This is a genomic window from Kitasatospora sp. NPDC101447, from assembly GCF_044767225.1.
Classification (GTDB): domain Bacteria; phylum Actinomycetota; class Actinomycetes; order Streptomycetales; family Streptomycetaceae; genus Kitasatospora.
The window spans coordinates 52,689-106,971 of the sequence record NZ_JBIWNL010000029.1 but is presented as its reverse complement, the minus strand read 5'-3'; the positions used below and the strand labels follow the sequence as shown (position 1 = coordinate 106,971).

Here is a 54,283-nt window from a genome sequence, read left to right as displayed (position 1 = left end):
TCAGTCACATGACCCTGGGGAGTCACGTCATGCGCACGTCCGTTATCACCCGTTTTGCGAAGAACGACCGCGCCCTCTCCGGCCGCCGCCGCATCACCGTCCTCGCCGCCACCACCGTCCTCGCCGGCGGCATCCAGTTCCTCGCCACCGACAGCGCCTGGGCCTGCGGCGCCCCGGACACGGCGGCCGCGTCGAAGCGGACCGCCGCGGCCACTTCGGACACGGCGGCCGCCAAGCACGACGGCACGGTCCAGGCCGGGTTCTTCATGACGCCGAGCCTGACCGTCCGCGCCGGCGGCGCCGCGGTGGACGTCCCGGTCGAGGTCGCCAACTTCACCGGCGCTCCGTACCGCACGGTGAAGCCCGCGCTCTCGCTCTACAACGAGGAGGGCGCTCCCCTGCGCAGCGACTACCTGACCGTGGAGGTCGGCGGCCCCAAGGGCTGGCAGAAGGTCCCGCTGGTCCGCGGCTGCGACCCGAACCTCTTCGCGTCCTCCCCGTCCGGCGAGTCCCTGTCCGACGGTCGGGCCACCCACTTCACCTTCCGGATCGGCCTCTCCGCCAAGGCTCCCGCGGACCTGCACCGGATCCGGGTCGGCGTGACGACGAACACCGAGGACGGTGAGCACGCGCCCTGGGTGTTCAAGGACATGTCCGTGACGGTCCCCCAGTCGAAGGCCGGGCAGCCCACCACCCCGGCCAAGCCAGCACCCACCAAGACCACCAAGCCGGCGCCGACTGCCCCGGCGAAGAAGGCCGAGCCCGCCGCCGACAAGACCCCCGCCAAGGTCACCGAGCCCGCCGCCGAGACCACCAAGTCCCCGGCGCCGCAGGCCACTTCCACCACCCCCGCCACCACCGCCCCGGCCGGCACCCCGGAACTCGCCCAGACCGGCGCCTCCTCCACCAACACCTTCCTCGCCCTGTCCTCCGCCGCGCTCCTCGCCCTCGGAGCCGGCGTCCTGATCGCCGTCCGCCGACTCCGTCCCCAGCGCTAGTCGACGAACGGGCACACGAAGGGGCCCCTCCTCCGCACCACAGTGCGGAGCAGGGGCCCCTTCGTCGTCGCTCGGGCCGTGCGGGCCGTCAGCCCCAGGTGATCAGGCGCTTCGGGCGCTCCAGCAGGGCGGCCACGTCGGCCAGCACCTTGGAGCCCAGCTCCCCGTCCACCAGGCGGTGGTCGAAGGAGAGCGCCAGCGTGGTCACCTGACGCGGGACCACCTTGCCCTTGTGCACCCACGGCATTTCCCGGACCGCGCCGAAGGCCAGGATGGCGGCCTCGCCCGGGTTCAGGATCGGCGTGCCGGTGTCGACGCCGAAGACGCCGACGTTGGTGATGGTGATCGTGCCGCCCTGCATGTCGGCCGGCGAGGTCTTGCCCTGGCGGGCGGTCTCGACCAGCTCGCCGAGCGAGACGGCCAGCCCCGACAGGGTCTTGGACCCGGCGTCCTTGATGTTCGGGACGATCAGGCCGCGCGGGGTGGCCGCGGCGATGCCGAGGTTCACCTGGCCCCTGATGACGATCTCCTGGGCCGCCTCGTCCCACTGCGCGTTGATCTCGGGGTGCCGCTTGACCGCGGTGAGCAGCGCCCTGGCGACCAGCAGCAGCGGGCTGACCCGGACGTCCCGGCCCAGCTCGCCGCTCTCCTTGAGCCGGCGGACGAACTTCATCGTGCGGGTCACGTCGACCTGGACGAACTCGGTGACGTGCGGGGCGGTGAAGGCCGAGGCCACCATCGCCTGCGCGGTCGCCTTGCGGACGCCCTTGATCGGCACGCGGACGTCGCCCGCGCCGGACGCCGGCACCGACACCGCGGCCGGCTCGGCCACGGCGGCCTCGACCACCGGGGCGACCGGCGCCGCCGGAGCGGCCTTGGCCGCGGCGAACGCGTGCACGTCCTCGCGGGTGATCACGCCGTCGCGGCCGGTCGGGGTCACCTCGCGGAGGTCGACGCCCAGGTCCTTGGCCAGCTTGCGGACCGGCGGCTTCGCCAGCGGCCGCTCGCCGGCCGGGACTCCGGCTGCCGGTGCCGGGGCGACCGGAGCCGCCGGAGCGGGCTGGACGACCGGGGCCGCCGGCGCGGGCGCGACGGGCGCCGCGGCCGGCTTGGTCGCGGTGACCGTGGTGGTGGTCGTCCGGCGGGCCCGGCGCTGGCTGCCGCCGGTGCGCGGGCCGTACCCGACCAGCACCTCGCGGCGCTCCGGCTCGGCCTCCTCGGCGGGAGCCGGGGCGGCCGGAGCCGCGGCGGGGGCGGCCGGGGCCGCGGCTCCCGCCTCCCCGGCGACCGCGATCGAGATGATCACGGTGCCGACGTCGACCGTCGTCCCCTCGGGGAAGTGCAGCTTCTCGACCACCCCGTTGAACGGGATGGGCAGCTCCACGGCCGCCTTGGCGGTCTCCACCTCGCAGACGACCTGCCCGTCGGTGACGGTGTCACCGGGCTTGACGTACCAGCTGAGGATCTCGGCCTCGGTGAGGCCCTCGCCCACGTCGGGCATCTTGAACTCGCGGAGCGAGCGAACTTCGGTGGTCATCTTCGCTCCCCTGGATCAGTACGCGAGCGCGCGGTCGACGGCGTCGAGCACGCGGTCCAGGTCGGGGAGGAAGGCCTCCTCGACCCGGGACGGCGGGTACGGCGCGTAGTAGCCGCCGACCCGCAGGACCGGTGCCTCCAGGTGGTAGAAGCACTTCTCCGTGAGCCGGGCGGCCAGTTCGGCGCCCATGCCCAGGAAGACCGGTGCCTCGTGCACCACGACGGCCCGACCGGTGCGCTTGACCGACTCCTCCAGGGTGGTGAAGTCCACCGGGGAGAGCGAGCGCATGTCGACGACCTCCAGGCGGCGGCCGTCCTCCTCGGCGGCCGCGGCGGCCTCCAGGCAGACCTTGACCATCGGGCCGTACGCGATCAGCGTCGCGTCGGTGCCGGGGCGGACGATCCGGGCGTCGTGCATGCCCAGGTCGGCGGCGTCGCCGACCTCGCCCTTGTCCCAGTAGCGGCGCTTGGGCTCCAGGAAGATGACCGGGTCGTCCGACTCGATGGCCTGGCGCAGCATCCAGTGCGCGTCGTGCGCGTTGGAGGGGGTGACCACGCGCAGACCGGCGGTGTGCGCGAAGTACGCCTCGTGCGACTCGCTGTGGTGCTCGACCGCGCCGATTCCACCCGCGTAGGGGATGCGGATGGTGACCGGCATCTTGACGTGTCCGAGCGCGCGGGCGTGCATCTTCGCCAGCTGGGAGACGATCTGGTCGAAGGCCGGGTAGACGAAGCCGTCGAACTGGATCTCCACCACCGGGCGGTAGCCGCGCAGTGCCAGGCCGATCGCGGTGCCGACGATGCCGGACTCGGCGAGCGGGGAGTCGATCACCCGACCCTCGCCGAAGTCCTTCTGCAGGCCGTCGGTGATCCGGAAGACGCCACCGAGCTTGCCGATGTCCTCGCCCATGAGGAGGGTCTTCGGGTCGTTCTCCAGCGACTTGCGCAGCGCCTCGTTCAGCGCCTTGGCGATGCTCAGCTGACCGGCCATCAGAGGTTCTCCCCCGCCTCGAAGGAGGCCGCGTACTCGACGTACTCGGCCCGTTCCTCATCGACCAGCGCGTGCGGCTCGCTGTACACGTGGTCGAAGATCAGGGTCGGGTCCGGGTCCGGCATGCTGCGCACGCCCTCGCGCACCCGCAGCCCCAGCTTCTCGCTCTCGGCGTCGACCGCGGCGAAGAACTCGTCGTCGGCCAGGCCCTCCTTCTCCAGGTGGGCGCGGAGCCGGGTGATCGGGTCCTTGGCCTTCCAGGCCTCGGTCTCCTCGGCGTGCCGGTAGCGGGTGGGGTCGTCGGAGGTGGTGTGGGCGCCCATGCGGTAGGTGAACGCCTCGATCAGCACCGGGCCGTTGCCGCTGCGGGCGTGGTCGAGCGCCCAGCGGGTGACCGCGAGGCAGGCCAGCACGTCGTTGCCGTCGACGCGCACGCCGGGGAAGCCGAAGCCGGAGGCGCGGCGGTACAGCGGGATCTTGGTCTGGGTGGTGGTGGGCTCGGAGATCGCCCACTGGTTGTTCTGGCAGAAGAAGACCACCGGAGCGTTGTAGACCGAGGCGAAGGTGAAGGCCTCGTTGACGTCGCCCTGGCTGGAGGCGCCGTCGCCGAAGTACGCGATGACCGCGTCGTCGGCGCCGTCCTTGGTGATGCCCATCGCGTAACCGGTGGCGTGCAGGGTCTGCGAGCCGATCACGATGGTGTACAGGTGGAAGTTCTTCTCGTTCGGGTCCCAGCCGCCGTGGTTCACGCCGCGGAACATGCCGAGCAGGTTCAGCGGGTCGACGTCGCGGCACCAGGCCACGCCGTGCTCGCGGTAGGTGGGGAAGGCGTAGTCGCCGGTGCGCATGGCGCGGCCGGAGCCGACCTGGGCGGCCTCCTGGCCGAGCAGCGAGGCCCACAGGCCCAGCTCGCCCTGGCGCTGCAGTGCGGTGGCCTCGCCGTCGAACCGGCGCACCAGCACCAGGTCGCGGTAGAGGGAGCGCAGCTCCTCCGGAGTGGTGGTGAGGGGGTAGTCCGGGTGCTCGACCCGCTCGCCTTCCGGCGTGAGCAGCTGGACGAGCTCCGGCTGGGCGTCCTTACCCGTGGCGCGGAGGGTGTCAGGGACAGCGGGGGCCGCCTTCTTGCGGGTCCTCGCCGTGCTTTTGACGGTCACGTTCACTCCTCGGTCTGTCCGGCCGCCCGGGGTCGCCGGTGACCGGTCCGGTCACCGCCCCGCGGGGCGCGCGTGGGTGTGCGCACCTACTGCGGGGCAGGTGGTGATCCTGTTCCGACGGCGTCCCTCACGAGAACGTTACCCAGCGTCCGCCCTTGGCGCGCTTGCGCTAGGACGTCCTACTTGTTCAGGGTCACAACCCCGAGGGTGCCGCGCTCGGACCGCCGTCGGAAGGGTGGGGGTGACGGGCGACGTGACGCAGCTCTCAATTCGAGCGCCTTCAGGACACCAGCGCACGTTATCCGGGCGGACGCCCGTACGTAAGGGGGTTCTCGGTATCGGTTTCGGATGTCTCTGGCCGGATCACGTCTTTACGGCGATGTGAGCGATAGGTCTTTCGTACGGTGTTATGGGAGGCTTTGGACGTGACTGATAACGGACAAATCAGGGTATTCCTGCTCGACGACCACGAGGTCGTCCGGCGGGGCGTGCACGATCTGCTCTCGGTCGAGGACGACATCGAGGTGGTCGGCGAGGCCGGCACGGCCGCCGAGGCGCTGACCCGGATCCCCGCGGTCCACCCCGACGTCGCGGTGCTCGACGTCCGGCTGCCCGACGGCAACGGGGTCGAGGTCTGCCGCGAGGTCCGGTCCCTGCTGCCGGACATCAAGTGCCTGATGCTGACCTCGTTCTCGGACGACGAGGCGCTGTTCGACTCGATCATGGCGGGCGCCTCCGGCTACGTCCTGAAGGCGATCCGCGGCACCGACCTGATCACCGCCGTCCGGGACGTCGCGGCGGGCCGCTCGCTGCTCGACCCGGTCGCCACCAGCCGGGTGCTCGCCCGGCTGCGCGACGGCGGCGGGAAGGAGGACGAGCGGCTGTCCCAACTCACCAAGCAGGAGCGGCGGATCCTCGATCTGATCGGCGAGGGGATGACGAACCGTCAGATCGGCAACGAGTTGCACCTGGCCGAGAAGACGGTGAAGAACTACGTCTCCAGTCTGCTCGCCAAGATGGGCATGGAGCGACGCACCCAAGCGGCCGCCTTCGTGGCGCGGCACCAGGCCGACCACCAGTACTGACCTTAGGGCTGCACACAACTGACGATCTGTCAAGGGCCCCCGCGAGGGGGCCATACCCTCTGGCTGTGACTTTCAGCCAGACCCTCGCCTGCGCCCCGGCCCGCCCCGATCTCTCCGCACCGCCGATGGGGACCCTCAGCCCGCCCGTCCCGCACACCGCGCTCGTCGAGGTCCTGGCCCGCTACCGGGTGGGGCGCCCACTGACCGCCGAACCGGTCGCCGAAGGACTGCTGAACCGGGGGTACCGGGTCACCACCGAGGCCGGCCACTACTTCCTGAAGTGCTACGTCGACACCGCCACCGCCAGCCGACCGAAGATCCTCGCCCACCACCGCGCGATGGCCGCGCTGAACACCCTCGGGCTGCCCGTCGCACCGCCGCTGGCCTGCGCCGAACGCTCGGGCACGGTGGCCGGCCGGGGCGGCCGGATGTTCGCGCTGTTCCCGTGGACCGATGGCCGACACCGGCACGGTACCGAGCTCGGTCTCCCGCAGTGCGAGGCGCTCGGAGCGCTGCTCGGCCGGCTGCACGGCGCGCTCGACGACGTCTGCGCCCCCTTCGAGCAGCCCGCCGGCTACCGCAGCGCCGACCCGGCCGACAGCGCCGGGCTGGCCCGTGACCTGCGGCACCGCGCCCGCGAGCACCGCCCGCACGGGGACCTGGACGCACTGGTCGAGCAACGGCTCACGGAACGGCTGGAACTGCTCGCCGAGCACGCCCACCGCCGCCCCGCCCCGCAGGCCGCGCCGCCCACCGGCTGGACCCACGGCGACTTCCACGGCCTCAACCTGCTGTACGGCGACGACCCGGCGGGCGGCCGGGTGGCCGCCGTCCTGGACTGGGACAAGCTCGGCACCCAGCCGCGCGCCGAGGAGGCCGTCCGGGCCGCCACGCTGCTGTTCAACGACCGCGTGTCCGGCGCCCTCGACCTGGTCCGGGTCCGCCGCTACTCACAGGCCTACCGGGCCTCCGGCGCCGCCACCGCCGAGCACCTGGCCGCCGCCGCCCACCGGGTGTGGTGGGAGCGGCTGAACGACTTCTGGATGCTGCAGTGGCGGTACCAGCGGGCCGACCACCGGGCCGACCCGCTCTACCCCGCCTCGGCGGGCCAACTGGCGTGGTGGTGCCAGGAGTACGAGCAGGTCCTGGACGCCTTCGCCAACTGACCGGGTCAGCCCCCGGCCGGCAGCGTCCCCGTCGGCTTCGGGTCCGGCTTCGGCGGCGGGTTGGTGGGCGTGCCACCGCCGCCCCCGCCCGAGGTCGGCGTCGATCCGCCCGTCGACCCGCCGGTCGGGGTCGCGGAGGCGCTGCCCGTCGCCGTGTGGGGGGAGGTACCCGTCGGCGTCGGGGTCGGGGTGTGCTTGCCCGTGCTCGGCGACGGCGACATGTTGTTGCCGCTGTTGCTGCCGGTGTTGTTGCTGTTGCTGTTGTTGTTGCCGGTGTCGGTCGGCTGCTGCGGCTTCTTGCTGCCGGACACCGACGCCGGCGGACTCGGCAGACCGCTCTGGGTCGGCGTGGTCGGCTCGGACGTGCTGACCACCGGCGCCGGCGGCGTGGTCACCCCGGGGTCCTTGGTGACGTGGTCGGTACCGCTGAGCGCGAACGCGATCCCGGCACCGGCCGCGACCAGCACGGCGACGCCGCCCGCCACCCAGGCCCACGGCCCGCGCCGCCGGCGGTGCCCGTCGTCGTCCCCGCCGTCGTCCCCACCGCCGCCGTACGGGCCGCCGTGCCCCGAGTAGGGGGTGAAGGGGGTCTGCGAGTCGCTCTGGTAGGGCAGTGCGGAGGTCTTGTCACCGGGGCGGACGACGCCGAAGGCCGCGGTGGCCGCCGTCTGGTCCGGCCGGAGCACCTGGGTCGCACCGGTGTCGCCCGTGCCCCCCGGCACGCCGACCCAGCCGGCCCCGGCCGCGCCGTGCATCTCGCGCAGCGCGTGCTGCACGTGGGCGCGGAACTCGTCGGCGTCCTGGAAGCGGTCGTCCGGGTTCTTGGCGAGCGAGCGCAGCACCAGCGGGTCGAGGCCGACCGGCACCCGGCCGTTGGCCTGCGAGGGCGGCACCGGCGGGTCCTGGACGTGCTGGTAGACCACCGAGAGCGGGGTGTCGCCGGTGAACGGCGGGCGCAGCGTGAGCAGTTCGTACAGCATGCAGCCGGCCGCGTACAGGTCGGACCGGTGGTCGACCGGCTTGCCCAGCGCCTGCTCGGGCGAGAGGTACTGCGGGGTGCCCATGACCATGCCGGTCTGGGTCATCGTGGTGGCCCCGCCGGTCAGCGCCCGGGCGATGCCGAAGTCCATCACCTTGACCGCGCCGGTGGTGGTGATGATCACGTTGGCGGGCTTGATGTCCCGGTGGACGATGCCGTTCCGGTGGCTGTAGGCGAGCGCCTCCAGCACCCCGGCGATGATGATCAGCGCCTGGTCGACGGGCGGCGCGTCCTCGTCCGCCAGCAGCTCCCGGACGGTCCGGCCCTCGACCAGCTCCATCACGATGTACGGCGTGGACTCGTCCCCGACGTACTCCTCGCCGGTGTCGTAGACCGAGACGATCGAGTGGTGGTTGAGCGCCGCGACGGCGTGTGCCTCGCGGGTGAAGCGGATCCGGGCGACGTCGTCCTGGGCCAGTTCTCCGCGCAGCAGCTTGACGGCGACGGTGCGGCCCAGCCGCACGTCCTCGGCGGCGAACACCTCGGCCATGCCGCCGCGGCCCAGCCGGTGGGTCAGCCGGTAGCGGCCGTCACCGACGGTGCCCAGCGGCACGGCGGACCCGCGACCGGGGGTGTGCGGCCCGCCGACGAAGGGCGGCAGCGCCGAGGTCGGGGCTTCGCTGCCCGGCTCGGGGATCCTCGGCGTCCCGCCGGTCCGGCCGACCGCTCGGGCACCAGCGTCGTCGTCCGGATGCTGCGTCTGTGCCATCGCTCCTCGCCCCGGGCGTTCGCTCGGATCGCGGTGCCCTGTCGCTTACGTATCCCCGAACGCTACCGCTTCCGGCGCGCGCCCCGGCACCCGCCAACCGGTCGGAAACCGTCAGGGCCGGCCATTCCGGTCGGCCGCGAGGTCGACCACCAGCACGTTCGCGGGGCGGGCCGAGTGGCTGAACTTGCCGTTGGTCTTCTTGTCGGCGTTGTTGACCACGATCGCGATGATGATGCCGGCCAGCACGAGCACGCCGATGATGATCCCGACCACGACCACGACCGTCGAACAGCCGCCACCGCCGGGCGCCTTCGGCTGCTGGTACGGCGGCATCGGCTGCGGCGGCGGGGTGTGCGCCTGCTGCGGGAAGGGGTGCGGCGTGTGCGGCGCCTGCGGACGCGGCGCCTGGTAGGCCGGCGGCGGCGTCTGGTACTGCGGCGCCTGGGGCTGCGGGAAGGGGTGCGGCGTGTGCGGCGCCTGCGGACGCGGCGTCTGGTAGGCCGGCGGCGGCGTCTGGTACTGCGGCGCCTGCGGACCGCCCTGCTGGAGGTACTGCGGCTGCGGCGTGTGCGGGGCCTGCGGGGCGGCGTGCACCGAGCGCGGGCCCTCGTTGATCACCAGCGGGGTGCTGGCCTGCAGCGGGTGCCCGCTGCCGCCGCCCTTCGCGGCCGCGATCAGCCGCTCCGCCTCGTCGCGCATCGCCGCCGCGCTCTGGAACCGGTGCGCCGGGTCCTTGCGCAGCGCCTGGGCGACGAAGGCGTCCACCTCGGGGGTGACCGACCGGTTGAGGGTGGAGGGGGCCGGCGGCTCCTCCTGGACGTGCTTGTAGGCGATCGAGAACGCCGAGTCGCCGTCGAAGACCAGCTGGCCGGTGAGCATCTCGAAGAGCATCACGCCGACCGAGTACAGGTCGGAGCGGGCGTCGACCGGCTTGCCGAGCGCCTGCTCGGGCGAGAGGTACTGCGGGGTGCCGACCACCATGCCGGTCTGGGTCATCGACGTGACGCCGGACTCCAGCGCCCGGGCGATGCCGAAGTCCATGACCTTGACGTTGCCCTTGCGGTCGAACATGACGTTGCCGGGCTTGATGTCGCGGTGCACGAGGGACATGTCGTGCGAGGCCTCCAGCGCGTTCAGCACGCCGACGATGACCTTCAGGGCCTCCTCGGTCGGCATCGCGCCGTACTGGGCGACCGCCTCGTTGATCGCCTCGCGCAGGCCCTTGCCGTCGACCAGCTGCATGACGATGTACGGCGTGCTGGAGCCGTCCGGGGCGACGTCCTCGCCGCTGTCGTACACCGTGACGATGTTCGGGTGCTCCAGCCGGGCCACGGCCTGGGCCTCGCGGCGGAACCGCTCCTTGAACGAGTCGTCCCGGCCGAGCTCGCTGTGCATGCTCTTCAGCGCGACCTGCCGGTCCAGCACGCTGTCGTAGGCGAGGTGCACGGACGCCATGCCGCCCTCGCCCAGCAGCCGCTGCAGCACATAACGGCCGTTGCCCAGGGAGAAGCCCTCGACCGCCGCGTTGCCGTGCTCGCTCATGGTCCTCTGCTCCCCCTCGGCGCGGCCGTACTGCCGCAACCGTGACGTTCGGTCTCGTCCGTGCTGGTGGGCCCGGCCCGCTGGCCTGGCGGACCCCTGTCGCGGCGGCTCGACCGGCCTGCGACAGGGGTCAGGGTATCGGCTCGCGCCGACGGTGACCGGCCCCGGGGCCGGTCCTGGCCCCGGGCCGCCGGCGCCGGATCCCGGCGGCGACGGCCCGGGGCGGATCGTCGTGGTACGTCCGGTCCGGCGGACCGCCCCGGCCCACCGGCGGACGCCGGCTCCGGGCGCGGGCTACGCCGGGTGCCGGGCTACAGGTACGGACCGGAGCGGATGCCGCGGCCCTGACCCGGGTCGTCCTCGTCCGGGTCCCCGCCGTGCAGTCCCGGCGGCAGCGCCCGCCGCATCTGCTCCAGCTGGGCCCGCGCCGCCATCTGCTGGGCGAACAGCGCGGTCTGGATGCCGTGGAACAGGCCCTCCAGCCAGCCGACCAGCTGGGCCTGGGCGATCCGCAGCTCGGCCTCGGTCGGGATGGTCTCCTCGGTGAACGGCAGCGACAGCCGCTCCAGTTCGGCCACCAGCTCCGGGGCGAGACCGAGTTCGAGCTCCTTGATCGAGCTCGCGTGGATGTCCTTCAGCCGGACCCGGCTCGCCTCGTCGAGGGGAGCCGCCCGGACCTCCTCCAGCAACTGCTTGATCATGCTGCCGATGCGCATGACCTTGGCGGGCTGCTCGACCATCTCGGTCACCGGGAGCTCACGCGGCATGTCGCCGTCGTCGTCCCCGTCCCCCGCCGGGCCGGTGAACCCCTGGCCCACGGGCAACCCGTCCGGTCCGACGATCAGCACCTTCTGGCCGTCCTGCGGCTGCCCGCCGGCGGCCTGGTAGGGCTCCTGCGACGAGCGCTCGTTCATCGGATTCGTCATGAACAACATTCTCTCTCACTGGGGTTGGTCGGGCGGAAGCCCCCGCTCGTCCCGCCGTCCTGCGACACCCGTGACGACGGTACGCCCCCGCCCGCCGCGCGGGAATCCGTACGGCTACTCAGATCCCGCACCCCGCAGGCCGACCTCCCGCCGACGCTCCCGCCGCACGGAACCCGCACCGAACCTCCACCCCCACCCGCACCGGACGCCGGGCACGTCGATCCCGCCCGTACCCACCCGGCCACGGCGGGTGACGCCCGCCCGCCCCCACCGCCCCCGCGCGGCTCCCGGCTCCCGGCTCCGGCCGGCGGGCTCAGCCCTTCCGCAGTTTCACGCCGATCAGCCCCAGGCCGCAGCCGATCAGCCCGAGGCCGACGCCGAGCGGGAGCTGGGTCGTGGAGGCGTCCTGCCAGCGGGCGGGGAGGACGACCGGGATGGTGACGGCCGCGACGGGTCGGCCGGGGGCGGCCGTGACGGCGTCCGGTGCGACGGCGTCACCGGCGGCCGCCGGGTCCGAGCCGTCCGGATCGGCCTCCGCGCTCTGGTCCTGGGCCTGGGCCTGGTCAGGAGCCTGTGCGCCGGCCTGGTCGGGAGCCTGTCCGGCGGCCTGGCCGGGAGCCTGCGTCCCGGCCTGATCGGCGGCCTGGTCGGGAGCCCGGCCGGTCGCCTGGTCCGGCACCTGGTCCGGCGCCTGGTCCACGGTGGCGTCCGGGCGCTCCGGCAGCGACGCCGGTCGGTGCCGGTGGAGCTTGGCGAGGTCGTCGCCCTGGTACGGGCGGGGTGCCGGGTGCTGCGGCGGCGCGGCGGCCGGCTTGTGCGCGGTCGGGGCGACCGCCGGCTCCTCGGAGTCCACCTCCGCCCCCACCCCCGCCTCGCCCGGATCGCTGCCCGGCATCGGCACGGGAGAAGCGGAAGAAGCGGGAGAGTCAGGAGACGCCGGAGACGCCGGAGACGCGGGAGAAGCCGGAGAGGGGGACGGAAGCGGCGAGACCCCCGCCGAAGGCGACGGCATCCCCACCGCCGCCGTCGCGGCGGCCAGCGGGAGGGCGAGCCCCAGCACGGCCGCCGCGAACAGCCGCTGGGCGCGGGCCGGGCACGGCAGGCGACGGGTACGGAGGATGCGACGGGTACGACGGTGGTGCGGCGCCACGGGCAGCGGCCCGAGGAACGCGTGCGGAGATGCGGCCACGGTCGGAGTCCTTCCGACGGCCGACCGCGCCCGGGGGCGGGGTCGGCGGCGGGACAGCTCCGGACCAGCCTCGCACGATCCGACAATCCGGGCATTTCGGACGGTGTCGGCGCCGACCGCCGCACCCTCCGCCGCCGTCTCAGGCCCGCAGCACGACCTTCCCGACCTGCTCCCCGACCTCCAGCACCCGGTGCCCCTCGCCCGCGTCGGTCAGCGGCAGCACCCGGTCCACCACCGGCTTCACCACCCCGGACTCGACCAGCGGCCACACGTGCTCCCGCACCGCCGCCACGATCGCCGCCTTCTCCGCCAGCGGCCGCCCGCGCAGGTTGGTGGCGATCACCGCCCCCCGCTTGCGCAGCAGCGCGTTGAGGTCCAGCTCGCCCTTCACCCCGCCCTGCAGCCCGATGATCACCAGCCGCCCGTTCACCGCCAGCGCGTCCACGTTCCGCTGCAGGTACTTGGCGCCCATGATGTCCAGGATCACGTCCGCGCCGGCCCCGCCGGTGGCCTCCCGGAGCACCTCGACGAAGTCCTGCTCGCGGTAGTCGATGACGATGTCCGCGCCCAGCTCGATGCACCGGGCCAGCTTCGCCGCGCTGCCCGCGGTGACCGCCACCCGGGCGCCGACCGCCTTGGCCAGCTGGATCGCCATGGTCCCGATGCCGCTCGCACCGCCGTGCAGCAGCACGGTCTCGCCGGGCCGCAGGTGCGCGGTGAGGAAGACGTTGGACCACACCGTGCAGGCGACCTCCGGAAGCGCCGCGGCCTGCTCCGCGCTCAGCCCGGCGGGCATCGGCAGCAGCTGCCCGCTCGGCACCGCGACGCGCTGCGCGTAGCCGCCGCCGGACAGCAGCGCACACACCTCGTCGCCGACCGCCCAGCCGGCGACGCCCGGCCCGAGCGCGACGATCCGCCCGGCGCACTCCAGCCCCGGGTACGGCGAGGCGCCGGGCGGCGGGTTGTAGTGGCCCTGCCGCTGGAGCAGGTCGGCACGGTTGACGGCGGTGGCCGCCACCTCGACCAGGACCTCGCCCTCACCGGGCACCGGATCGGGCACCTCGGCCCACACCAGTGCCTCGGGGCCGCCGGGTACGGGAATCGTCATCGCATGCATGCCCCGAACCTACTGCGCGTCAGGGCGGTTCACCGGCCAGGGCGGTCCGCGGGGCGGGGCCCGCGCCGTCCGGCCGACGCCGCGAGCGCCTGCGGCGCCGCACCGGCCCGTCGACGCCGCGTCAACCGTTCGACCTGATCACGATCACCCGGTCGGTGAGCTGCAGCACGGCGGCCTCCGGCTCGTTGAAGTTGATCACCCGCCGACCGCGGACCACCGCGACCACCAGGTCGGCGCACTCCCGCGGGCCGTGCCCGGCCTCGGCCCGGGTGACCGGGCGCTCCACGACGTCCAGCCCGGTGCCGTACGTCAGCAGGTCCTCCATCACCGCCCCGGCGCGCGGGCTGAGCATCGACAGCCCGAGCAGCCGCCCGGCCGAACTGGAGCTGGTGACCACGACGTCGGCGCCGCTCTGCCGCAGCAGCGGGGCGTTCTCGTCCTCCCGCACGGCGGCGACCACGGTGGCGCCCTTGTTCAACTGGCGTGCCGTCAGCGTGATCAGCACGGCGGTGTCGTCCCGCTCCGGCGCGACCACCACCCGGGCCGCGGTGGGCAGGGCGGCCCGCACCAGGGTGTCGGTGCGGGTGGCGTCGCCGACCACTCCGACCAGACCGTGCTGCGCGGCCTGGTCGACCACCTTGCGCTGCGGGTCGACGACGACGATCTCCTCCTTCTTCACCCCCTGCCCCAGCAGGGTGTCGACGGCGCTGCGGCCCTTCGTCCCGTACCCGATGACGACGGTGTGCTCGCGCACGGTGGACCTCCAGCGGTTCAACCGCCATTGCTGGCGGGTGCGTTCGGTGAGCACCTCCAGGGTGGTGCCGACCAGGATGATCAGGAACAGCACGCGCAGCGGGGTGATCACGAAGATGTTGGTGAGCCGGGCGCTGTCGCTGTACGGGGTGATGTCGCCGTACCCGGTGGTGGAGAGCGTCACGGTGGCGTAGTACGCCGCGTCGAGGAAGCTGACCCCGCCGCCGGCGTTGTCGTTGTAGCCGGCCCCGTCGGCGTAGACGAGCAGTGTGGTGACGACCAGCACCGCGAGCGCCAGCAGCAGCCGCGAGCCCACCTGCCGCAGGGCGGGCGCGGCCCGACGGGCGGGCAGCACGATCCCGGCGTCCGCCCAGGGCTCGGCCCCCGCCTCCCGGACGCGTCGTGGCCGGCTCATCCGCCCGACCGGCTTCGCCGGCTCACGGGACCTCCAGCAGTTCGACCGTCTCCCCCACCGCCGCCCCGCCGGGCGGGACCACGGCCAGCGCCTCGGCCCGGGCCAGACCGCGCAGCATCGCGGGCCCGTCGAAGGCGAGCGGGACGACGCCCTCGGCCGTGCGCCGGACGGGCTGCAGCCGGGTGTCCGCCGGGTGCCCGGGCAGTACGGCCGCGGCGGGTGCGAGGGCGGGGGCGCCGACCGCCCGGCCGCTGCGGGCGTGCAGCAGGGGCAGGGCGAGCGTGACCATCCCGGCGACGGCGGCCAGCGGGTTGCCGGGCAGGCCGACCAGGTGGCGCCCGCCGGGCAGTTCGGCCAGCAGCATGGGGTGCCCGGGCCGGACGGCGACGCCGTCGACCAGCAGGCGGGCGCCGGCCTCGGCGAGCGCCCGGTGCAGGAAGTCGACCGGTCCGGCGGCCGTCCCGCCGGTGGTGACCACGACGTCGGCGGTGGAGTGCCGCAGCGCGTCCCTGAGCAGCCCGAAGTCGTCGCGCACGCGGCGCACTTCGGCGACCTCGGCGCCGGCGGCCCGTAGCCAGGGCGGCAGCAGCGGCCCGAGCGCGTCCCGGACCAGGCCCGGCCCGGGGATCCCGGAGGCGAGCAACTCGTCGCCGAGGACGAGCAGTTGGACGAGCGGTCGGCGGCGCACGACCAACCGGTCGTGGCCGCAGGCGGCGGCCAGGCCGAGCACGGCCGGCCCGACCGGGGTGCCTTCCGGCAGCAGTTCCTCGCCCCGGCGGCACTCCTGGCCGCGCGGCCGGACGTCCTGCCCGGTGGTCAACTGCCGGGGGCCGCAGTCGCGCAGCAGCGCGCCCTCCGTCCGCCCGTGTTCGCGGCGCAGGACGGCGGTGGCGCCGGGCGGCAGTTGGGCACCGGTGGCGATCTCCACGGCGGTGCCGTCGGCCAGCGGCGCCGGCTCGGCCGGTCCGGCCAGCACCCGGCCGGCGACCCGCCACGGGCCGGGCCCGGCGACCGCCCAGCCGTCCATCGCGGAGGTGTCGAAGGCGGGCAGGTCGGTCAGCGCGCCGAGCGGCTCGGCGAGGGTGTGGCCGAGCGCCTCGGCCAGCGGCAGCCCGATCCCGGGCAGCGGGCGCAGCCCGGCCCGGCGCGCGGTCTCGCGGGCGCGGGACCAGCCGGGTACGGCGGGGTCGGCGGACGGGGCGGCCACGGTGGTCTGCCCGACCGCACTCACTGCTCGCCCGGCCGGTCGGCGGCGACCCACGCCTCGGCGAGCTCCTCGGTCCGCCGGGCGGCCTCGGCGACGGCCTCCGGCCCGCCGCCCCGCTGTGCGGCCGCGTAGCCGACCAGGAAGGCGGTCAGCGGCGCGGCCGGCCGGGCCACCCCGTGCGCGACCACCCGGGCCGTGTCGAGCAGACCTCGGACGTCGACGTCCAGGTCGATGCCCAGGTCGGCCTTGACCTCGGCGATCCAGTCATCCAGCGTGCGCTCCATGCGCCCATGCTGCCTGATCGGCGGTTTCCCGGAGGTGTTCGCCCGGTGTGCGGGGCGCGTCGTTTCCCTCACAGTCCGGCGGCCCGCGTCGTGAGGTTCAGCTCCGGTCCCGCTCGCGGGCCTGCTCCAGGTCCTCCCAGGTGTCGCAGTCGTACGCGACGTCGTCGATGTCGGCGACCCTCAGCCGGGCCAGCCCGCCGACCAGGCGGCGCAGCGGTCGGCCCGCCGGGTCGCCGAGGGCGGCCAGCGCGGCGCGCAGCGGGGCGGTGCGGTAGGCGGCGGCGAGCGGCTGGTCGCGGCCGCCCGCGTCGACCAGCACGGCGGCGTCCACGGTGGGCCCGGCCCCGTCCAGGGCCTCGGCCAGCCGGTGCACGGTCCGCCGGTCCAGGAACGGCAGATCGGCGGCGAGCAGCAGCACGGTGTCCGCGGTGACCAGGTCGAGACCGGCCGCGACGGCGGCGACCGGCCCGCCGCCGGGCGGCTGTTCCCTGGTCCATCGGACGCCGGTGCGCACGGTCGGCCGGGCGGAGCCGACCACGACGGTGGTGCGGGCGTCCGCGCAGGCGGCGAGCACCCGGTCGAGCAGGGTGGTCTCGCCGACCGTCAGGCCGGGCTTGTCGGCCCCGCCGAGGCGCCGCGCGGCCCCGCCCGCCGGAACGATCACGTCGTACGGCGTCATGCGGCCAGTATCCGCCCCGCCGTGGCGGGACCTACTCGTCCTGGTCGTCCTCGACGATCTCCGCGTCGATGATCCCGTCCTCCTCCGCCGCCCGGGCGGTGTTGGCCGCCGCGCCCAGTTCCAGGATGGCCGGCAGCGTCAGTTCGCCGTACCGCCGGTTCATCGCGGTCACCAGCGCCTCCGGGTCGTGCGGGTGCTCGGCCAGCCGGCGGTCGAAGTCCTTCAGGTACTCGCCGGTGAAGGCGAGCACCCGGGCCGCGTCGTCGCCCTGGTCGGGGGCGCGGTGCCCGGCGATCACCCGGTCCGCGCCGAGGTCGGCGATCCGGCCGAGGTTGTGCCCCCAGGTGGTGCGCTGGGCCGGGGTGGTGTCGGCGGTCCAGACGTGGGTGCCGTTGTAGACGAAGTCCCCGGCGATCACGGTCCGGATGCTCGGCACGTGGACGACGGTGGAGTCCGCGCAGTCGCCCTGGCCGAGCAGCAGGACGGGGATCACCTGGCGGTCCAGCATGAGCGGCTGCGGCAGCAGCGGGGCGGGGATCAGCGGGTGGTCGGGGATGTCGTCGCCGTACACCGGCTTCCACTGCGCGACCTTGGCGGCGGCGGTGGTCCGGATGCCCTCGACCACCGCGGGCGCGGCCAGGAGTTGCGCGTCGGGGAAGAGCTTCAGCACCTCCTCGGCACCGAAGTAGTGGTCGGGGTGCCGGTGGGTGACGACGATGGCGAGCAGCCGGCGGCCCTTGCCCGCGACCCACTCGGCCAGTTCCCGCCCGGCGCTGCGGGTGAGCTGGGCGTCGACCAGGATCGCGGTCCGCTCGCCGAGGATCAGGGTGGAGGTGGCGAAGAACGCCGACTCGGGCCCGGTGAAGACGGCGACCTCCAGCGGCCGGGCGGAGCGCTCGGCCTCCGGGGGCACGGCGGATGAGGCGCCCGCACGCTCCGCGCCGGCGCTCTCCTCGGGCGGGGACGACGTCACGGGCTTGCTCCCTCTGGTCGGCGGACGGTCTTCCTGCGCCCTACAGCATGGGAGTACCGGTGCCCGAATGCGCGGGAGGCGCGCCCGGCGGGGCACGCCTCCGGCTCACGTCACGGTCACACCGCGGCCCGGGCGGCGAGTTCCTTGCCCCGCAGGGCGGCCTGCTCCAGGGCCCGGGCCTTGGACTCGGCGGCGTTCGGGATGAACTCGGCCAACGCCGGGACGACGGGCGCCATGGTGAACTCCGGGACGATGAAGTCGACCTCCAGCCCGAGCCCGTCGGCCAGGACCTTCTCCAGGTAGGTGGTGACGAACTCGAACGGCTCGCGCGGGGCGCCGGGCGCGTACGAGCCGCCGCGGGAGGCGACGACGGTGACCGGGGTGCCCTTGGCGGAGGGCGCCTCGCCGGCGGTGCGGCCCATCAGGACCACCTGGTCCAGCCAGGCCTTGAGGGTCGACGGGATCGTGAAGTTGTACATCGGGCTGCCGATCAGGACGGCGTCGGCCCCCTCCAGCTCCGCCATCAGCTCCTCGCGCAGCGCGAAGGCGGCGGCCTGCTCGGCGCTGTGGGTCTCGGCCGGGGCGAATCCGGCGGTGATGCCGTGCGCGTCCAGGTGCGGGACGGGGGCGGCGGCGAGGTCCCGGTAGATCACCGTGCCCTCGGGGTGCTCGGCCTCCCAGGCGGCCCGGAACGCGGCGGTGACCTCGCGGGAGACGGAGCCGTCGGTGATCGCGGAGGAGTCGATGTGCAGGAGCGTGGGCATGGCAGGGCCTCCAGAGAATAAGTAGCTGCTGATTTCGCTGCAACTGTAAGTACGGTAGCAGCTTACTTTTCTGCAGTCACTAGTGCCGGTCGAGTACCCTGGGTCCATGGCCCAGCACGAGGTAGTGACCGACGGAGCCCCGACCGCCCCCGACGCGTGCGACGCCGCCGCCCGGGACGCCTGCCAGAACGTCGACCTGGCCCTCGGCCGGGTGTTCACCCTGCTCGGCAAGCGCTGGACCGGCATGCTCCTGGGCGTGCTCAACAACAGCGGCCAGGCCTACTTCTCCGAGCTGCGCCGCGCCGTCCCGGGCATCAGCGAGCGGATGCTCTCCGACCGGCTGACGGAGCTGGCCGAAGCCGGGCTGGTGGTCCGCGAGGTCGACGCCGGCCCGCCGCTGCGGGTCAGCTACCGGCTCACCGAGGGCGGCATCGCGCTCAAGCCCGCGCTGAACGAACTGGCCGTCTGGGCCGACCGCTACCTGCCGGAGAGCGCGCTCAAGAACGGCGGCTGCTGACCCCGGAGGGCCTGCCGGCGCCACCGCGCGCCGGGCCCTGCCCTCGCGCTCGCATGCGCCCGCGCACTCGCCCGGACATGCGCCCGGACATGCGGAAGGGCCCGCCCGCTGTCACCAGCGGACGGGCCCCTCACACACGTGGATCCGTTGTCATCGGCGCTTCCCGCGCCGGTCGTTCAGCGCTTCCGGGCGCCGCGCAGCCGGGCCAGCCGGTCGGAGAGACCCCAGGAGGTCACCCGCCACAGCGCCTCGACCACGATGTTGCGGCTCATCTTGGACGCGCCCAGCTCGCGCTCGACGAAGGTGATCGGCACCTCGGCGACCTTGAACCCGGCCTTCACCGTGCGCCAGGCCAGGTCGACCTGGAAGCAGTACCCGGCCGAGGCGACCTCGTCCATGCCCAGGCCCAGCAGGGTCTCCTTGCGGAAGGCCCGGTAGCCGCCGGTGACGTCCTTGATCGGCACGCCCAGCATCAGCCGGGAGTAGGTCGAGCCGCCGCGCGAGAGCAGCAGCCGCGACTTCGGCCAGTTCACCACCCGGCCGCCCGGCACCCAGCGCGAGCCCAGCACCAGGTCGGCGCCGCGCAGCGCGCCCAGCAGCCGGTCCAGCTCCTCGGGCTGGTGCGAGCCGTCCGCGTCCATCTCGACCAGGACGTCGTAGCCGTTGTCGATGCCCCAGCGGAAGCCGGCCAGGTAGGCGGCGCCCAGGCCCTCCTTGCCCTTGCGGTGCATGACGTGCACGTTGGGGTCCTCGGCGGACAGCTTGTCGGCCAGCTCGCCGGTGCCGTCGGGGCTGTTGTCGTCGGCGACCAGCACGTGTGCCTCGGGCACCGCGGCGCGGACCCGGCCGACGATCCGCTCGACGTTCTCCGCCTCGTTGTAGGTCGGGATGATCACCAGGACCCTGCCGAGATCAGCAAAACTCTGCTGGTTCACGGTCACGTACAAACCTCTCGGCCGATGGCGGGGAATCTCACAGCACCGTCGCCCGCACGCTGGAACGCGGCTCCACCGGCTGCCCTCCGACGGGGTGGTCACGGTGGAGAACTGCGCGCAGGGCGGAGACTACTGCGTGCTGGCATCCTACTACCGCGCCCGGGAACCACCGGTCCGCCCATGGCACTCCCACCGGACGCCCACCGTTTCCCCGTGGGTGACACCGTTCGGCTAGGGTCGATGCCCTTGCCCGTGCCCGGACCGCCCGCACCGCCGGGCTCGCCCCCGGCGATCCGGCACGCCCGCACAGACCGTGAAGGAGTAGGACCGCGCGCATGGACAGGCTCGTCAACACCGTCCGCCCGTACGCCTGGGGGTCGCTCACGGCCCTGCCCGAACTGCTCGGGCAGCAGCCGACCGGCGAGCCGCAGGCCGAGCTGTGGATGGGCGCCCACCCCGGAGACCCGTCCCGCGCCGACCGCGGGGACGGCCCGCGCCGGCTGGACGAGCTGATCGCGGCCGATCCCGAGGGTGAGCTGGGCGCCGCGAGCGTCGCCAGGTTCGGCCCGACCCTGCCGTTCCTCTTCAAGGTCCTCGCCGCGGGCACCCCGCTGTCGATCCAGGCGCACCCCACGCTCGACCAGGCCCGCGCCGGCTTCGCCGCCGAGAACGCCCTCGGCATCCCGCCGGACGCCCCCGAGCGCAGCTACCGCGACGCCAACCACAAGCCCGAAATGGTCTGCGCACTGGGCGACTTCGAGGGCCTGTGCGGCTTCCGCGGGCCCGCCGAGGCGGCCGAGCTGATGGCCCGGCTCTCAGTGAACGGCCTGGAGCCGCTGATCGACCTGCTGGGCGTCGAGGACGAGGCCGAGGCGCTGCGCGGCACCCTGGCCGCCATCCTCACCATGGACGACGAGACGGCCGCGAAGACCGTCCGGGAGACCGCCGAGACGCTGGCGGAGTACGACACCGGGGACCCGGACTGGTACTACGCCCCGTACGCCCGGATCGCCAAGGACTTCCCGGACGACCGCGGCCTGATCGCCGGCATGCTGCTCAACCACGTCCGGCTGCGGGCCGGCGAGGCGCTCTACCTGGGCGCCGGGGTGCCGCACGCCTACCTGTCCGGCGTCTGCGTCGAGCTGCAGGCCAACTCCGACAACGTGCTGCGGGCCGGCCTCACCCCGAAGCACATCGACGTGCCGGAGCTGCTGAAGGTCGTGGTCTTCGAGAGCGGCGCCCCCGAGGTGGTGGCCCCCGTCCAGGTCGGGGACACCCCGGGCGAGGAGCTCTACCCCGTCCCGATCGACGAGTTCCGGCTCTCCCGGTTCACGCTGGACGGCGTCGAGCGCACGATCGACGGCCGCACCCCGCAGATCCTGCTCTGCACCGAGGGCGGTGTCCGGCTCACCGCCGCCGACGGCAGCGTCCTGGAGCTCGCCCGCGGCGGCTCCGCCTTCCTCCCCGCGACCGGCACCCCGACCCGCCTCTCCAGCGCGGCCGGCACCGTCTTCCGCGCCACGGTGACCATCTGACCGGCGGACGCCGACGCGCCACCGACCGGGGCCGGGCAGCGGGAGGGTTCCCGCTGCCCGGCCCCGCTCAGTCGCCCGGCTTCCCCGGCCCTTCCGATCCCTCACCGCCCGGGCCCGCCGCCACCAGCGCCGGCTCGGGCTCCGCCGCCGGGCCCGGGGCCTGCGCCGGGACGACGGCCACCGCCGCCGCAGGTGCCGGCCCCTCCGGCAGCTGCGGCGGCCACCGCCGGTTCGCCGCCGTGGTCAGCCTGCGGCCCAGGTTCTGGAACGGCAGCTCCACCAGCCGGTACACCGCCCAGCAGACCGCCAGCAGCACCGCGAAGTACCCCAGCACCCACGACCACCGTTCCACGAACGGCATCGCGGCCAGCTTCTCCGGGTAGCGGGTGCCGTCCCAGCCGAGCCGCCACAGCAGGAACCTCTTGACCGGCCAGTGCAGCAGGTAGACCGAGTAGCTCACCGCCCCCAGCCGGACCAGCGGGCGGGCCAACCGCCGGTTGCGCAGCAGGAAGAACACGCCGAACGACGCCCACGCCGCCAGGTAGGCGAAGGTCCACGCCGACCAGCTGAAGGTCGAGGTCGCGTCCGCCATCGCGCCCCGGTTGTACATCGGGCCCACGAGGGCGCCCGCCACCACCACGAAACCGACCGTCAGCCAGGCCTCGATCCGCTCGACCTGCCCGTGCTGCGCGCGGTAGACCACCGTGCCCGCGAACATCGTCGCGAAGATGGTGAAGGTCTCGTAGGCCGGCGTCCGGCCGTTGGTGAACACCAGCAGCAGGCCGAACCCGCCCAGCAGCAGACCGCCGGTCCGGGCCAGGGAAGCACGGCCGCTGAGCATGCAGAGCACGCCCGTGACCACGATGACCACGGCGGCGACCACGAGGTTCCTGATCGCGTCGAGGCTGGTCTGCAGGCCGTAGGACGGGATCAGGACGCCCAGCGCGAGGGCGATCGCCGCCGCCCCGACCGCGATCGGTGCGCTGCGCCGGTGCAGGCCGAACGTGAAGAGGCTGCTGACGAAGAAGTAGAAGAGCATCTCGTACGTCAGGGTCCACATGATGCCGAGCCCGTTCACCACGCCCAGCACGTCCGTCAGCATCAGGCCGTTGCCCCCCAGCCAGAGCAGGTCGTGCCCGTAGCCGTCGAAGGTGAGGACCTGGTACGCGTGCGGCAGCACCAGCTCGGCGAAGAGCACGGTGACGATCAGCGCCGGGTAGATCCGGAAGATCCGGCCGATCCAGAAGGCCCGGACGTCACCGCGCCGCTCCAGGGAGGCCGGGATGATGTACCCGCTGACGACGAAGAACGCCATGACCCCGTAGAAGCCGAGGTCGAAGTGGGCCGCGACGGTGCCGCCGTGCGGGACCAGCTTCAGGATGTCGAAGTGATGGGCCGTCACGGCCAGCGCGGCGATCCCGCGCAGGGCGTCCAGCCACCCGAGCCGGCTCCCCGGTGCGGCGGCGCGCTCGCGCCGCCCGACCGGCCGCAGCCCCCTTCGGGCCAGTGGCCCCTTGATCGTCATCCGCCGGACACTAGCCCATCCGGGGGATCGCAGCCCGGCCGGGGCCAGCCCCCGGCCGGCCCCTGGTCAGCCCGGTTCCGGATCAGTCCCGGGGGCGCCCCCGGTCAGTCCCGGGTCATGTCGACGAAGCGCGAGTAGTGGCCCTGGAAGGCCACCGTGATGGTCGCGGTCGGACCGTTACGGTGCTTGGCGACGATCAGGTCGGCCTCGCCCGCGCGCGGGGACTCCTTCTCGTAGGCGTCCTCGCGGTGCAGCAGGATGACCATGTCGGCGTCCTGCTCGATCGAGCCCGATTCACGCAGGTCGGAGACCATCGGCCGCTTGTCGGTGCGCTGCTCGGGGCCACGGTTCAGCTGGGAGAGCGCGATGACGGGGACTTCCAGCTCCTTGGCCAGCAGCTTGAGGTTACGGGACATGTCCGAGACCTCCTGCTGGCGGTTCTCGGCCCGGCGGGAGCCGCCGGACTGCATCAGCTGGAGGTAGTCGATGACGATCAGCTTGATGTCGTTGCGCTGCTTGAGCCGGCGGCACTTGGCGCGGATCTCCATCATCGACAGGTTCGGCGAGTCGTCGATGAACAGCGGGGCCTCGCTGACGTCGGGCATCCGGCGGGCGACCCGCGTCCAGTCGTCGTCCGTCATGTTCCCGGAGCGCATGTGGTGCAGCGCGACCCGGGCCTCGGCGGAGAGCAGACGCATGGCGATCTCGTTGCGCCCCATTTCGAGCGAGAAGATCACGCTCGGCAGCTTGTTGTGGATCGAGCAGGCACGCGCGAAGTCCAGCGCCAGGGTGGACTTACCCATGGCGGGGCGGGCCGCGATGACGATCATCTGGCCGGGGTGCAGGCCGTTGGTCAGCGCGTCGAAGTCGGCGAAGCCGGTCGGCACGCCGGACATCTGGCCGTTGCGGGAACCGATCGCCTCGATCTCGTCGAGGGCGCCCTCCATGATGTCGGCCAGCGGCGCGTAGTCCTCGTTGGTGCGCTGCTCGGTGACGGCGTAGATCTCCGCCTGGGCGGAGTTGACGATCTCGTCCACGTCGCCCTCGGCCGCGTAGCCCATGCCCGCGATCCGGGTGCCGGCCTCGACCAGCCGGCGCAGCACCCCGCGCTCGGCGACGATCTGGGCGTAGTACTCGGCGTTGGCCGCCGTCGGGACGGAGTTGACCAGGGTGTGCAGGTACGAGGCGCCGCCGACCCGCTGCAGCTCGCCGCGCTTGGTCAGCTCGCCGGCCACGGTGATCGGGTCGGCCGGCTCGCCGCGGGCGTAGAGGTCGAGGATCGCGCCGTGGATCATCTCGTGCGCGGGCCGGTAGTAGTCGGCGGGCTTGAGCACCTCGACCACGTCGGCGATGGCGTCCTTGGAGAGCAGCATGCCGCCGAGGACGGACTGCTCGGCGGCGAGGTCCTGCGGGGGGACGCGCTCGAAGCCGTCCGCCCCGCTCTCGCCGTCGCCCTCGCCCCGGCGCTGCCAGCCGCCGTCCCGCTGGCCGCCCTCGCGCGAGGAGCCGTTCCGGCCGCCCTTGCCGCCCTGGAAGCCGCCCTTCTGGAAGCCGTCCTTCTGGAAGCCGTCGCGGCCGCCGCCCTGGCCGCCGCGGCCGCGGGAGACCGGGAGGCGGTCGCCGGGGCCGTCCGGGAAGGGTGCGTCGTCGAAGGCACCGGCCGGGAAGGGGTCCTCGGCGGTCTGCCAGTCCTCCTCCGGCGGCGGGGCGTCGTGGTCGTCGTACTGGGGGCCGGTCACGCGTGTTCCCCGATCAGCGAGTGGTGCGAGTTGGAGCGGGCTTGCCGGTGGCTGGGTGAAGCGGATCCGCTCCTCTTTGTACGCCACGGCTCCGACAAATCGGACGCCGGGGCGGTGCGAGTGTCGGGCGGAGGGCCCACGCTAAAGCGCCGGACGCCCTTGCGCCAAGGCGGTTATCCACAGGGGGTGTGGATGAGCGGCCCCGACCTGTGGAGAACTGCCGCAAAGCTGTGGACACCCCTGTGGACGTCCCTGTGGATAACCGGACCATCGATCCACCGTCAACTTGCTGACCTGGGATTACCTCTTCCCGGGCCTGTGCATGAGAAATTCTTCACACACCTCCGAATGGCTGTGGGCACAGAGTGGTCGAACGGCCCCGGTCAGGATTTCGAGTAATGACCACATACCCCTGGCAGTCGTTACCTGTGGATGAGTAGCCTGGACGCCATGACCGCCACGCCCTCCAGACGCCGCCACGACCGGGAGATCCTCTCCCTGGCCGTCCCGGCCTTCGGCGCACTGGTCGCCGAGCCGCTCTTCCTGATGGCCGACTCGGCGATCGTCGGCCACCTCGGCACCGCCCAGCTGGCCGGGGTCGGCGTGGCCTCCGCCGCGCTCACCACCGCGACCGGCGTGTTCGTCTTCCTCGCCTACGCCACCACCGCGGCGGTGGCCCGCCGGATCGGCGCCGGGGACCGCCGGGGCGCCGTGCAGCAGGGCGTCGACGGCATCTGGCTCGCCCTGGGGCTGGCGGTACCGGTGGTGCTGCTGACCCTGCTGGTGGCCCCCTGGGTCGCCGACGTGCTGGGCGCCTCGCCGACCGCGGCGCCCTACGCGGTGACGTACCTGCGGATCAGCTCCCTGGGCATCCCGGCGATGCTCATGGTGCTGGCCGCCACCGGCGTGCTGCGCGGCCTGCAGGACACCCGTACGCCGCTGCTGGTGGCCGTCGCGGGCTTCACCGCCAACATCGGCCTGAACGCCGGCCTGGTCTACGGCGCCGGGCTGGGGGTGGCCGGCTCGGCCTGGGGCACCGTGCTCGCGCAGACCGGGATGGCCGCCGTCTACCTGGTCGTGGTGGTCCGCGGCGCACGGCGCGAGCGGGCCTCGCTGCGGCCGGACGCGACGGGCATCCGGGCCTGCGCGAGGGCGGGCGGCCCGCTGCTGGTCCGGACGATCAGCCTGCGCGCGGTGCTGATGATCGCCACCGCGGTGGCCGCCCGGCTGGGCGACGACCAGGTGGCCGCGCACCAGATCACCATGACGCTGTTCAGCTTCCTGGCCTTCGCGCTCGACGCCATCGCGATCGCCGGCCAGGCCATCATCGGCCGTTACCTCGGCGGCTCGGACGTCCCGGGTGCCAGGGCCGCGACCCGGCGGATGGTCGAGTGGGGCATCGGCTCCGGCGTGGTGCTCGGCCTGCTGGTGGTGGCCGCCCGCCCGCTCTACGTCCCGCTGTTCACGCCCGATCCGGCCGTGCAGGCGCAGCTGGACACCGCCCTGCTGCTGCTCGCTCTCAGCCAGCCGGTCTCCGGCCTGGTCTTCGTGCTGGACGGGGTGCTGATGGGCGCCGGGGACGGTCCGTACCTGGCCCGGGCGGCGCTCGCGACGCTCGCGGTGTTCGCCCCGGCGGCCGTCGCCGTCCCCGCCACCGGCGCCGGGCTGGCCGGGCTCTGGTGGGCGATGAACCTGTTCATGCTGGTCCGCGCGGGCTTCCTGGTCTGGCGTGCCCGCGGCGGCGAGTGGCTGGTCACCGGAGCCGTCCGCGGGTAGCGGGCCCGCACCCCGGAGCGGCACCCCGCCCCCGCAGCGGCGGCGGCACCCGTCCCCGGGAACGACCGAGGGCCGGACTCCCGAAGGAGCCCGGCCCTCAAGCCACTGCTACGGAACTCAGGCAGCGACGACCGCGATGTCCAGGTTGGCCTGGACGTCGGAGTGCAGCTTGACCGAGACCTTGTGGGTGCCCACGGTCTTGATCGGCGAGGCGATCGCGACGGCGCGCTTGTCCACAGCCGGGCCGCCGGCGGCCTTGATGGCCTCGACGACGTCGGCCTGGGTCACCGAGCCGAACAGACGGCCGGCGTCACCCGAACGGACGGCCAGCTTGACCTGGACGCCCTCCAGCTGACCCTTGACCTCGTTGGCGGCCTCAAGGGTCTGGATCTCGTGGATCTTGCGGGCGCGACGGATGGCGTCGACGTCCTTCTGACCACCCTTGGTCCAGCGGATGGCGTAGCCGCGCGGGACCAGGTAGTTGCGGGCGTAGCCGTCCTTGACCTCGACGACCTCGCCGGCGGAGCCGAGACCCGGCACCTCGTGCGTGAGGATGATCTTCATTACTCGGTCACCCTCTCTTAGCGCGCGGTGCTGGTGTAGGGCAGCAGCGCCATCTCACGGCTGTTCTTCACGGCCGTGGCGACGTCACGCTGGTGCTGGGTGCAGTTGCCGGTGACCCGGCGGGCACGGATCTTGCCGCGGTCGGAGATGTACTTCCGCAGCAGGTTCGTGTCCTTGTAGTCAACGTAGTTGACCTTGTCCTTGCAGAAGACGCAAACCTTCTTCTTCGGCTTGCGAGCAGGCGGCTTCGCCATTGTGTGCTCCATTTGGGGTTCACGGCCCGGCGGGCGTCCGGGGACGCCGGCGGCCGGGCCGCACGAAATCTGTCAGCTCTTAGAACGGGGGCTCTTCCGAGTAGCCGCCGCCACCACCACCACTGGACGGGGCACCCCAGCCGCCGCCCTGGTTGCCACCGGACGGGGCGCTGGAAGCCCACGGGTCGTCGGAGGGGCCGGACTGGCCGCCGGAGTTTCCACCCCAGCCGCCGCCCTGCTGGCCGCCACCGCCGCCCCAGTTGCCACCGCCCTGGCCGCCGCCCTGCTGGCCGCCGAAGCCGCCACCGGGACCGCCGGACCGGTTGGCCCGGGTGACCTTGGCGGTCGCCGAGCGCAGGCTCGGGCCGACCTCGTCGACCTCGACCTCGAAGACCGTCCGCTTCTCGCCTTCCTTGGTCTCGTAAGACCGCTGGCGCAGTCGGCCCTGCACGATGACGCGCATGCCGCGCTGCAGCGACTCGGCCACGTTCTCCGCCGGCTGCCGCCAGACGTTGCACGTGAGGAAGAGGCTCTCGCCGTCCTTCCACTCGTTCGTCTGACGGTCGAAGGTGCGGGGGGTGGACGCGATGCGGAACTTCGCGACCGCCGCACCCGACGGGGTGAAGCGCAGCTCGGGGTCGTCGACGAGATTGCCGACGAGGGTGATGACGGTCTCGCCTGCCATGGTGGTGATGACCTCTCGGGAAGATGTCCGTTCACCGCTGTTTCACGTGAAACAGCGGACGCGAGCTACCCGAGACCCGAAGGCCTCAGAGGTGGCTCAGTGGGTGTCCGGGCGCAGGACCTTGGTCCGCAGAACCGACTCGCTCAGGCCCATCTGGCGGTCGAGCTCCTTGACGACCTCAGGCGTGGCCTTGAGGTCGATGACCGAGTAGATGCCCTCGGACTGCTTGTTGATCTCGTAAGCCAGACGGCGACGACCCCAGGTGTCGACCTTCTCCACCTTGCCGCCCGCGTTGCGGACGACGGTGAGGAAGTTCTCGATCAGGGGGGAGACAGCGCGCTCCTCGACCGACGGGTCGAGGATGACCATCACCTCGTAGTGACGCATGGGTAACCCACCTCCTTTGGACTCAGCGGCCACGGTCTCTCCGTGGCAGGAGGGTTGTGCGTAGCGTCGGCACCGGTGCGGTGACGACTCCGGCCCACCGTAGCGGGCGGGTCCGACAGTCGGCCCCGCACACCCCGGAGGGGTGTCGCCCGGAAGAGGGCGCAAGGGGGCACAACTACACCAGTGCAGACGGCACAGCCTACCCGCACCCGTACGGCCGAACAAAACGCACAGGGGTTGTGAGACCGGCGCAACCACCGCAGTCTGGACGGAACGGGATTCCTGCCCGTTCGTCTCCACGCCTGGAGGTGGGACTCATGGCCCAGTCCGTCCACCACATGCCCGCGCTCACGCTGAACACCGACGGCCACCCGCACCCCCGCGAGAACACCCTGGTGGCACTGACCGCCGTCTTCGGCGTGATCGCCTTCACCACCTCGTTCTTCTACAACCTGCACCTGCTGACGTCGTGGACCGGCCTGGCCGGGATCGTCACGGGGTTCTGGGGCGTGTTCGTCTCGGTCACCACCGCCGAGCGCTTCGTCCTGATGGTCTCGCTCGGCGCCTCCGCGGTCGGCTTCTACCTCGGCATCGCCCGCGGCGGCCTCTGGGGCTGATCCGGGCCCTCGGGGCCGGCCCCGCCGGAACCCCTGACGCCCCCGCCGCGTATCTGGAAGAAGACAGGTACGCGACGGGGGCGCCGTCGTGCCCGCAGCGACGGGCGCCCGGGCCCCGGACGATAAGGTCAGCCCGAGAACCCGGGGCCCAATGCAGCCCGACCGACGAGGAGCACCGAGCAATGAGCCTGCGCCTGAGGACGATCACCCGCGAGGAGCACCTCGCCTTCATCAGGAGCCGCGCCTCGGCCAGCCACATGCAGGTGCCGTCGTGGGGTGACGTGAAGGCCGAGTGGCGGTCCGAGTCGATCGGCTGGTTCGACGACGCCAACCAGCTCGTCGGCGCCGGCCTGGTCCTCTACCGCCAGCTGCCGAAGCTCAAGCGCTACCTCGCCTACCTGCCCGAGGGCCCGGTCATCGACTGGTTCGACCGCGACCTCGACCGCTGGCTCTCGCCGATGCTGGCGCACCTGAAGTCGCAGGGCGCGTTCTCGGTGAAGATGGGCCCGCCGGTGGTCATCCGCCGCTGGAACGCCCCCACCATCAAGGAGGCCATCGCCGCCAAGCAGGCCAAGCGGCTGCGCGACGTCGAGGCCGACTGGTACGAGCCGCGCGCCTTCGAGGTGGCCGACCGGCTGCGCAAGGCCGGCTGGCTGCAGGGCGAGGACGGCGGCGCCGGCTTCGGCGACGTCCAGCCCCGCTACGTCTTCCAGGTGCCGCTGGCCAACCGCTCGCTGGACGACATCCACAAGAACTTCAACCAGCTGTGGCGCCGCAACATCAAGAAGGCCGAGAAGAGCGGCGTCGAGGTGTTCCAGGGCGGCTACGACGAGCTGCCGATCTTCCACCAGCTCTACCTGGTCACCGCCGAGCGCGACAAGTTCACCCCGCGCCCGCTGTCGTACTTCCAGCGGATGTGGAAGGCCCTCACCGCCGAGGACCCGAACCGCATGCGCCTCTACATCGCGTACCACGAGGGCGAGCCGCTGGCCGCCACCACGATGCTCGTGGTCGGCGAGCACGTCTGGTACTCCTACGGCGCCTCGGCCAACCACAAGCGCGAGGTCAAGCCGTCCAACGCCATCCAGTGGCGGATGATGCGCGACTCCTACGCCCTCGGCGGCGGGGTGTACGACCTGCGCGGCATCAGTGACACCCTGGACGAGAACGACCACCTGTTCGGACTGATCCAGTTCAAGGTCGGCACCGGCGGCCAGGCGGCCGAGTACCTCGGCGAGTGGGACTTCCCGCTCAACAAGCTGCTGCACAAGGCCCTCGACCTCTACATGTCCCGCCGCTGAGGAGGCTGACCCGATGACGCTGTCGCTCTACCTCGACACCGAACGCTGGCGCACCCACCAGCGCTCCGTCCTCGCCGAGTTCCCCGGCCTGGTGCCGGTCGCCAAGGGGAACGGCTACGGCCTGGGCAACCACCGGCTGGCCGAGGAGGCGACGCGGCTGGGCACCGGTGTGCTCGCCGTCGGTACCGCGTACGAGGCGGCCGACGCCGCCGAGTGGTACGGCGGCGAGCTGCTGGTGCTCACCCCGTACCGGGTCGGCGAGGAGGTCCTCCCGCTGCCGCACGCCCGGGTGATCCGCACGGTGGCGAGCGTGGACGCGCTGCGGACGCTGCACGGCACCCGGGTGGTGCTGGAGTGCATGACCACCATGCGCCGCCACGGCGTGAGCGCCGCCGACCTGCAGACCGTCGCCGCCGAGCTGGGCGGCGTCTCCTTCGAGGGCCTGGCGCTGCACCTGCCGATGGACCGGCCGGACGGCTCCAGCCCGGTCGAGGAGGTCGCGTACTGGGTGGACACCGCCCGTGCGGCCGGCATCCCGGTGCACACCGTGTTCGTCAGCCACCTCGGCGCGGCCGGCATGGAGCAGCTGGCCCAGCGCTACCCGGAGACCGTCTTCCGGGCCCGGATCGGCACCCGGCTCTGGCTGGGCGACCACGCCGCGCTGGAGGTCCGGGCCACCGTCCTGGACGTCACCCCGGTCAAGAAGGGCGACCGCTACGGCTACCGCCAGCACCCGGCGCCCGCCGACGGCCACCTCCTGGTGGTCGCGGGCGGCACCGCGCACGGCATCGGCCTGGAGGCGCCCAAGTACGTGGCGAGCATGGCCTCGCGGGCCAAGGGCATCGCCCGGGCCGGCCTGGCGACGGTGAACAAGACCAAGTCGCCGTTCCACTGGGCCGGCAAGCAGCTCTGGTTCGCCGAGCCCCCGCACATGCAGGTCTCGCTGCTGTTCCTGGACGGCGAGACCAAGCCCCCCGCGATCGGCGAGGAGCTCGGTCTCCAGGTCCGCCACACCACCACGCACTTCGACCGCGTGGTGGACCGCTAGACCTCCGGACCCGTCACGCGTGACGGGTCACGGCTTCTCGGCCGGCTCCGACAGTTCGGGCTCGCTCAGCCACTGCTCGGGGCCGGCCGGCGCGTACGCGGCGTAGCTCTCCTCCTCGCGCAGCCGTCGGGCGCTGCCCAGCACGACCACGTCCGGGGCGTGGTCGAGCACCCCGCCGGAGGGGTCGTCGCTGCCGTCCCAGCGGACCGGGTCGTGCTCCGGGTGCAGGACGTCGCGGACCACCAGGCCGACCAGGTAGAGCGTGCCGATCAGGTGCAGCCCGATCGCGAAGTGGTACCAGGCCTCGCCGATCCCGTGCTGCTTGGGCCCGGTGACGAAGCCCAGGTGGGACCAGATGCCCAGGGTGTAGAGCACCTCGCAGGCCTGCCAGATCAGGAAGTCCCGCCAGCGCGGCCGGGCCAGCACCGCGAGCGGCAGCAGCCAGAGCGCGTACTGCGGCGAGTACACCTTGTTGACCAGCACGAACAGTGCGACGACCAGGAAGGCCAGCTGCGCGAAGCGCGGGCGGCGCGGGGCCGAGAGGCCGAGCCACGCTATGGCCAGGCAGCCCAGCACCATCAGCACGCCGATGTAGAGGTCGAGGTCGGCCAGGCCGACGCCGCGGACCTGCATCAGGATCAGCCAGAACGAGCCGTAGTCCTCGCCGCGGTGCTTGCTGAACACGTAGAACGTCGACCAGCCCTGCCAGTTGGCGAGCATGATCGGCAGGTTGACCAGCAGCCAGGAGCCCACCGCGCCGCCGAGCATCACCCGGAACTCGCGCCACTTGCCGGCCCGCCAGCAGAGCACCAGCAGCGGGCCGATCAGCAGCAGCGGGTAGAGCTTGGCGGCGGTGGCCAGGCCGATGAAGACGCCGGCCCAGCCCGGCCGGGAGCCGGCCCACCAGGCCATCGCCACGGCGGCGAGCGCGACCGCGAGCAGGTCCCAGTTGACGGTGCCGTTGAGCAGCAGGGTGGGCGCGAGCGCGAACAGCAGCGCGTCCCAGGGGCGGCGGCGGTGGATGCGGGTGAGCGCCACGACCGCGACCACCGCGCAGGCCATCAGCAGCCCGGCGTTGATCGCCCAGAACCACTGCTCCTGGCTCTGCTGGTCGCCCCCGCCGGGCGTCAGCCAGGCCGCGACCTGCATGAACAGGCCGGTCAGCACCGGGTACTCCAGGTACTGCAGGTCCCCCGTGGAGCCCGGGATGCGGTCCACGTACGGGTGCAGCCCGGCCGCGAAGCCGCGCCCGGAGAACAGGTGCGGGATGTCGCTGTAGCAGGCGTGGATGTACTGCGGCGAGCCCGGCTGGAACCAGGCCTGCTCGTAGCAGGGCAGCTTCTGCACCATGCCCAGCACCGAGACCACGATCACCGCGAGCGCCAGGAAGCGCGCCGGGATCCACCAGGAGACGCCGAGCAGCGCCCGGCGTCCGGGCGGCCCGCCGATCACCTCGCTGCCGGCCGCCGCCACCGGGTCCTCGTCGGCCGGGACGACCACGGTGTTGGCCGGCGGCGCGGCCGCGGCGACGGCTTCCGGGGTGGGCCCTGCGAGACCGCCGGACCCGACCGGGCCGGTGGTTTCGTCACGATCGCTCGACGTCATGCCGGACATCCTGCCGCACCATCCCGGCCGGGACGAGGAGGACCCCGCAACGGTCTGCGGAGGTCCGCGGGCCGGCGGGTCCGCGAACCGTGACGAAAACGGCGGTGGCGGCCCTCCGAGGAGGACCGCCACCGCCGTTCCGGATGCTCGCCGTGGGCTACTAGCCCCCCACTGCCGGCGGCCCGCCGGTAATGGTCGACGTCGGCTTGCCGCCACCGGTCGGCTTGCCACCGCCGCCCGGCGTCGTGGTGTCCGTCGGCGCCGGCGTCGTCGGGCAGCCGATCACCGGGAGACACGTGTTGGTCGGGCGCGGGGGCTTGGTCTTCGTCGGGCTCGGCTGGTCGCCGGGGCAGTCCACGCCGGGCACGCAGGTCTGGGTGGGCTGCGGCGGCTGCGGCTGGGCGGGCTGCGTCGGCTGCTGCGTCTGCGCCGTGGCCGACGGGGTGTCCGCCGTGGTCGGCGTCGGCACGGCCGTGGCCGTGGACGGCGCTCCGGAGGAGTCGACCTCGGAGCCGATCGGCTGCGGGTTCGGGAAGTCCAGCTTCTTCTCGTTGGCCAGCGCGACCTTCATGTACCGGGTGAAGACGTCCGTCGGGATGTCACCACCGTGGATCGACGCCTTGCCGCCGGTGCCGTTGAGCGACTGCCGCTGGTGCTGGGCCGGGTCCTCGCGCCACATCGCGACGCTGGTCACCAGCTGCGGGGTGTAGCCGACCCACCAGGCCGACTTGTTCTCGTCGGTGGTACCGGTCTTGCCCGCCACCGGGCGGCCCAGCGCGAGGGTCTTGGTGCCGGTGCCCTTCGCCGCCACGTTCACCAGCACGTCGGTGACGTTGTCGGCGACCGCGGGCTCCAGCGCGACCTTGGCCTCCTTCTTGGCGAAGCCCGTGCGCGCCACGCCGTCCCACTCGACCTTGGTGACCGAGTACGGCTCGGCTTCCTTGCCGCTGGCCGCCAGGGTGCCGTAGGCGGTGGCCATCCGGATCGGGCTGATGGTGGAGGTGCCGAGCGGGAAGGTCGCGGTCTTCGGGTCGGCGAGGCTGTCCTTCCGGATGCCCATCTGCACCGCGATGTCGGCCACGTTCTGGCCGCCGACGTCCTGGTTGAGCTGGACGAAGGGCACGTTGTACGAGTACTGCATGGCCTGCCGCAGCGAGACGTAGCCGTGCTTGCTGGAGTCCTCGTTCTTCTGGTGGTACGTCTTGCCGTCGTCCCCGATCACCAGCGAGCCGTCCGGCTTGCGGATCTCGGACAGGTCGTCGGCCAGGTAGCGGCTGTCGGCGTTTATCCGCTTCGGCTTGCCGTCGTCGCCCTTCGCGGTCTGCACGCCGACCTGCATGGCGGTGGCCAGTACGAACGGCTTGAAGGTCGAGCCGACCTGGACGCCGGTGGCGTCGGCGTTGTTGTCGAAGTGCCCGTTCTCCACGCCGTCGCCGCCGTAGAGGGCGACGATCGCACCGTCGCCGGGGCGGATGCTGGCGGAGCCGAACTGGATGTTGGTGTCGTTGTCCGGGCGCTTCTGCGGGTCGAGGTTCTCGGCCTTGACGTCGTCGACGGCCTTCTTCAGGGCGTCGACCTTGTCCTTCTCGAAGGTCGTGTAGATCTTCAGGCCGCCCTTGTCCAGCACCTGCTGCGTGATGTTCTTGTCGGTGTTCATCACGTACTTGTTGGCGGTGTCGACCAGGTAGCTGATCTCACCGTTCAGGTTGGAGCTGGGCTTCAGCGCGATCGGGTCCGGGAACGTGGTGCACTTGGCCCGCTCCTCGGGGGTGAGGGCCTTGGTCTTCACCATGTTGTCGAGGATCCAGGACCACCGCCCCTGGGCCCGTTCCTTGTTGGCCGGGTTGGTGGGGTCGTAGTACGCCGCGCCCTTCAGCAGACCGGCCAGCATGGCGCTCTGGCAGGCGTTGAGGTCCTTGGCGTTCACCCCGTAGTACGCCTGGGCGGCGGCCTGGGCGCCGTTCGCGCCGCGGCCGAACCAGCTGGTGTTCAGGTAGCCGGTGAGGACCTCGTCCTTGCTCTGCTTCTGGTCGACCTTCAGCGTGATGAAGAACTCCTTCACCTTGCGGCTGAGGGTCTGCTCCTGACTCAGGTAGGCGTTCTTGACGTACTGCTGGGTGATGGTCGAGGCGCCCTGGGTCTCACCCCCCTTCGCCATGTTGTAGACGGCGCGGAGCATGCCCTTGGGGTCGATGCCGTGGTCGTTGCGGAAGTCCTGGTTCTCCGCGGCGATGACGGCGTTCTGCAGGTTGGGGCTGATGTCCTGGAGCGGGACGATCTGGCGGTTGGTCTGGCCCTTGCGGGCCATCTCCGTGTTGTCCGCCCAGTAGTAGATCGTGTTCTGGCCCTGCACCAGCTTGTTCATGTCGGGGATCTGGGTGGTCTGGTACAGGTAGAACACCACGCCCACGAAGCACGCGAAGACCAGCAGGAAGCCGCTCAGCAGCTGCTTCCAGGACGGCAGCCAGCGCCGGACGCCGGTCTTGCCGAACCGCGGGTAGTCGATGAAGCGCTTCTTGCCGGGCCCTGCGGGCGCGCCGGAAGCACCGGCGGCGCCGCGCCGGCCTCCGCCCTTGTCCTTGTTCTGTCCGGCCTTGCGCATCTCCGCACGGGTCATCCGGGGTTGCTGAGCCGTCTCCCGGACGCCCGACGGACGCCGGCGGCCGATCCCGTCCGAGGTCAACTCGTCGGGCGTCGGCCCTCCCCGACGGCCGCCGCCTCCCGGGGGCTGCTGCCCGTCACCGCCCGGGTCGGGCGTCCTTCGCCGTCGTTCGCTCATCTTCCAGCCACTCCTCGCCAGGCGTCTCCAGCCTGAAGGCAGGGTTCACGTCCGATGCCCGCAAAACCGCCCTGACTCCCGGAGGTGGTCCTCGTGCACACGCGACAGCGTACGCAGCACGGAATCACAACTAATCGGGCATCAGTCGCCAATAACCGCAAAACGGCGACAGATCATTACACGCCCGTTGCCAAGCTCACCTGCGCGTCGGCTTGTGATCACATTCACGCGTGCCCCCCTTGCCCGTTCCGGGGGTCGGGTTTACTGTTCTCGATATATCGAGCCGATACATCGAAGCGGAATACCGCCGGATGCAGCGGCCGGACGAGGGCCGAGAGGGAGGAGGACCACGGCAGTGGGCAGGCGCTCAGGAGTGCTGGAGTTCGCCGTTCTCGGCCTGCTCCACGACGCTCCGATGCACGGCTACGAGCTGCGCAAGCGGCTCAACATCCTGCTCGGCACGTTCCGGGCACTCTCCTACGGAACGCTCTACCCCTGTCTGAAGAGCCTGGTCGCCCAGGGTTTCCTGGTCGAGGACAACCCGGACGTCGAGTACGTCCCGGCCACCGCCCTCAACGGCAAGCGGTCCAAGATCGTCTACCGGCTCTCCGCCGAGGGGAAGCAGCGCTTCGAGGAGCTGCTCGCCGACTCCGGCCCGGACGCCTGGGAGGACGAGCACTTCGGCGTCCACTTCGCGTTCTTCGGCCAGACCGACCGGGCCGTCCGGATGCGCGTCCTGGAAGGGCGCCGCAGCCGGCTGGAGGAGCGCCTGGAGCGGATGCGCAACTCGCTCGCCCGTGCCCGCGAGCGGTTCGACGACTACACCGTCGAACTCCAGCGGCACGGACTGGAGTCGGTGGAGCGCGAGGTCCGCTGGCTCAACGAGCTGATCGAGACCGAGCGGTCCAACCGCACCGGCCGGACCGGTCCCGCCACCGGCGGCGACCCCTCCGCCGTACCCCACAAGACTTCGGACGGCCGTGGCCAGGAGACCGGGTCCTCGGACCCGTCCGGGCCACCGTACGACCGCCCGGGGCGCTCCGCCCAGGAGCGCTGACACCGCGCCAGCCCTGTGCCGCGCGGCAGGAGTGGGCGCCTCGCGCGCCCTTACAAGCAGTCATCGAAGAAGCAGGACGAGTTCCGCCGGTCCCGGCGGTCCTCATGAGATCACAGGGAGCAACCGGAAATGGGTTCGGTTCGCGTAGCCATCGTCGGCGTGGGCAACTGCGCCGCCTCGCTGGTGCAGGGTGTCGAGTACTACAAGGACGCCGACCCGGCCGGCAAGGTCCCCGGGCTGATGCACGTCCAGTTCGGTGACTACCACGTCCGTGACGTGGAGTTCGTCGCCGCCTTCGACGTCGACGCCAAGAAGGTCGGCTTCGACCTGGCCGACGCCATCGGCAACAGCGAGAACAACACCATCAAGATCTGCGACGTGCCGCCGACCGGCGTCACCGTCCAGCGCGGCCACACCCTCGACGGCCTGGGCAAGTACTACCTGGAGACCATCGAGGAGTCCGACGAGGCCCCGGTCGACGTCGTCCAGATCCTCAAGGACCAGCAGGTCGACGTCCTGGTCTGCTACCTGCCGGTCGGCTCCGAGAAGGCCGCCAAGTTCTACGCCCAGTGCGCCATCGACGCCAAGGTCGCCTTCGTGAACGCCCTGCCGGTGTTCATCGCGGGCACCAAGGAGTGGGCGGACAAGTTCACCGAGGCCGGCGTGCCGATCGTCGGTGACGACATCAAGTCCCAGGTCGGCGCCACCATCACGCACCGCGTGATGGCCAAGCTGTTCGAGGACCGCGGTGTCATCCTTGAGCGCACCATGCAGCTGAACGTCGGCGGCAACATGGACTTCAAGAACATGCTGGAGCGCGAGCGCCTGGAGTCCAAGAAGATCTCCAAGACCCAGGCCGTCACCTCGCAGATCCGCGACCGCGAGCTGGGCGCCAAGAACGTCCACATCGGTCCCTCGGACTACGTGGCCTGGCTGGACGACCGCAAGTGGGCCTACGTCCGCCTGGAGGGTCGTGCGTTCGGCGACGTCCCGCTGAACCTGGAGTACAAGCTGGAGGTCTGGGACTCCCCGAACTCCGCCGGCGTCATCATCGACGCGGTGCGCGCCGCGAAGATCGCCAAGGACCGCGGCATCGGTGGCCCGATCCTGTCGGCCTCCTCGTACTTCATGAAGTCCCCGCCGGTCCAGTACTTCGACGACGAGGCCAAGGAGAACGTCGAGAAGTTCATCCGCGGCGAGGTCGAGCGCTGAGCGCAGCGAGGTTCGCGACTGTCGAGCACCGAGCGCTGAGCAGCTGACCGCTCGATAGCTCCTCGGAAGGGCCCACGATCACCGGATCGTGGGCCCTTCACCTTTTCCCGGCCAATGTTTCACGTGAAACAGCCACCGGTTCCATGGCACCCTGGGCGGGTGGCGATCACCGAGAACGGCAGCACCCACCAGCCCGCGCACCGCGCCACGCTCCTGGACCTGCTCCGGGGCCGCGACTTCCGGCGGCTGCTGACCGCCCGGGTGCTCTCCCAGCTCTCGGACGGCGTCTTCCAGGTCTCGCTCGCCGCCTACGTGGTCTTCTCCCCCGAGAAGCAGTCCTCCCCCGCCGACATCGCCACGGTGCTCGCCGGGATGCTGCTGCCGTTCTCGGTGGTCGGCCCGTTCGCCGGGGTGCTGCTGGACCGCTGGCGCCGCCGCCAGGTGCTGTACTTCGGCAACCTGGCCCGCTTCGGGCTGGGCCTGGCCACCGGCGCACTGCTCCTGGCTGGGGCGCCGAGGTGGCTGTTCATCGCCTCCGCCCTGCTGGTCACCGCGCTCAACCGGTTCATCCTGGCCGGCCTCTCCGCCGCCCTGCCCCGGGTGGTGGAGCAGGACCACCTGGTCACCGCCAACGCGCTCTCCCCCACCCTGGGGACGGTCGCCGCCGCCTCGGGCGGTGGCATCGGCTTCCTGCTGCACCAGGTGACGGCCCCCGGCCCGAAGGCGGACGCCGCACTGGTCACGGTCGCCTCGGTGCTCTACCTGTCGGCCGCGCTGGCCGCCCGCCGGATGGACCGCGACCTGCTCGGACCGGAGCAGCACGCCGACCGCCCGGCACTCGGCCAGGCGCTGGCCCGGGCCGCCGTCGAACTCGGCGCCGCGGTGCGCCACCTGGTGCGGGACTGCCGGCCCGCCGTGCACGCGCTGGCCGCCGTCACCGCGGCCCGGTTCTGCTACGGCGTGCTGATCGTGGTCGTGGTGATACTCGCCCGGTACACCTTCAACGACCCGGCCGACCCCGCGGCCGGCCTGGTCACCCTCGGCCAGGCGGTCGCCCTCTCCGCCGCCGGCTTCTTCGTCGCCGCCGTGATCAGTCCCTGGTGCACCCGGAAGCTCGGCCTGACCGGCTGGATGACGGCCTGCCTGGTCGCCCCGGTGGTCTTCGTCCCCGCGCTCGGCCTGAGCTTCACGCTGGTGCCGTGCCTGATCGCCGCCCTGCTGCTCGGGGTGGTCACCCAGGGCACCAAGATCTGCGCCGACACCGTGGTGCAGGAGACGGTCGAGGACGAGTACCGCGGCCGGGTCTTCGCCATCTACGACGTGCTGTTCAACGTCGCCTTCGTGGCCGCCGCCGTGGTCACCGCGCTGGTGCTGCCGATGTCCGGCCGCTCCGTCGCGGTGGTCGTCGGGGTCGCCGCGGTGTACGCCGTCACGGCGGTCGTCTACCTGCGCGCCGCCCGCCGCCGGCCGCTCGCCTGACCTGCTCCCACCGGATCTCCCGGGGCTCGGGACGGATGGCGTCCGACCGAGTCGCTAAGGTGTCAGACCTGTCGGAGCGACAGCACTCTGTCTCGGGGGACGAACTGATGAGCACACCGCCCAACCCGTACGGGCCGCCGCAACCGGCCCCGCCGGGGCCGCCCGGCGCGCCGCCGTACGGTGCGCCCGTCCCCCCGCCCGCAGCTCCGTACGGTCCGCCGCCCGGCTACGGGCAGCCCGCCCCGGGCGGCTACGGAGCGCCGCCTCCGTACGGGCAGCAGCCGTACGGCCAGCAGCCTCCGGGGCAGAACCCGTACGGGCAGCAGCCGCCCGCCGGGGCGTACGGCTACCCGCAGCCCGCGCCCGCAGCGCCGAACGCCCCCGCGAAGAAGCTCGGCACCAAGTCCAAGCTGAAGGCCGTGGGCCTGGTCGGCGGCTGCATAGCCCTGGCGGTCGGGTACTTCGTCGCCGGGCCGAGCGTCAGCAGCGCCAAGCCCGGCGACTGTGTGCGGGTGAGCGGCTCCCGTGATGTCGACATCATCAAGTGCACTGATTCCAAAGCGAATTACCGCGTACTGTCGAAGTTCGAAGGCACCACCGACGTGAACCGGTGCAAGCAGACGCCGCAGACCACGAGTGCCGTCTCGGGCAAGAGCGGCCGCCGCTGGAACAAGAAGCGGTACGTGCTCTGCCTCGGCCCGATGACACCCGCCTCCACCGGCGTCCCGCCGGTGAAGAAGTCCTGAACCCTTCCGCCACTCCGTCCCCGGGGGACCACTTGTCCGTTCCGCCTCCGCCCCAGATGCCGTACGGTCCGCCGCCGGGCGACGGCAACCCCTACTCCTCCGGCGGTGGCTACGGTGCGCCGCCGCCCGGCCAGCCCGGGTACGGCTACCCGAGCGCCCCGCCGCCGGAGCAGCCGTACGGCTACCAGCAGCCCCCGGCCGGCTACGGCTACGGGTACCCGCCCCAGGGCCCGGTGGACGGCCTGACCTGCCGGTTCTGCGGCGGCTACCCGGCGGTGAACGCCACCGTCCGCGGCCACCAGGGCCTGCTCGTGGCCTACCGCATGCTGCGGATGTCCGGCCCGTTCTGCCGCACCTGCGGCACGGCCACCGTGCGCGACATGTCCGCCCGGACGCTGGTCCAGGGCTGGTGGAGCCTGGTGTCGTGGCTGCTGACCCCGATCACGCTGCTGATGAACCTCGGCCCGCACAACCGGTTCAAGCAGTTGCAGCCGCCCGTCCCGGGCAGCCACGGCCCGCAGCTCGACCCGGGCGTCCCGCTGACCCGCCGCCCGCACATCGCGATGCTGGTGGTGCCGGTCTCGCTGGCGGTCACCGTCGCCCTGGCCGCCACCGGCGTGCTCGGCCCGGCGAAGCACGACGACCCGTCCGACCCGATCATCGCGGCTCCCTCGCCGTCGGCCTCGTCCTTCACCTTCACGCCCTCGCCGCCGCCGGCCTTCCCGTCGCCGACCTTCACGATGCCGGCGGTGCCGAGCATCACGCTGCCGCCGGTCACCACCCCGACCCCCGACACGGACAGCGTCGACCAGGCCAAGGCGGGCGACTGCCTGCACAACGAGAACGGCCCGGCCGGCGAGACCACCGACACCCACCCGAAGGTCTCGGTCCTGCCCTGCACCGACGCCAAGGCGCAGTACAAGGTGATCTACAAGTACCTCGCCACGTCCGACGAGAAGGTCTGCGAGAAGCAGTCGAAGTCGGACAGCTGGTACACCCGCACCTACACCAACTTCCCGTCCCTGAACTACGTGCTCTGCCTCAAGAAGCTCTCGTAGCTCTCGTGGCCCGGGCTGCCCCGGCAGCTCGGACAGCCCGCCGCACGACGCGAGGGGTGGCCCCGGCCGATGCCGGGACCACCCCTCGCGTCGTGCCGGAAGCCCCGGCCGGCGTCAGCCCTGCTGCTCCGCCCACCAGGCGCGCAGCGCCGCGACCGCCTCGTCGTGCTCCATCGGACCGTGCTCCAGCCGGAGTTCGAGCATGTGCTTGTACGCCTTGCCGACCTGCGGGCCGGGCTTGATGGCGAGCAGCTCCATGATCTGGTTGCCGTCCAGGGCCGGGCGGACGGCGTCCAGCTCCTCCTGCGCCTTCAGCTCGGAGATCCGCGTCTCCAGACCGTCGTAGGTGCGGGCGAGGGTGGCCGCCTTCTTCTTGTTGCGGGTGGTGCAGTCGGAGCGGGTCAGCTTGTGCAGGCGCTCCAGCAGCGGCCCGGCGTCGGTGACGTAGCGGCGCACCGCGGAGTCGGTCCACTCGCCGCCGCCGTAGCCGTGGAAGCGCAGGTGCAGCTCGACCAGGCGCGACACGTCCTCGGTGAGCTCCTTGGAGTACTTCAGCTCGCGCATCCGCTTGCGGGTCATCTTGGCGCCGACCACCTCGTGGTGGTGGAAGGAGACCCGGCCGTCCGACTCGAAGCGGCGGGTGCGCGGCTTGCCGATGTCGTGCAGCAGCGCGGCCAGCCGCAGGGTGAGGTCCGGGCCGTCCTGCTCCAGGCCGATGGCCTGCTCCAGGACGGTCAGCGAGTGCTCGTAGACGTCCTTGTGCCGGTGGTGCTCGTCGCGCTCCAGCCGCAGGGCGGGCAGCTCGGGCAGCACGTGCCCGGCCAGGCCGGTGTCGACCAGCAGCCGCAGTCCCTTCACCGGGTGCTTGGCCAGCAGCAGCTTGTTCAGCTCGGCCTGGACCCGCTCGGCCGAGACGATGGTGATCCGCTCGGCCATCTCGGTCATCGCGGCGACCACCTCGGGCGCCGGGTCGAAGTCGAGCTGGGCGGCGAAGCGGGCGGCCCGCATCATCCGCAGCGGGTCGTCGGAGAAGGACTCCTCGGGGGTGGCGGGGGTGCGCAGCACCCGGGCCTCCAGGTCCTCCAGGCCGTGGTGCGGGTCGACGAAGCCGCGACCGGGCAGGTCGACGGCCATCGCGTTGACCGTGAAGTCCCGGCGGACCAGGTCCTCCTCGATGCTCTCGCCGTACGTCACCTCGGGCTTGCGGGAGGTACGGTCGTACGCCTCGGAGCGGTAGGTGGTGATCTCGATCAGGAACGAGCCCTCGGCGGTGTCCTTGCGGGCGCCGACCGTGCCGAAGGCGATGCCGACGTCCCAGACCGCGTCCGCCCAGCCCTTCACCAGCTTGAGCACCTGCTGCGGGCGGGCGTCGGTGGTGAAGTCCAGGTCGTTGCCGAGCCGGCCGAGCAGCGCGTCCCGGACGGAGCCGCCGACCAGCGCCAGCCGGTGACCGGCCGCCTGGAAGCGGCGGGCGATCTCGTCGGCGACCGGCGACACCCGCAGCAGCTCTTGCAGACCCAGGGTCTGGGCCTCGCTCAGGCCTGGTACGGCCCGGACGGCGGTGCTGGGACGGTCGGTGCGCGTGGTGGGCTCATTGGCAGTGGACACGGCTCACAAGGGTACGTGCCCCGGAAGGTCAACCGCCCGCGCGTTTTGGGCGTCTCACCCCACAGCCCGCAACACTGCACCGCAGGCTGCATCGTTACCATGCCGGTGGACGAGTCTCGGGCACCGGACAGGGGATGCGGTGTCGCGTGCCGCCACGGCCTGCGGAACTCCCGCGGAAGCGGTGCGGCGACGGCGTCGGGCGAACAGTTCAAGCGTTTCAGAATTTCAAGAGTTCCAAGCGAACACCGTCGGGCGACCGCGCCGGACGGGACGGACAGCATCAGCAGCGATCGAGAACGGCGAGGGCGAAGCGAGTGAGTGAGCCGGCACGGCACTCGGGCCTGGGGGCGCACCGACAGCCTGGAGGGGCCGAACACCCCGCCGGGGGACGTCATCCGGTGCGCCGGGCGGGCCTGCGCCTCGCCGCCGCCTGCGCGGCCGCCCTGACCCTCTTCACGGCCGCCCCGGCCGGTGCTCTGACGGCCGGCGGAGGCACCCACCCGGCGGGCGGCGACACCCACCCGACCGCCGGCTCCACCGCCTCGGCCGAGTACCCGGTGGTCCTGAGCATCGAGTCGCTGGCCCCACAGGTGGCCGTGCCCAACGGCACCGTGACGATCACCGGGCACGTGACCAACGCCGGCAAGTCCGCGCTCAAGAACGCCCACGCGGCCGTCCGCAAGCCGTACTCCGGCAGGCCGCTGGACCGGCGCAGCGACCTGGCCAACGTGGCCGGCCGCACCACGCCGATCGAGCGGGACGGCGTCGAGCTGGACAGCCCGCAGTACGCCCTGCCGGAGCTCAACCCGGGCCAGACGCTGCCGTACACCCTGAGCGTCGCGGTGAACGACCTCGGGCTGTCGTCGAGCGGGGTGTACGAGCTCGCGGTGGACGCCTGGGGCTCGACCGCCGACAACGGGCACGACCGGGCCCTGGGCATCGCCCGGAGCTTCCTGCCGTACAACCCGGGCGGCGCCGAGGCGCAGCCGACGAAGGTCGCCACGCTGTGGCCGCTGGTGCACGCGCCGGTGCTGGCCGCGCAGACCGTCGCCGACAACGAGCAGTCCGTCCCGGTGCTGCGCGACGACAGCCTGGCCGCCGAGTTCGCCCCGGGCGGCCGGCTGTACGAGCTGGTCGACACCGGCGCCAAGCTGCCCGGGCTGACCTGGGTGGTCGACCCGGACCTGCTGGACGCCGCGCTCGCGATGACCAAGCCGTACCGGGTGCAGAACCCGGGCACCGAGTCCGCGGGCAAGCCGGCCAGGGACGACAACACCGTCGCGCGCAACGGCTCGGCGGCGGCCGCCGCCTGGCTGGACAAGCTGCGGGCCGCCGTCGCCAAGCCGGACAGCCAGGTGGTGGCGCTGCCGTACGCCGACCCGGACATCGCCTCGATCGCGCACAACGGCGCCGACCTGCCCGGGATGCCCACGGCGCTGAACAAGGCGGCCACGGCCGGTCGGCTGACCGTCGAGGGCCGGCTCTCCGTGGACACCCGCTCCGACATCGCCTGGCCCTACCAGGGCTACGTCGACCAGCAGATCGCCTCGCTCGCCCAGCAGGCGGGCAGCGGCCTGCTGCTGGCGAACGGGGCGAGCATGCCGGAGCCGGACGCGCTGAACTACACCCCGAGCGCGGCGCGCCCGGTCGGCAACGGGCAGAGCGCCGTGGTCGCCGACGAGACGGTCTCCGGGCTCTTCCAGAAGGACCTGGGCGCCGGCACGGACCAGACCGAGTCGACCCAGCGCTTCCTCGCCGAGACCTTCGCGATCACCCACGAGCAGCCGCAGAACCAGCGCGGTCTGCTGATCATGCCGCCGCGCGAGCTGAGCGTCGCCACCGCCAAGGTGCTGGCGAACGCCCTGCAGCAGGCGAGCGGCAAGTGGATCGCCCCGGTCAAGCTGGACGCGGTGGCCCAGTCCTCGCCCGACGAGAAGGCCAACACCGGCGTCCCGGCGGCCACCGACTACCCGACCCAGGCCCGCGCCTCGGAGCTGACGGCGACCGACCTGGACAGCACCAACCGCATCCAGTACGACCTGGACACGCTGATGCGGGTGCTCACCCTGCCGCAGCGGGTCCGCGGCCCGTTCAACGCCGCCATGGTCCGCTCGCTGTCCACCGAGTGGCGCTCCCAGGCCCCGGCCGGCGGCGCCTACCGCACGGGCGTCACGCAGTACCTGAAGGAGCTGACCAAGGCCGTCCAGGTGCCGGAGAAGACCTCGGTCACCCTGGCCGGCGACACCGGCCTGCTGCAGGTCAGCGTCCGCAACGACCTGACCCAGACGGTCACCAACCTGAAGCTGGTCCTCACCTCGCTCCAGCCGAACAGGCTGCAGGTGAGCAAGGCGGAGGACCTGGTCCTCCCGGCCTCGCAGAGCGCCACCCTCCGTTACCAGGCCGAGGCCCACAACAACGGGCCGGTCCAGATGACCGCCCAGCTGTGGACCACCGGCCCCAACCCGCGACCGTACGGCGAGGCCCGGACGTTCACGGTCGAGGTGACCTCGGTGACCAACGGGGTGCTGTACGTCTTCGCGGGCGCCGGCCTCCTGCTGCTGCTGGCCGCGGTGCGCTTCGTGCGCCAGCGCAAGCGGCGGGGCGGTCAGCCCCACCAGGACGGCGACCAGCCGGTCGGGGACGGCCCGGCCGCGGACGGCGCCGAGGCCGGGGAGCCGACGGCGGACGGGGCGGGCGGGAACGCCGGGTCCGACGGGAACACCGGGGCCACCGGGGACACCGGCTCCGACGGGTCCGACGGGGACGGGCCGGCGGACGATGCCGCTGGTGAGGGTCCCGCGCAGACACTGCGCGCCAGCAGCCCGGATGGCCGGGATCGGGCCGCCAGTGATGAGAAGGTTGGTCCTTGATACCGCCGACCCCCCGTGACGCCGGGCCGGCCTCCCCCCACGACATCGAAGAGGTGACATGACCGGGCGCAGCGAGGAGCGGCCGCCGGGCCGCGGTGAGAGCCGGCCGGGTGCCGAGTCGCCGTCCGGCGACTGGTACGTGGCCGACACCTACGCCCAGGACCCGTACGCGGCCGACGCCTACGGGACCGCGCAGGACGGCCAGGACCCGTACGGTCTGCGGGCCGGCCGGCCGGCCGAGCCGCAGCAGCAGGCCGCCGCGTACGACGTGCCGCCGCAGCTGCCGCCGCAGGGCGGCGGCTACCCCACGCCGGTGCCGCCGACGCCGTACCAGGCGGCGGACCAGTTCTCGCCGCCGGTGCCGCCGGTGCAGCCCGGCTGGGACACCCCGCCGCAGGCCGGCTGGCAGCCGGAGGCGACTCCGGCCCCGGCCCCGGCTTCGGCCGTCCCCCACTGGGGCGGCGGCGAGCAGCCGCAGCCGCAGCAGCAGTGGGAGCCCGGCCCGGCGCACTCCGCCTGGGACACCGAGACCACCGAGTACGTCGGGGTGGACGCACTCTTCGGCGGCCGCCAGGCGGAGGCCGCGGCCCCGCCGGTGCCGCAGGCCCCGCACGCCCCGCAGCCCCCGCAGCCCCCGCAGGCCGCCCACCCGGGCATGCCCGGAGCCGTGCCGCCCGGCGGCACGGGCGCGCCGGGCGGCCCCGCGCCGTACCCGCCGGCGGGCGGCCACCCGGGCCGTCGGCAGCAGCACGGCGGTCCGGACGGGCAGCGCCCCTTCGTGCCGCCGATCGAGTTCGACCCGCCGCTCTCCGAGGAGGAGGCCACCATGCAGGTGGCCGCCGTCGCGGTGCCCCCGGCGGTCGAGCCGCTGGCGGACCTCGCCGCCGAGGAGCACGTCGCACAGCCGGAGCCCGCGGCCGCCCCGGCGGCCGGCGGGGGCGGCAAGGTCGCGAGCCTGCTGAACTCCAGCGCGATCATGGCGGCCGGCACGCTGGTCTCCCGCGGCACCGGCTTCGTCCGGACCATGGTGATCACCCTGGCCATCGGCGTCAGCGTGATGGGTGACTCGTACAACGCGGCGAACACCCTGCCGACCCTGCTGTACATCCTGATCGGCGGCGGCGCGCTGAACGCGGTCTTCGTGCCGCAGCTGGTGCGCAGCATGAAGAACGACGAGGACGGCGGCACCGCGTACGCCAGCCGGCTGCTCACCCTGGTGATGGTCGGGCTCGGCGGCGTGGTGTTCCTGGCGGTCCTCGGGGCGCCCGTCCTGGTCCAGATGATCGCCCACCCGATGATGTCCAACCCGGAGCGGGCCGACACCACGGTGGCGCTGGCCCGCTACTGCCTGCCCACGATCTTCTTCATGGGCATCCACGTGGTGATGGGCCAGATCCTCAACGCCCGCGGCCGGTTCGGCGCGATGATGTGGACCCCGGTCCTGAACAACATCGTGGTGATCTTCACCTTCGCCGCCTACATCTGGGTCTACGGCGGGTTCGGCACCACCCACGTCACCCCGGAGGCCATCTCGCCCGAGGGCGTGCGGCTGCTCGGCCTCGGCACCCTGATCGGCCTGGTCGTCCAGTCGCTGGCGATGATCCCGTACCTGCGGGCGGCCGAGTTCCGCTTCCGGCCCCGCTTCGACTGGCGCGGCCACGGCCTGGGCAAGGCCGCCCGGCTGGCCAAGTGGACGTTCTTCTTCGTGCTCGCCAACCAGGCCGGCTACCTGGTGATCACCCAGCTGTCCACCAACGCCGGCGACGCCGCCGCAGCGGCCGGCCACTCCGGCGTCGGCCTGGCCGCGTTCTCCAACGCCCTGCTGATCTGGCAGCTGCCGCAGGCCGTGATCACCGTCTCGATCATGAGCGCGGTGCTCCCCCGGCTGTCCCGGGCGGCCGCCGACGAGGACGCCGGAGCCGTCCGCGACGACATCTCCTACGGTCTGCGCACCACCGCGGTGGCGGTCGTCCCGGCCGCGTTCCTGTTCCTGTCGCTCGGCCCGGTGATCGGCCGTTCGATCTACGCGGTAGGCGGCAACGAGTCCGTCCTGAACGACGCCACCAACGTCGGTCTGATGCTCTCCGCCTTCGCCCTGGGCCTGATCCCGTACTCGGCCCAGTACGTGATGCTGCGCGGCTTCTACGCCTACGAGGACACCCGGACCCCGTTCTCCAACACCGTCTGGGTCGCCGTCTGCCAGGCGACCTTCTCGGTGCTGTGCTGGCTGCTGCTCCCGCCGCAGTGGACGGTGATCGGCATGGCCTTCGGTTACGGCTTCGCCTACGCCATCGGGGTGATGGTGGCCGTGCCGAAGCTGAAGAAGAAGATCGGCGGGCTGGACACCAAGCGGATCGGCAAGACGTACAGCCGGCTGGCCGCCGCCTGCGTCCCGGCCGCCCTGGTCGGCCTCGGCGCCAGCCTGGCGGTCCAGCAGGTGCTCGGCGGCTGGCCGGGCAGCGTGGCCTCGCTCGTCGTGGCCGGCGGCCTGCAGCTGGCGGTCTTCGTGCTGATCGCCAAGCGCCTGCGGATCGAGGAACTGAACGCCATGCTGGGCATGGTCCGCGGCCGACTGGGCCGCTGACCGACTCTTCGACGGCCGGACGAGCGGGCGCCCTGAGCGGGCGTCAACCGGAGCGGACAGCTCCGCCGCTCGTCCGGCCGACTGCTGGGCCGCCAGTCGCCCCGGGTCCGCCCGGCGGCCTGATGGTGACCCGGTGTCCTATCTGCACCACATCTCTCCACCGGTGGGCAACCGAGACGCCCCCTCAGCGGTCGTACCCGGTGGAGAAGAGTGGGCACAATTGTCCTGGAGCACAGGGCCGCCAACCCGCGGGCTCCAGCGACTCTCTCAGCCGGGGCGACACAAGGGGAGGCAGGACCACGGTGGCTGATGGCACCAAGGCGGTCGTCGACACGTCAACAGCTGACGCGGCGGCGGACGAAGCCGCGCTGGCCGCGGCGATCGACGAGCTCGCCGTCGCGAAGGACACCGCCGGGCGCGCCTCCGCCGTCGACGGCGAGGTCGCCCCCACCGCTGCCGCCGCTCCCGGGAAGAACCGCGCGGACGTCGACGGGAAGAACACCGACGGGAGCACCGACGGGAGCCCCGACGGGGACGCTCCCGGGGGCGCCGCCGTGCGAGGACCGGAGGCCTCCGTGAGCGAGGAGACCTCGGAGATCACCGCCCCGCTCTCGGTCCAGGAGATCGCCGCCGAACTCGCCGCGGGCGCCGCCCGGAAGAAGCCGGCCCCCGCCGCCGCGCCGGCACCCGCCAAACGCCGCCCCACCGACCCGCAGCCCACGGTCGACCCGCGCGACACCGCCACCCTCCCGCGCACCCTCCCCGCCCCCCAGCACCGCAGCGGCGACATGATCGGCCACCGCTACCTGCTGGAGGAGTGCATCTCCGAGACCGACACCTTCAGCAGCTGGCGCGCCGTCGACGAGAAGCTGCGCCGGGCCGTCGGCATCCACCTGATGGCCTCCGGCCACCAGCGGGCCCGCAAGGTGCTGGCCGCGGCCAAGTCCGCCGCCCTGCTCGGCGACCCGCGCTTCGTCCAGGTCCTGGACGCCGTCCAGGAGGGCGAGCTGGTCGTCGTCGTGCGGGAGTGGCTGCCGCACTCCTCCGACCTGGCCCGGCTGCTCGCCAACGGGCCGATGGAGCCGCACGAGGCGTACCAGATGGTCCGCCAGGTCGCCGACGCGGTCGCGGCCGCCCACCGGCGCGGCCAGGCCCACCTGCGGCTCACCCCGCGCTGCGTGCTGCGCACCGACAGCGGCCAGTACCGGATCAACGGCATCGCGGTGGACGCCGCCCTGCGCGGGCTGCCCCCGGAGGACTCCACCGAGGACGCCCAGCGCACCGACACCCGCGCGATCGGCGCGCTGCTGTTCGCCGCGCTCACCCACCGCTGGCCGTACCCGGAGGACCGCTACGACCTCCGGGGCCTGCCCAAGGGCCTCCAGAACGTCGCGCCCGACCAGGTCCGCGCCGGGGTCCACAAGGGCCTGTCCGAGCTGGCCGCACGGGCCCTGTTCGACCACCCGCCGCACCACGCCGAGCCGATCACCACCCCGGAGGAGCTGGTCCGGGCGATCGCGCAGATGCCCCGGATCCGCCAGCCCGAGCCGGAGCTGCCCGCCTACCCCGTGCCGCCCCGGCACAACACCCACTCCCTGCCGACGGCGCCCAACCCGACCCGGGTCGCCGACCCGGCGGTCGCCCCGCTGCCCGCCTCCTCCCGGCCGACCGCCTCCCGCCGGATGAAGCGGCGGCTGCGCCGGGTGGCCAAGGCCACCGCCTGGACGGTCGCCCTCGGCGCGATCGGCGTCGCCTCTTGGCAGTTCGTCGACCACCTGCGCCACACCAACAACGGCGGCGGCACCGCCGCGACCTCGTCCCCGCTGCCCTCGGTCAGCAGCACCGCGCCCAGTCCGCAGGCCAGCAACCACAACCCGGCGCCGATCGCCATCAAGGACGCGCAGTCGTACAACCCGCTGGGCGACGGGGCGGAGGGCAAGGACACCCTGGCCAACGCGATCGACGGCAAGCCCGAGACGCAGTGGATCACCCAGTGGTACGAGGACCAGTTCGCCCCGAACCTCTACAAGGCCGGCACCGGACTGCTGATCGACCTCGGCTCGCCGCAGCCGGTCAACTCCGTGAACGTCCAGTTCGTCGGGAACCACACGGCGGAACTCCGGGTGCCCAACGCCGCGGCCACGGCGAACCCGAAGGGCGCCCCGCTCAGCGACTACTCGGTGGTGGGCAAGAAGAGCGGCCCCGCGGCCGACTTCTCCCTGGACAACCCGGTCACCACCCGCTACCTCTTGATCTGGCTGACCGGCCTGCCGAAGAATTCCGAGGGCAAGTTCCAGGGCCGCGTCGCCGAGGTCAAGGTCACCGGCTGACCCGACGGTCCCGCGGCGGGCCGTGGGGCGACACCCGCACGGCGAGACGAAGAGGTGGCGGTGACGGACAGCGTGGACCGGACGGACGACGACGCGGCGTTGCTCGCCCGGCACGTCGCCGGCGACCGGGAGGCCTTCGGTCTGCTGGTGAACCGCCACCGCGACCGGCTCTGGGCGGTCGCCCTGCGCACCCTGGGCGACCGCGAGGAGGCCGCCGACGCGCTCCAGGACGCCCTGGTCTCCGCCTTCCGCGCCGCCGCCGGGTTCCAGGGCCGCTCGGCCGTCACCACCTGGCTGCACCGGATCGTGGTCAACGCCTGCCTGGACCGCGCCCGGCGCAGCGCCACCCGCCGCACCACCCCGCTCGACGAGGACCCGCAGCGGCTCGACACCCTGGTCGGCACCGCCGAGCCGGCCGACTCCCCGGTGGTCCGGGCCGAGCTGCACCGCGAGGTGACAGCGGCGCTCGACGAACTGCCCCCCGAACAGCGGGCCGCGCTGGTGCTGGTCGACATGCAGGGCTACCCGGTCGCCGAGGCCGCCGAGCTGCTGGGCGTCCCGGTGGGCACGGTGAAGAGCCGCTGCGCGCGCGGCCGGGCCCGGCTGCTCCCGCTGGTGCGGCACCTGCGGGAGGGCGGCGGGCCGGATGTTTCACGTGAAACACCGGGCGCCCCGGGCTCGGCCCCACCGGGGCGGGGCACCCCGGGGAACCCGACGGGCCCCCGCACCGTCAGAGGGACAGGCCCGAGCACCGGTCGGACGATGCTGGAAGGAGACGCGAGCACACGATGACCGCCACCCCCTCCTCCCCCGACCACGCCGGGGGGCACCCCCCGGTCGACGAACTGGCCGACCTCGCCGAAGGGCTGATCGACTCCCCCGCGGCCGTCGAGGCACTGCACCGGCACCTCGCCGACTGCGCCGAGTGCCGGGAGACCGTCGACGCCCTCGCCGAGGTCCAGGAACTGCTCGGCACCGTCGAGACCCCGCCGATGCCCGCCGACGTCGCCGACCGACTGGACGCCGCGCTGGCGTGCGCCGCCGCCGAGGCCGCCGACGAAGCCACCGACGTGCCCGGGGCGGCCGACGCCCCGGACGCCGCGCCCGGCGCCCGCCACGCGCCCGTGGCGGGCCCGCAGGAGCCCTCCCCCGGCCGCCGTCCCGGCACCCCGGCTCCGCCCGCCCGCGCGGCCTCGGGACGCTCCGCACCGCCACCCCGGCCCGCGGCCTCCACCGGGCCCGGCCGCCCGCGCCCCCGCCGACGGTTCGCGCTGCTGCTCGGTGCCGCCGCCGCCCTGGCCGCCGTCGGCATCGGCGGGGCGGTGCTGCTCCACCCCGACGACCGGGCCGGCGGCACCGCGGTCAGCGCGGGGGCCCCGGCGGACACCACCGCCGCCGCGGCGCAGAACGGCCGCACCCCGCACGCGGCGAGCGCCGGCACCGTCTACCGGGCCGACGTGCTCGCCACCCAGATCCAGCAGCTGCTGGCCCGCTCGGGGAACGCCGCCACCGCACCGGGACTGCAGCCGACCGGGCAGGCCCAGCCCCAGAGCGTCCTGCCCGCCGAGGGCGCCCGGCCGGAGCTCTCCTCCCCGGCTCCGTCCTCCTCCGCCTCCCCCGCCCCGTCGCCGGGCTGCCCGGCCCCCGCCCCCGGCGCCCCGGTGGCCACCGACCGGGGCAGCTTCGACGGCGCCCCGGTGGACGTCCTGGTCTACCCCGTGCCCGGCCGGCCCGACCTCGTGGACGTCTACCTGCGCGCCCCCGACTGCGGCCGGATCGTCCTGCACCAGAGCGTTCCCAGTCGCTGACCAGCGGTTCCCATGCGATCCACGCCCAGTGCGGCACGCCGCTTCCGGAGTTCGGGCGCCTGGTACTGATCCGCCTGGGAATGCGAGACACTGGTCAGTCGTTGTCCCGGGCGGCGGAGCAGGACCGCCCTCCCCGCAGCAAACGCGGGTCGCGATGCGAACCAGGAGAAGCAGTGAGCGACGTCCGTAACGTGATCATCATCGGTTCCGGCCCGGCCGGGTACACGGCTGCGCTCTACACGGCCCGTGCCTCCCTCAAGCCGCTGGTCTTCGAGGGGGCCGTCACCGCCGGTGGCGCGCTGATGAACACCACCGAGGTCGAGAACTTCCCGGGCTTCCGGGACGGCATCATGGGCCCCGAACTGATGGACAACATGCGGGCCCAGGCCGAGCGCTTCGGCGCCGAGCTGATCCCCGACGACATCGTCGCGGTCGACCTCACCGGTGACGTCAAGACGGTCACCGACTCCGAGGGCAACGTGCACAAGGCCCGTGCCGTGATCGTCACCACCGGCTCCCAGCACCGCAAGCTCGGTCTGCCGAACGAGGACAAGCTCTCCGGGCGCGGCGTCTCCTGGTGCGCGACCTGCGACGGCTTCTTCTTCCGCGACCAGGACATCGCGGTGGTCGGCGGCGGTGACACCGCCCTGGAGGAGGCGACCTTCCTCTCCCGCTTCGCCAAGAGCGTCACGATCATCCACCGCCGGGACACCCTGCGCGCCTCCAAGGCGATGCAGGAGCGCGCCTTCGCCGACCCGAAGATCCGCTTCGAGTGGGACAGCGCGGTCGAGGCCATCCACGGCGACCCGAAGCTGACCGGCGTCACCCTGCGCGACACCACCACCGGCGAGACCCGCGAGCTGGCCGTCACCGGCCTGTTCATCGCGATCGGCCACGACCCGCGCACCGAGCTGTTCAAGGGCCAGCTGGACCTCGACGCCGAGGGCTACCTCAAGGTCGAGGCCCCCTCGACCCGGACCAACATCCCGGGCGTGTTCGGCGCCGGCGACGTCGTGGACCACACCTACCGCCAGGCCATCACCGCCGCCGGCACCGGCTGCTCCTCGGCCCTCGACGCCGAGCGCTACCTCGCCGCGCTGGACGACCTGGAGGCCCAGGCCGCCACCGTGGCGGTCTGACCCCGGGCCACCGACCCACCCCCCGCGGGGGTGTCCCCCGTAACACCCCCGCACCCCGCCGGGCAGAAACAGAACGGGCCCGCCCGTTGTTCACCTGGCAGCAGCCCCCTCCGTCCGAACCCGAGGAGTCCCCGTGGCCGGCGCCACCACCACCGTCACCGACGCGACCTTCCAGTCCGACGTCCTGGACAGCGACAAGCCCGTGCTGGTCGACTTCTGGGCCACCTGGTGCGGCCCGTGCCGCCAGGTCGCCCCGATCCTGGACGAGATCGCGGCCGAGCACGCCGACAAGCTGACCATCGCCAAGCTCGACGTGGACGCCAACCAGGCGACCGCCGCCCAGTACGGCGTCATCTCGATCCCGACCCTGATCCTCTACAAGGGCGGCGAGCCGGTGAAGTCCATCACCGGTGCCCGTCCGAAGGCCGCGCTGCTGCGCGAGCTGGACGGCTTCATCTAGGTCGTCGGATCGTCGACCGCGCGGCGGGGGGGGGGGGGGGGGCCCGGGCGCCCCCCCCCCCCGGGGGCCCGGGGGGGCGGGGGGGGGGGCGCCCGGGCGGCGGCGGGGGGGCGGCCGGCGGCCCGCCGGAGGGCCGCC

General features: G+C 72.9%; 43 protein-coding genes and 1 pseudogene. 21 read left to right on the top strand and 23 right to left on the bottom strand.

What is annotated here, in order from left to right:
- Positions 1 to 29: 29 nt before the first annotated feature.
- Positions 30 to 998: an LPXTG cell wall anchor domain-containing protein gene (locus tag ACIRST_RS31245; RefSeq protein ID WP_402806244.1), complete on the top strand. Its 969-nt coding sequence runs from the start codon at positions 30 to 32 to the stop codon at positions 996 to 998.
- A gap of 88 nt (positions 999 to 1,086) precedes the next feature.
- Here ACIRST_RS31245 and ACIRST_RS31240 read toward each other — a convergent pair whose 3' ends face one another.
- Genes ACIRST_RS31240 through pdhA form a run of 3 tightly spaced genes read right to left on the bottom strand, consistent with a single transcriptional unit; the run spans position 1,087 to position 4,679 of the window.
- Complete coding sequence (locus tag ACIRST_RS31240) at positions 1,087 to 2,535, bottom strand: dihydrolipoamide acetyltransferase family protein (protein WP_350525951.1); 1,449 nt, start codon at positions 2,533 to 2,535, stop codon at positions 1,087 to 1,089.
- A gap of 15 nt (positions 2,536 to 2,550) precedes the next feature.
- Positions 2,551 to 3,525 (bottom strand): alpha-ketoacid dehydrogenase subunit beta, encoded by a 975-nt coding sequence (locus tag ACIRST_RS31235; RefSeq protein WP_402806241.1) that lies wholly within the window; start codon positions 3,523 to 3,525, stop codon positions 2,551 to 2,553.
- Positions 3,525 to 4,679, bottom strand: coding sequence for a pyruvate dehydrogenase (acetyl-transferring) E1 component subunit alpha (gene pdhA, locus ACIRST_RS31230; protein WP_350525950.1), 1,155 nt, complete (start codon positions 4,677 to 4,679; stop codon positions 3,525 to 3,527). Before pdhA ends, ACIRST_RS31235 begins: the two co-directional genes overlap by 1 nt.
- Positions 4,680 to 5,104: 425 nt before the next feature.
- Here pdhA and ACIRST_RS31225 point away from each other — a divergent pair, with 425 nt between their 5' ends.
- Positions 5,105 to 5,764 (top strand): response regulator transcription factor, encoded by a 660-nt coding sequence (locus ACIRST_RS31225; RefSeq protein WP_350525949.1) that lies wholly within the window; start codon positions 5,105 to 5,107, stop codon positions 5,762 to 5,764.
- Between the two features lie 125 nt (positions 5,765 to 5,889).
- Positions 5,890 to 6,930 (top strand): phosphotransferase, encoded by a 1,041-nt coding sequence (locus ACIRST_RS31220; protein ID WP_402806261.1) that lies wholly within the window; start codon positions 5,890 to 5,892, stop codon positions 6,928 to 6,930.
- Between the two features lie 5 nt (positions 6,931 to 6,935).
- Here ACIRST_RS31220 and ACIRST_RS31215 read toward each other — a convergent pair whose 3' ends face one another.
- The 10 genes and pseudogenes from ACIRST_RS31215 to ACIRST_RS31170 form a co-directional block, all read right to left on the bottom strand.
- Positions 6,936 to 8,459, bottom strand: coding sequence for a protein kinase (locus ACIRST_RS31215; protein WP_402806258.1), 1,524 nt, complete (start codon positions 8,457 to 8,459; stop codon positions 6,936 to 6,938).
- Positions 8,460 to 8,789: 330 nt separating this feature from the next.
- Positions 8,790 to 10,220: a protein kinase gene (locus tag ACIRST_RS31210; RefSeq protein WP_402806239.1), complete on the bottom strand. Its 1,431-nt coding sequence runs from the start codon at positions 10,218 to 10,220 to the stop codon at positions 8,790 to 8,792.
- Positions 10,221 to 10,531: 311 nt separating this feature from the next.
- Positions 10,532 to 11,146 (bottom strand): bacterial proteasome activator family protein, encoded by a 615-nt coding sequence (locus ACIRST_RS31205; RefSeq protein WP_350525945.1) that lies wholly within the window; start codon positions 11,144 to 11,146, stop codon positions 10,532 to 10,534.
- A 313-nt stretch (positions 11,147 to 11,459) separates the two neighbouring features.
- Entirely contained in the window at positions 11,460 to 12,047 is a 588-nt protein-coding gene (locus ACIRST_RS31200; protein ID WP_402806237.1) for a hypothetical protein, read from the bottom strand.
- A gap of 427 nt (positions 12,048 to 12,474) precedes the next feature.
- The gene (locus tag ACIRST_RS31195; protein WP_402806235.1) at positions 12,475 to 13,452 is read right to left on the bottom strand and encodes an NAD(P)H-quinone oxidoreductase; all 978 of its coding nucleotides are present in this window, start codon (positions 13,450 to 13,452) and stop codon (positions 12,475 to 12,477) included.
- A gap of 121 nt (positions 13,453 to 13,573) precedes the next feature.
- Positions 13,574 to 14,620: an NAD-binding protein gene (locus ACIRST_RS31190; RefSeq protein ID WP_350525942.1), complete on the bottom strand. Its 1,047-nt coding sequence runs from the start codon at positions 14,618 to 14,620 to the stop codon at positions 13,574 to 13,576.
- A gap of 22 nt (positions 14,621 to 14,642) precedes the next feature.
- Positions 14,643 to 15,851, bottom strand: a complete 1,209-nt coding sequence (locus ACIRST_RS31185) for a molybdopterin molybdotransferase MoeA (RefSeq protein WP_402806255.1) — start codon at positions 15,849 to 15,851, stop codon at positions 14,643 to 14,645.
- A pseudogene (locus ACIRST_RS31180) lies at positions 15,848 to 16,790 on the bottom strand (NTP transferase domain-containing protein). Before ACIRST_RS31180 ends, ACIRST_RS31185 begins: the two are co-directional and overlap by 4 nt.
- A 31-nt stretch (positions 16,791 to 16,821) precedes the next feature.
- Complete coding sequence (locus ACIRST_RS31175; RefSeq protein WP_350525941.1) at positions 16,822 to 17,763, bottom strand: MBL fold metallo-hydrolase; 942 nt, start codon at positions 17,761 to 17,763, stop codon at positions 16,822 to 16,824.
- 116 nt (positions 17,764 to 17,879) lie between these two features.
- Positions 17,880 to 18,527, bottom strand: a complete 648-nt coding sequence (locus tag ACIRST_RS31170) for an NAD(P)H-dependent oxidoreductase (protein ID WP_350525940.1) — start codon at positions 18,525 to 18,527, stop codon at positions 17,880 to 17,882.
- Between the two features lie 106 nt (positions 18,528 to 18,633).
- On the opposite strand from ACIRST_RS31170, the gene ACIRST_RS31165 reads away from it, so the two are divergent.
- Positions 18,634 to 19,044 (top strand): helix-turn-helix domain-containing protein, encoded by a 411-nt coding sequence (locus ACIRST_RS31165; protein WP_350525939.1) that lies wholly within the window; start codon positions 18,634 to 18,636, stop codon positions 19,042 to 19,044.
- A gap of 176 nt (positions 19,045 to 19,220) precedes the next feature.
- Here the strand turns inward: ACIRST_RS31165 and ACIRST_RS31160 are convergent, their stop codons facing one another.
- Complete coding sequence (locus ACIRST_RS31160; protein ID WP_350525938.1) at positions 19,221 to 19,985, bottom strand: polyprenol monophosphomannose synthase; 765 nt, start codon at positions 19,983 to 19,985, stop codon at positions 19,221 to 19,223.
- A gap of 329 nt (positions 19,986 to 20,314) precedes the next feature.
- Between ACIRST_RS31160 and manA the strand changes: the two genes are divergently transcribed.
- Positions 20,315 to 21,514 (top strand): mannose-6-phosphate isomerase, class I, encoded by a 1,200-nt coding sequence (gene manA, locus ACIRST_RS31155; RefSeq protein WP_350525937.1) that lies wholly within the window; start codon positions 20,315 to 20,317, stop codon positions 21,512 to 21,514.
- A 67-nt stretch (positions 21,515 to 21,581) separates the two neighbouring features.
- On the opposite strand, the gene ACIRST_RS31150 is transcribed toward manA, so the two are convergent.
- Positions 21,582 to 23,039, bottom strand: coding sequence for an acyltransferase family protein (locus ACIRST_RS31150; protein WP_402806228.1), 1,458 nt, complete (start codon positions 23,037 to 23,039; stop codon positions 21,582 to 21,584).
- Positions 23,040 to 23,143: 104 nt separating this feature from the next.
- On the bottom strand, positions 23,144 to 24,778 hold the full coding sequence (gene dnaB, locus ACIRST_RS31145; RefSeq protein ID WP_350525935.1) for a replicative DNA helicase: 1,635 nt from the start codon (positions 24,776 to 24,778) through the stop codon (positions 23,144 to 23,146).
- 450 nt (positions 24,779 to 25,228) lie between these two features.
- Between dnaB and ACIRST_RS31140 the strand changes: the two genes are divergently transcribed.
- Positions 25,229 to 26,554, top strand: a complete 1,326-nt coding sequence (locus tag ACIRST_RS31140; RefSeq protein WP_350525934.1) for an MATE family efflux transporter — start codon at positions 25,229 to 25,231, stop codon at positions 26,552 to 26,554.
- A gap of 117 nt (positions 26,555 to 26,671) precedes the next feature.
- On the opposite strand, the gene rplI is transcribed toward ACIRST_RS31140, so the two are convergent.
- The 4 genes from rplI to rpsF all read right to left on the bottom strand — a co-directional run bounded on the left by rplI (position 26,672) and on the right by rpsF (position 28,444).
- Positions 26,672 to 27,118, bottom strand: coding sequence for a 50S ribosomal protein L9 (rplI, locus tag ACIRST_RS31135; RefSeq protein WP_350525933.1), 447 nt, complete (start codon positions 27,116 to 27,118; stop codon positions 26,672 to 26,674).
- A 17-nt stretch (positions 27,119 to 27,135) separates the two neighbouring features.
- Positions 27,136 to 27,372, bottom strand: a complete 237-nt coding sequence (gene rpsR, locus ACIRST_RS31130; RefSeq protein ID WP_030059640.1) for a 30S ribosomal protein S18 — start codon at positions 27,370 to 27,372, stop codon at positions 27,136 to 27,138.
- 79 nt (positions 27,373 to 27,451) lie between these two features.
- On the bottom strand, positions 27,452 to 28,057 hold the full coding sequence (locus ACIRST_RS31125) for a single-stranded DNA-binding protein (RefSeq protein WP_350525932.1): 606 nt from the start codon (positions 28,055 to 28,057) through the stop codon (positions 27,452 to 27,454).
- Between the two features lie 96 nt (positions 28,058 to 28,153).
- Positions 28,154 to 28,444: a 30S ribosomal protein S6 gene (gene rpsF, locus ACIRST_RS31120; RefSeq protein WP_063348486.1), complete on the bottom strand. Its 291-nt coding sequence runs from the start codon at positions 28,442 to 28,444 to the stop codon at positions 28,154 to 28,156.
- Between the two features lie 317 nt (positions 28,445 to 28,761).
- On the opposite strand from rpsF, the gene ACIRST_RS31115 reads away from it, so the two are divergent.
- The 3 genes from ACIRST_RS31115 to ACIRST_RS31105 all read left to right on the top strand — a co-directional run bounded on the left by ACIRST_RS31115 (position 28,762) and on the right by ACIRST_RS31105 (position 31,410).
- Complete coding sequence (locus tag ACIRST_RS31115) at positions 28,762 to 29,061, top strand: hypothetical protein (protein ID WP_350525931.1); 300 nt, start codon at positions 28,762 to 28,764, stop codon at positions 29,059 to 29,061.
- Between the two features lie 182 nt (positions 29,062 to 29,243).
- Positions 29,244 to 30,362 (top strand): peptidoglycan bridge formation glycyltransferase FemA/FemB family protein, encoded by a 1,119-nt coding sequence (locus tag ACIRST_RS31110; RefSeq protein WP_350525930.1) that lies wholly within the window; start codon positions 29,244 to 29,246, stop codon positions 30,360 to 30,362.
- A gap of 13 nt (positions 30,363 to 30,375) precedes the next feature.
- Positions 30,376 to 31,410, top strand: a complete 1,035-nt coding sequence (locus tag ACIRST_RS31105; RefSeq protein ID WP_402806222.1) for an alanine racemase — start codon at positions 30,376 to 30,378, stop codon at positions 31,408 to 31,410.
- Positions 31,411 to 31,437: 27 nt separating this feature from the next.
- Here ACIRST_RS31105 and ACIRST_RS31100 read toward each other — a convergent pair whose 3' ends face one another.
- Together ACIRST_RS31100 and ACIRST_RS31095 are read right to left on the bottom strand one after the other, a co-directional pair.
- On the bottom strand, positions 31,438 to 33,015 hold the full coding sequence (locus tag ACIRST_RS31100; RefSeq protein WP_402806219.1) for a glycosyltransferase family 87 protein: 1,578 nt from the start codon (positions 33,013 to 33,015) through the stop codon (positions 31,438 to 31,440).
- Positions 33,016 to 33,175: 160 nt separating this feature from the next.
- Complete coding sequence (locus tag ACIRST_RS31095; protein WP_350525927.1) at positions 33,176 to 35,632, bottom strand: transglycosylase domain-containing protein; 2,457 nt, start codon at positions 35,630 to 35,632, stop codon at positions 33,176 to 33,178.
- A 517-nt stretch (positions 35,633 to 36,149) separates the two neighbouring features.
- Here ACIRST_RS31095 and ACIRST_RS31090 point away from each other — a divergent pair.
- The 5 genes from ACIRST_RS31090 (at position 36,150) to ACIRST_RS31070 (ending at position 41,346) form a co-directional block, all read left to right on the top strand.
- Positions 36,150 to 36,851, top strand: a complete 702-nt coding sequence (locus ACIRST_RS31090) for a PadR family transcriptional regulator (RefSeq protein WP_350525926.1) — start codon at positions 36,150 to 36,152, stop codon at positions 36,849 to 36,851.
- A 129-nt stretch (positions 36,852 to 36,980) separates the two neighbouring features.
- A complete protein-coding gene (locus tag ACIRST_RS31085) occupies positions 36,981 to 38,063 on the top strand; it encodes an inositol-3-phosphate synthase (RefSeq protein WP_350525925.1) in 1,083 nt (360 codons plus the stop codon).
- Positions 38,064 to 38,222: 159 nt separating this feature from the next.
- A complete protein-coding gene (locus ACIRST_RS31080) occupies positions 38,223 to 39,542 on the top strand; it encodes an MFS transporter (protein ID WP_350525924.1) in 1,320 nt (439 codons plus the stop codon).
- Between the two features lie 107 nt (positions 39,543 to 39,649).
- Entirely contained in the window at positions 39,650 to 40,288 is a 639-nt protein-coding gene (locus ACIRST_RS31075) for a resistance to Congo red protein (RefSeq protein ID WP_350525923.1), read from the top strand.
- Positions 40,289 to 40,344: 56 nt separating this feature from the next.
- Positions 40,345 to 41,346, top strand: coding sequence for a hypothetical protein (locus ACIRST_RS31070; protein ID WP_350525922.1), 1,002 nt, complete (start codon positions 40,345 to 40,347; stop codon positions 41,344 to 41,346).
- Between the two features lie 114 nt (positions 41,347 to 41,460).
- Here the strand turns inward: ACIRST_RS31070 and ACIRST_RS31065 are convergent, their stop codons facing one another.
- A complete protein-coding gene (locus ACIRST_RS31065; RefSeq protein WP_350525953.1) occupies positions 41,461 to 42,885 on the bottom strand; it encodes a CCA tRNA nucleotidyltransferase in 1,425 nt (474 codons plus the stop codon).
- A 467-nt stretch (positions 42,886 to 43,352) separates the two neighbouring features.
- On the opposite strand from ACIRST_RS31065, the gene ACIRST_RS31060 reads away from it, so the two are divergent.
- The 7 genes from ACIRST_RS31060 to trxA all read left to right on the top strand — a co-directional run bounded on the left by ACIRST_RS31060 (position 43,353) and on the right by trxA (position 54,145).
- Positions 43,353 to 45,824: a DUF6049 family protein gene (locus tag ACIRST_RS31060; protein WP_402806213.1), complete on the top strand. Its 2,472-nt coding sequence runs from the start codon at positions 43,353 to 43,355 to the stop codon at positions 45,822 to 45,824.
- Between the two features lie 58 nt (positions 45,825 to 45,882).
- Positions 45,883 to 48,408 (top strand): murein biosynthesis integral membrane protein MurJ, encoded by a 2,526-nt coding sequence (gene murJ, locus ACIRST_RS31055; RefSeq protein ID WP_402806210.1) that lies wholly within the window; start codon positions 45,883 to 45,885, stop codon positions 48,406 to 48,408.
- Between the two features lie 302 nt (positions 48,409 to 48,710).
- Positions 48,711 to 50,738, top strand: coding sequence for a serine/threonine protein kinase (locus ACIRST_RS31050; RefSeq protein ID WP_402806208.1), 2,028 nt, complete (start codon positions 48,711 to 48,713; stop codon positions 50,736 to 50,738).
- A gap of 54 nt (positions 50,739 to 50,792) precedes the next feature.
- Entirely contained in the window at positions 50,793 to 51,530 is a 738-nt protein-coding gene (gene sigM / locus ACIRST_RS31045) for an RNA polymerase sigma factor SigM (RefSeq protein WP_402806206.1), read from the top strand.
- A complete protein-coding gene (locus tag ACIRST_RS31040; protein WP_402806204.1) occupies positions 51,527 to 52,546 on the top strand; it encodes a hypothetical protein in 1,020 nt (339 codons plus the stop codon). The genes sigM and ACIRST_RS31040 overlap by 4 nt, the downstream gene beginning before the upstream one ends.
- Before the next feature lie 173 nt (positions 52,547 to 52,719).
- Positions 52,720 to 53,685, top strand: a complete 966-nt coding sequence (gene trxB, locus ACIRST_RS31035; RefSeq protein ID WP_350525916.1) for a thioredoxin-disulfide reductase — start codon at positions 52,720 to 52,722, stop codon at positions 53,683 to 53,685.
- 133 nt (positions 53,686 to 53,818) lie between these two features.
- On the top strand, positions 53,819 to 54,145 hold the full coding sequence (gene trxA / locus ACIRST_RS31030; protein WP_350525915.1) for a thioredoxin: 327 nt from the start codon (positions 53,819 to 53,821) through the stop codon (positions 54,143 to 54,145).
- Positions 54,146 to 54,283: the final 138 nt, after the last annotated feature.

What these genes read in the sequence shown, in the direction of transcription:
- ACIRST_RS31125 (WP_350525932.1), bottom strand. Translation starts at nt 28,057, where the DNA reads ATGGCAGGCGAGACCGTCATCACCCTCGTCGGCAATCTCGTCGACGAC.
- murJ (WP_402806210.1), top strand. Translation starts at nt 45,883, where the DNA reads ATGACCGGGCGCAGCGAGGAGCGGCCGCCGGGCCGCGGTGAGAGCCGG.
- rpsF (WP_063348486.1), bottom strand. Translation starts at nt 28,444, where the DNA reads ATGCGTCACTACGAGGTGATGGTCATCCTCGACCCGTCGGTCGAGGAG.
- ACIRST_RS31245 (WP_402806244.1), top strand. Translation starts at nt 30, where the DNA reads ATGCGCACGTCCGTTATCACCCGTTTTGCGAAGAACGACCGCGCCCTC.
- ACIRST_RS31165 (WP_350525939.1), top strand. Translation starts at nt 18,634, where the DNA reads ATGGCCCAGCACGAGGTAGTGACCGACGGAGCCCCGACCGCCCCCGAC.
- ACIRST_RS31170 (WP_350525940.1), bottom strand. Translation starts at nt 18,527, where the DNA reads ATGCCCACGCTCCTGCACATCGACTCCTCCGCGATCACCGACGGCTCC.
- rplI (WP_350525933.1), bottom strand. Translation starts at nt 27,118, where the DNA reads ATGAAGATCATCCTCACGCACGAGGTGCCGGGTCTCGGCTCCGCCGGC.
- ACIRST_RS31100 (WP_402806219.1), bottom strand. Translation starts at nt 33,015, where the DNA reads ATGACGTCGAGCGATCGTGACGAAACCACCGGCCCGGTCGGGTCCGGC.
- ACIRST_RS31220 (WP_402806261.1), top strand. Translation starts at nt 5,890, where the DNA reads ATGGGGACCCTCAGCCCGCCCGTCCCGCACACCGCGCTCGTCGAGGTC.
- ACIRST_RS31240 (WP_350525951.1), bottom strand. Translation starts at nt 2,535, where the DNA reads ATGACCACCGAAGTTCGCTCGCTCCGCGAGTTCAAGATGCCCGACGTG.
- ACIRST_RS31210 (WP_402806239.1), bottom strand. Translation starts at nt 10,220, where the DNA reads ATGAGCGAGCACGGCAACGCGGCGGTCGAGGGCTTCTCCCTGGGCAAC.
- ACIRST_RS31140 (WP_350525934.1), top strand. Translation starts at nt 25,229, where the DNA reads ATGACCGCCACGCCCTCCAGACGCCGCCACGACCGGGAGATCCTCTCC.
- ACIRST_RS31110 (WP_350525930.1), top strand. Translation starts at nt 29,244, where the DNA reads ATGAGCCTGCGCCTGAGGACGATCACCCGCGAGGAGCACCTCGCCTTC.
- manA (WP_350525937.1), top strand. Translation starts at nt 20,315, where the DNA reads ATGGACAGGCTCGTCAACACCGTCCGCCCGTACGCCTGGGGGTCGCTC.
- rpsR (WP_030059640.1), bottom strand. Translation starts at nt 27,372, where the DNA reads ATGGCGAAGCCGCCTGCTCGCAAGCCGAAGAAGAAGGTTTGCGTCTTC.
- ACIRST_RS31085 (WP_350525925.1), top strand. Translation starts at nt 36,981, where the DNA reads ATGGGTTCGGTTCGCGTAGCCATCGTCGGCGTGGGCAACTGCGCCGCC.
- ACIRST_RS31190 (WP_350525942.1), bottom strand. Translation starts at nt 14,620, where the DNA reads ATGAGCCGGCCACGACGCGTCCGGGAGGCGGGGGCCGAGCCCTGGGCG.
- ACIRST_RS31235 (WP_402806241.1), bottom strand. Translation starts at nt 3,525, where the DNA reads ATGGCCGGTCAGCTGAGCATCGCCAAGGCGCTGAACGAGGCGCTGCGC.
- ACIRST_RS31115 (WP_350525931.1), top strand. Translation starts at nt 28,762, where the DNA reads ATGGCCCAGTCCGTCCACCACATGCCCGCGCTCACGCTGAACACCGAC.
- ACIRST_RS31095 (WP_350525927.1), bottom strand. Translation starts at nt 35,632, where the DNA reads ATGACCCGTGCGGAGATGCGCAAGGCCGGACAGAACAAGGACAAGGGC.
- ACIRST_RS31040 (WP_402806204.1), top strand. Translation starts at nt 51,527, where the DNA reads ATGACCGCCACCCCCTCCTCCCCCGACCACGCCGGGGGGCACCCCCCG.
- ACIRST_RS31195 (WP_402806235.1), bottom strand. Translation starts at nt 13,452, where the DNA reads ATGCATGCGATGACGATTCCCGTACCCGGCGGCCCCGAGGCACTGGTG.
- ACIRST_RS31150 (WP_402806228.1), bottom strand. Translation starts at nt 23,039, where the DNA reads ATGACGATCAAGGGGCCACTGGCCCGAAGGGGGCTGCGGCCGGTCGGG.
- ACIRST_RS31205 (WP_350525945.1), bottom strand. Translation starts at nt 11,146, where the DNA reads ATGACGAATCCGATGAACGAGCGCTCGTCGCAGGAGCCCTACCAGGCC.
- ACIRST_RS31105 (WP_402806222.1), top strand. Translation starts at nt 30,376, where the DNA reads ATGACGCTGTCGCTCTACCTCGACACCGAACGCTGGCGCACCCACCAG.
- ACIRST_RS31070 (WP_350525922.1), top strand. Translation starts at nt 40,345, where the DNA reads ATGCCGTACGGTCCGCCGCCGGGCGACGGCAACCCCTACTCCTCCGGC.
- ACIRST_RS31075 (WP_350525923.1), top strand. Translation starts at nt 39,650, where the DNA reads ATGAGCACACCGCCCAACCCGTACGGGCCGCCGCAACCGGCCCCGCCG.
- ACIRST_RS31215 (WP_402806258.1), bottom strand. Translation starts at nt 8,459, where the DNA reads ATGGCCGAGGTGTTCGCCGCCGAGGACGTGCGGCTGGGCCGCACCGTC.